Source organism: Undibacterium sp. TJN25 (assembly GCF_049339885.1).
Taxonomy (GTDB): Bacteria; Pseudomonadota; Gammaproteobacteria; order Burkholderiales; family Burkholderiaceae_D; genus Undibacterium.
In genome coordinates this window covers 284647-341527 of the sequence record NZ_JBMPPM010000003.1, presented here as the reverse complement: position 1 = coordinate 341527, position 56881 = coordinate 284647, and the positions used below count along the sequence as shown (strand labels likewise).

The window sequence follows — 56881 nt, the reverse complement described above, 5'->3', positions numbered from 1 at the left end:
TAGTTGGCACAACTGGACATGCAGTATTTATCGACAACGAGGCGGATGTTCCTGCTGCGCAGTTCCTCGGCCATCAGCATGCCTTCGTCGGCGCTGCCGCCTTCGGACGTTATCACCAGCGTCGTCGTGGCGGCATCCAGATAGCGCAGCAGATGCTGGCGGCTGCCCTTGCCTATCTCGCCACGGTAGGAGACCGTGCCACTGTCGATACGCCGTATCTGGTAAGGCAAGGCCTCTGCTGCTGCGGTTGCAGCTTGGCATAGCATGGTCGACAACAGCAGGCAGCACAGGCGTTTCATGATCTGCTTTCAATGCGCCGCAGGAAGCGGCACAGGTATTTCAATATTACTTAACACTGCCCCCAGGGCAGGCCGTCGAATCGCCAGCCATTGATAGTGCTGCGCTGGTGCCCGGCATCCAGGTCGCCCTCAAAGCCGTGCAATACGTTGATGACGTTCTTGAAACCCTCGGCTTCCAGCGCCTCGCCGGCCGTAACCGAGCGGCTGCCGCTGCGGCAGATCAGCAGTATCGCGCGGTCGCCGTTGCCGACGATCTTCTTCACGTCCGGCACAAAGCGCGGATTGATTGCCCAGTCTGCACCGTCATTCCATGCGACATGGATGGCGCCGGTAGGATGGCCGACAAACAGGAATTCGATTTCGCTGCGGCAATCGATCAGCAAGGAAGAAGGATGGGCTTGCAGATATTCTGCGGCTTGCGTGGGGCTCAGGTGTTCCATGGATGTTCCAACGTGTTTGCTATAAGGTCTTGCTAGCAATATACCGCTTTTTAAACTCGTCCGCGCCTTTCGGGCCAAGGATTTGCGTCATCGCAACAATTTACTCCCGCGCGCAAAAGCGGGTAAAGCAGTATTGGCAACGCTGCATAAGCGACATCATTGCGGCAATATGCCGCGTGCGGCAGGCGGTGCTATCTTGACGTGGTATCAAGCTTGCTTCAAGGCTTGCACCCACCCTGATAAACCATGACCGAACACGACCACACTGACTGCATAGGGCAACAACATGCCATCACCCCGCTGGACTGGTTCAGCGGGCTGGTGCAGCTGCCGCGTGAACGGCATGCAGTGCTGGTGTCCATCGTCGATGCAGCCGGTTCCACGCCGCGCACCACCGGCAGCCGCATGCTGGTTACACCGCATACGCAATATGACACGATAGGCGGCGGCCACCTGGAATGGAAGGCGCTGGCGATGGCCCGCCTGTGGCTGGCCGAAAAATCCACTGCCGGCAGCGCCGCGCCGCGCACCGAACGCCTGGCGCTTGGCCCCAGCCTGGGGCAATGCTGCGGCGGCGTGGTGCAGATTGCACTGGAGAGGCTGGACCTGCTGGACGACGCGGACTACGCAGCACGCCTGCAGCAATACCGGCGCTGTTTGCCGCAATTGCCGCATCTGTATCTGTTCGGCGCCGGGCATGTCGGTGCGGCACTGGTGCAAGTACTGGCGCAGGTGCCTTGCCGCATCACCTGGGTCGATGAACGCGACCATCTGTTCCCTGCCAACCTGCCGCCCCATGTTATTGCGGAAGATACCGACGTGCCGGAAGCCGTGATCGCCAACGCCGAAGCACACAGCTACTTCCTGGTGATGACGCATCATCACGGGCTGGACCTGCTCTTGTCGGAACATATTCTGCGCCGCGCGGATGCGGCCTGGTTCGGCCTGATAGGCTCGCAGACCAAACGGGTCAATTTTGAACGTCGTCTTCAACAGCGCGGCATCCCTGCCGCAAGGCTGGAACACATGGTCTGCCCGATAGGCGTGCCCGGCATTACCGGCAAGGAGCCCGGCGTCATCGCGGTCGCCGTGGCGGCACAATTATTGCAACTGTGGTCACAGGCACGTACACTAGCCCCTACATCGCCACGCAAAGAATTGAGCATCCATGACCATCTCTCTCCATGAATTCATCCAGGGCTTGCCCAAAGCAGAACTGCACCTGCACATAGAAGGTTCGCTGGAGCCGGAGCTGATGTTTGCGCTGGCGCAGCGCAACGGCGTCACGCTGCCCTATGCAACGGTGGAAGAAATTCGTGCCGCTTATAACTTCACCGACTTGCAATCCTTCCTTAACCTGTATTACGCGGGTGCCGCGGTCTTGCTGACCGAAGAAGATTTTTACGACCTGACCATGGCTTACATCCAGCGCGCGCTGGCAGACCAGGTGCGCCACGTTGAGCTGTTCTTCGATCCGCAAACCCATACCGCACGCGGTGTCAGTACTGAAATTGTCTTTGCCGGCATTGCCCGCGCCTTGCGCCAGGCTAGGCAGGAACATGCGTTCTCCGGCAGCATGATCCTGTGTTTCCTGCGCCATCTGAGCGAGGAAGACGCGCTGCTGACGCTGCAAGCGGCGCTACCCCTGCGCGAGCAATATGCTGATCTGTGGAATGGCGTAGGGTTGGATTCTGCCGAGGTGGACAATCCGCCTGAGAGATTTGCACGGGTATTCGCGCAGGCGCGCGAACTCGGTTTCCACCTGGTGGCGCACGCCGGCGAAGAAGGGCCGCCGGCCTATATCCACAGCGCACTGGATATTTTGCAGGTGGAACGCATAGACCACGGCGTGCGCGCCGAAGAAGACGAAGCGCTGATGCAGAAGCTGGCCAAAACTCAGATGCCGCTGACGGTATGCCCGCTATCCAACCTGAAGCTATGCGTGGTGGACGACCTCAGCAAACACAACCTGGCGCGCATGCTGCGCGCCGGACTATGCATCACGATCAATTCCGACGACCCGGCCTATTTCGGCGGCTATATGAATGCCAACTTCATCGCCTCTGCCGATGCGTTGGACCTGAGCCGCGCCGAACTGGTGCAACTGGCAAAGAATGGATTTTGCGCATCGTTCGCGCCGGCGGAGCAAAAACAGCTGTGGCTGGAAGAGTTGGACGCTTTCGCCTCAAGCACTCACTGATTTCAATTGTGCTCGGGCCGCGGTCAAGGCTTCGATAAACCGCCACAGGCCGCGTCAGCGGCCTTTTCTTCCTCTATAAGCTGAAGCGGTCGCGTGTCGCCTGCGCACACTGGTTCATCACCGTCAGCGAACGCTGTACCGTGGGTGCGCCGATGATAAAGGGATTGCTGCCTTGTCCTTGCTGCGCACGTAACGCGCCCAGCTTGACCATCGCACTATCATAGTTGGGATGGTTGGACAGCAGCACGTCCACCTGCTGCGACTGCGCCACCTGCATCATGCGTGCCGTGGAGTTGATATAGCTGTCCAGCCGCGGCAAATCCTTGCCGAAATTGAAGGCAGTGCCACCCCACAGCAGCGCGCGGTGCTTGACGCCGTTCGCATAGACATCGAACATCGGCGACAGTGTACCGCGCGTATGGCCCGGCGTCTGATACAGCGTTACCCTGGTATCGCCCTGGGTGATGACGTCGCCATCCTTGACGGCGACATCACGCTTGGGTACCGCGCCCCAGTGGGCAGATTCGAATTCCAGCTTGGTCTCGGTGATGGTCCAGTCCGCCTCGCTCATGACGACGCGCGGATGGTAGCGGCTGACCAGGTAGTTGACGCCGCCGTAGTGGTCGCCGTGCGCATGCGTGACGATAATGGTGCGAATGTCCTGCGGGTTCATGCCCAGCTTGCGCAGGCCTCCCTCTATCTGCGCCGCCGCTTCGGCATCGTTATCCAGCGCGTCGATGAGGATGATGCCGTCCGAGGTCTTGATGGCCCAGGCGCTGACCCAGGCTGCGCCCACAAAATACAGGTTGTCGAACGCCCGGCCGGGTTCCGGCGCCGGCAGCGCCATCAACGCGGCCAGCCCGTGCTCCTTCTGCTCTTGCGAGGCGCCTGCGGTCTGGTCAGGTTTGCACAAACCTATCAGCGGCTGCAAATCTGTGCCCGCAGCACTTTGCGCCTGGGCGATATGCGCATCCACGCTGGCCTGGCTGGGCGCACCAGTCTGTGCGGTCGGCGTAGTTTGTGTGGAGCAGGCGGCAAGGCCGGCAGCAATAAGCGCGACGGCAATACCAGACGCGCGGCGGATTTTTTTCATGGTGTCTCCAGGTCTTTATTGTTGGAATATTTTTTCAGTACTGCACAGCAGAAGGCATTTTTTGTTTCCCCCGCCGCCGATGCAATAGCTGCTCGCAAGCTTATAACAAAGTGCTGCTTTATGCTTTAAGCACCCATGCAGATGCGAAAGACGACCACCGTCGCTGTCGATGGGCGGCACCAAAGAAAAAGGCTCGCGCGAGGCGAGCCTTTTTAAGAACGGTGCGGACTGCACGGACAGGTGGCATTAAAGAAAACCAGCGCCTGCCGCCTGCCTGGAACTAAAAATGATATTCCGCGCGTATCATCGGCGTCTTCGCGGTCTGCCCTTTGTTGCCGGTCGTCGCGGCAGAATTGCCGAACTTGTTTTTCCAGTACTGGTATTCAAACCCCACGCGGAACGTGTTCTTGCCGGCGCCCCATAACGAACCAACGTCATACATCACCTGCATGTCGATATTGGTTTCTGCCGTGGTGTCGTTGCCGACTTCGTCCTTGCCCTTGGAGGCGATAAAGTTCGCATAGCCTTCAAACGCGAATTTCTCGCCCAGCGGGATGCCCCAGTCTGCCGTCAGCATGGGATGGGTTTTGTAGGTATAGCGGCTGGGAATGAAGGAGGGCGCATTGCTTTCGCGCAGCAGCACCAGGCTGGTGTTCAGGTGGCCGGGGACGTCCCACATCAATGTCGGGCCGGCGACCAGCATGCGCTTGCGCGAATTGTAGCCGACATCGTTCTTGGTATTCCAGTCAAAACCCAAGGTCAGGCCGACGCCGCGGACAGGGCCGAACTTGATGTCCTTGCCCTGTATCTTGCCGATGTCCAGCGTATTGCGGTACACCAGGTAGGCCTCCTGCGCGCCGGCGCTGGAACCTGGCGAACCCGGATCGGAGCTGTCGGACTGCAGCAGATCCAGGTTGAAGAAATTGGTGCCGTACTTGTAGCCGCTGACATGCGTCAGCGCGAAAATATTCTTGCTGATGTCTTGCGGATTGAAAGGCTCGGCAAAAGAATTACCGCGGCGCCAGCTGATTGCGGTATCGCTCCACTCCGCCGCCTGCGCCTGTACCAGGCCTGCCACGCTCAGGCCCAGCAAGGCCGCCTGCGCTGCGCGCTTTTTTGTGATGATGCTCATTCATACTCCCAGAAGGTTGGACAACATTTTCCTGCAGCCAGGCCGGAAGGCATGGAGCGGGTGTTAGTTTTTTTTAATATTTTTGCTACCGCATCGCTTTTTGCAATGCGCATCACGGGACAGCAGGCACCATCGAGTTGAGGTGGCAAGGACTTGCAACCGCGGGCATTTTTGATGCCCTGGTTGACAGCCGCTTTTTCAGATCAAGATCATTTACCAATTACTGTATGCTTTTATTGGCTAACCAGATCCGCCAGGCGGAAGCCGCCTATCTTGATGATCTGCTCCAGGCATTCCTGCATTTCAGTCGCGCGGTCGGAAGACAGGCGGCGGCTGAAGTGACGGATGATGCTGTGCCTGTCGTGGCCGCGCACTGCGATCACAAAGGGAAAACCGAACTTGGCGTTATAGTCCGCGTTCAGCTGCTGCAAGGTGTTGAATTCTTCTGCACTGCATTGGCTCAATCCCGCACCGCGTTGCTCGCGCGTCGATTCCGCGGTCAGCTCGCCACGCACGGCTGCCTTGCCGGCCAGTTCCGGGTGGGCACGGATCAATGCCAGCTGCGTGGACTCGTCCGCATCGCGCACTGCCTGCGCCATGGCAGTATGCAAGTCCTGTACCACCGCAAAGGGCCGCTGCGCATACGCGCGCTCCGCCACCCAGGGTGAATGCTCGAAGATCGCGCCCAGGACAGATACGAATTTTTCCTGGCTGGCCGAATTCAGTTCTGCCAGCGAAATAGAATGGATCAAGATAAGGCCTTCCGGTTCAAGCGGTTTGGTTAATTTGGCTTTGCTGAATGTAAGGATGTTTTTCCATCCAGTGCCGGGCGATATCGATGCGGCGGCAGATCCACACCTGGTCGTGCGACTGTACATAGTCGAGGAAACGCTGCAGCGCGATGAAGCGTCCCGGGCGTCCAAGCAGGCGGCAATGCATGCCTATCGACAGCATTTTCGGTGCATTCAGGCCGTCCGGATTGCCTTCCGCGTACAGCACGTCGAAGCTGTCTTTCAGATATTGGAAGAACTGTTCACCGGTATTGAAGCCCTGCGGCGTCGCAAAGCGCATGTCGTTGCTGTCCAGCGTGTACGGCACAACGAGATGCGGCTTGCTGCTGCCATCGGCGGTGGCGACCTGTGTCCAGAACGGCAGGTCGTCGCCATAATAGTCGGAGTCATAGGCAAAGCCGCCGTGTTCGACGACCAGCCTGCGCGTATTGGGCGAGTCGCGGCCGGTGTACCAGCCCTGCGGCGCACTGCCGGTCAGCTCGCGGAAAATCTGCACTGCCTGCTGCATGTGCTCGCGCTCCACGGCTTCGTCGATATGCTGGTAATGGATCCAGCGCAGCCCGTGGCAGGCAATCTCGTGTCCGAGTTCGCCAAACGCCCGGGTCAGTTCGGGATGCCGCTGCAAGGCCATCGCCACGCCGAAGACCGTCAGCGGCAGCTTACGTTTCTCGAATTCGCGCAGGATACGCCAGACGCCTGCGCGCGAGCCGTATTCATAGATCGATTCCATCGACATGTGGCGTGCTTCGTACGCGGCAGCACCGACGATTTCGGATAGAAACTGCTCGGACGCCTGATCGCCGTGCAGCACGCTGTTCTCGCCGCCCTCTTCATAGTTCAGCACGAATTGCAGCGCGATGCGTGCCTGCTGCGGCCATTGCGCATGCGGCGGCACTGGGCCATAGCCGATCATGTTGCGCGGGTAGTTGCTGTCTGTCTGTGCTTGCATGGTGATCCAGCCCTTTTACTTATTTCGGGGGACGTTTGCCCAGCGCGGCGCGCAGGTCAAAGCCTTTGTCGTTTTTTTTCGGCGTGCGGCAAGAACACTGTTGCAAGTGGTGTGCCATCTGCTGTACGGCGGCCTCCCTGTCCTTGCGTTCCATCGCTTCAATGACCTGCAGGTGCTCGTCGAACGAGCAGGGCTGGTTGCCCGGCGCATCAGTTGTCGAGATCAGCAGCGTGGTGCGCGACACCAAGCGGCGCAGCATTTCCACCAGCAGGTCGTTGCCGCTGAGGCGCGCCAGTTCGATGTGGAAATCCGCCGACAGGCGTATCCACAATGAGCGATCGCCCTGCATGAAAGCAGCGCGTTCGCGTTCCACCAGCACGCGCAGTGCCCTAGTGTCCGCCGTGCTTACGCCGGCCATCGCTTTTTCTATCGCCATCTGCTCCAGCGTCTGGCGCAGGTCGAACATATCCTGTGCTTCCTTGTCGCTGGGGCTGGCGATGAAAGCGCCGCGGTTCGGTTCCAGGTCCACCAGCCCGTCGGCAGCCAGCTGGTTCAATACCTTGCGCACGCCGTGGCGGGCCAGCTTGTAGATTTCACCCAGCGACTGCTCAGCCAGCTTGGTGCGTGCCGGCAGCCGGTGCTCCATGATGGCATCGTAAATCTCGCGGTACATGCGCTCTTCCGCACCCGCCCCATTGTCCGCGGAAGCGGTAGGGACAACGGCTAACTTGGCTTGCTCATTCATTTTGTTGGCATTTTCAGATTAACTTTGTTGACCATTAAAGTTCAAATTGTCGACAATTGCAAGAATTTTCAGCATGCCATGCGACCAAAAACATCCTGGGTTGTTGCATTTTTATCTGAAAATGCGCCTGCTCTCATAGTTAAATCAGCGCTCTTTGCCAATTTCCTTCAAAATAAATTTGACACGATGGTTTTAGCGGGCATAAGATTGTCAACAATATTGATTTATCTTTGTCGTCAATATTTTTAAGGCAGGCTTTCACGCAGGCCCTAAAACACTCCGATAATAGAAGGCAGCTCTACAGTCTCGAACAGCCGGCACCGCCCGGCCCGACGGCAGATCGCTAGAGATACCCCAAAGCTAGTGTTTTCTTTTTGATTTGTGAATCAGGAACATCGCAGCGGGGTAGACAGGAAACTTGCTTTCCAGCAGTCCCGATGTATGTTCCCATGAATGCAAATTTGTTTAAATCATGAGGGAATCAGGATGGGACGTATAACTACACATGTACTTGATACCGCACACGGCAAACCCGGCCAGGGCATTGCCGTGCAGCTGTATCGCATCGACAGCGGGCAGAGGCTGGAGCTGCGCGCAGCGCGCACCAATGCTGATGGCCGCTGCGACGAGCCGCTGCTGGAAGGCGACGCCATGCAGGCCGGCATCTACGAGATCGATTTTGACGTCGGCAGCTATTTCGGCAGGCTGGGTGTCCAGCTACCGGAGCCTGCCTTCCTGGGCCGCGTGACGCTGCGTTTCGGCGTGTCGGACGCCGCGCAGCACTATCACGTGCCGCTGGTTGTGACGCCGTGGAGCTACTCCACCTATCGCGGCAGCTGAATTGCAATCGAACTGCAAGCAAGCTGCCACCGGCCTTGCGCCGTTTCACATTATCGGACATGCCTGGGGATGGCCCGCATTTTGCTGCAGCTAGCAAGCTTGCGCGCAGACCTTGTCATTCCTCATGTCACAGTTTTTGGAGTATCTGAATGGAAGCATATTTGCTGGATTGGGCCAACCTGCTGCTGCGCTGGCTGCACGTGATCGTCGCCATTGCATGGATAGGTTCGTCCTTTTATTTCGTGTGGCTGGACAACAGCCTGAAGCCGCCGGTGGATGACAAGCTGAAGCAGCAAGGCGTCGGCGGCGAACTGTGGGCCGTGCATGGCGGCGGTTTTTACAACCCGCAAAAATACCTGGGCGCGCCGCCTAAATTGCCGGAAGACCTGCACTGGTTTTACTGGGAGTCTTACAGCACCTGGCTATCCGGCTTCAGCCTGTTCTCGCTGGTTTATTTGTTCAATGCGAAGACCTACCTGATCGACCCCAGCGTCGCCCCGCTGACGCCCACCATCGCCGTCGTGCTGGCGCTGGGTTTCCTGGTGGTGGGCTGGCTCGTCTACGACCTGCTGTGCCGCCTGTTCGGCAAGAATGAAAAGCTGCTGTCTGCGCTGGTGGTGGTCTACGTGATTGCCGCTGCCTGGGGAGCCTGCCACCTGTTCTCCGGCCGCGCCGCCTTCCTGATCATCGGTGCGATGATCGCCACCATCATGAGCGCGAACGTATTTTTCTGGATCATCCCCGGCCAGCGCACGGTAGTGGCATCGATGAAGGCCGGCGAGCCGGTTGACCCCATCCACGGCAAACGCGGCAAACAACGCAGCGTCCACAACACCTACTTCACGCTGCCGGTGCTGTTTGCGATGCTGTCCAACCACTACAGCATGACGTACACACATCCGCATAACTGGCTGGTGCTGGTGCTGATCATGGTGGCGGCCGTCTTCATCCGCCAGTTTTTCATCCTGCGCCACAAGGGCAACACCAATATGGCGTATCCGGCCATCGCTATCGTGATCCTGGCGGCGGTAGCGGCGTGGATTGCGCCACATCCGGCAGAACCCGCTCCTGCCGTGTCCGCAGCAAGCGCCGCACCGGCCGATACAGCTCCTGCTACCGGAGCAACGGCCACACCTGCCCTGGCACAGGTGCAGCAGATCGTGCAGGCGCGCTGCATACAGTGCCACTCTTCCAAGCCGACGCTGATGCCGACACCGGCCAAGGGCCTGATCCTGGAACAGCCTGAGCAGGTGCAGGCCAAGGCCCAGCTGATTTACCAGCAGGTAGTGCAGCAAAAGCTGATGCCGCTCGGGAACCTGACCCATATCACCGATGCGGAACGCGCGACCATTGCCCAGTGGTTTGAAGGCGGCGCAAAATAAAACTGACATAAAACGCCGTGCTGCCTATTTGCGGCAGCACGGGAAAATACTTAAACCAATATAGAAAGAGACTCATCATGGCAAGCATTGCACTCGACCCCAACGCCCCTGACTTCACCCGCCGCTACCCCAACCTGGCCGATCCACGCCTGGGCGCGGCGACGCTGGCGACCAGCGACGACTTCTTCGCCGAGATGTCGCGCATGCTGAACCCCGAGCCTGCGGTATTCATCCCCGGCAAATACGACACCAACGGCAAGTGGATGGACGGCTGGGAATCGCGCCGCAAGCGCGTCAACGGCTATGACTGGTGCGTGCTGAAGCTGGCGCGTGCCGGCACCATCAAGGGTGTGGACATCGACACCAGCCATTTCACCGGCAACTATCCGCCGGCCGCATCGCTCGAAGGCGCCTATGTCGCGCAAGGTACGCCGGATGCGCAGACCGAATGGACAGAAATCCTGCCGTCGGTGAACCTGCAAGGCAACAGCCACCACTACCATGAAGTCACCCATGGCAGCGCCTTCACGCACCTGCGGCTGAACATCTACCCGGACGGCGGCGTGGCGCGCCTGCGCGTGTACGGCCAGCCGCAAACGGACTGGAACAACGCCGACCGCAACCAGCTGTTCGACCTGGTGTCCATGGAAAACGGCGGCTATGTCGTAGCCGCCAACAACCAGCATTTCGGCTTGGCGTCGAACATGCTGATGCCGGGACGCGGCGTCAACATGGGAGACGGCTGGGAAACCCGCCGCCGCCGCGAGCCGGGCAACGACTGGTGCATCATCGCGCTGGCGCAACCCGGCATCGTCGAAAAGATCGAAGTCGATACCTGCCACTTCAAGGGCAATTACCCGGATGGCTGCATGATACAGGCAGCGCATGTGGTGGGCGGCACCGACAGCTCGCTGATCACGCAATCAATGTTCTGGCCGGTACTGCTGGGCGAGCAAAAACTGCAGATGGACCACCAGCACTACTATGCGGAGCAGATCGCCAAGCTGGGGCCCGTGACCCACATCCGGTTTAATATGTTCCCTGACGGCGGCGTTTCGCGCCTGCGGCTGTGGAGCCGCCTGGCCTGACAGCCTGCTTAAGATGCAGCGCGGGCGTCCGCCGCCCGCGCGTAGTCCAACCCTGAACAGCACTCAAAGAGTACAAGCATGCCTGCACTGACCATACACCCCCTGAGCCGCGCCAGCTTCGCCCCTTTCGGCGACGTCATCATGCTGGAAGGGGCGCGCCATTACCCGATCAACCAGGGCACCACCGAGCGCTATCATGCGCTGGCAACCGCCGATACCGCCGCGGAAGGCGGCCAGCCCATCATCAGCCTGTTCCGCGGCCAGCCGCGCACGCTGCCGCTGGAAATCGCCATCATGGAAAGGCATCCGCTGGGCAGCCAGGCCTTTGTGCCGGTAACGCAAAGCGATGAAGATGAATATCTGGTGGTGGTGGCGCCGCCGGGCGAGTTCAGGCTGGAAGATGTGCGCGCTTTCCTGGGCAGGGGCTTCCAGGGCGTCAACTATGCAAAAGGCGTTTGGCACCATCCGCTGATTGCACTGCACAAAGTCAGCGACTTCCTGGTCGTGGACCGCATAGGCCAGGGTGCGAATTGCGATGAGATCACACTGCAAACTGATACGTGGCTGACGGAAGCGGCCTTGCACCAGGCGCGCGCTGCCAAGGGCTAAATTCGGAAAAGCAGCAGAAGGCGAGCGGAAAAAAGAAAGCCCGCTCACCTTGCGGTTGCGGGCTAAATCCAAACCTAAGAAGGTGTGGAGGAGACGGGTGTAACTTTACCGCACCGCAACACGGCTGTATGCTTTATTTTGCTTATATCAGATATTTCCCATAAGCATAACTCTTGATATACAGCAACACTACGGGTAGACTGCATTGCCGGTCCCCGGGCAGCTTGCCCTCCCGCTGAATCCGGCTATGATATAAACGAATCGATTTGCCCCACGTAGCTGGCAGCATCACTATGCATAAACAAAAGTGTCTCCTGCTGGCCATGGCCGGCTTGCTGGATACCGCCCAGGCGGCCGGTACTGCCGACATCACGCTACTGTATGTCGAGCATCCTGCATTCCATTTCGACAAGCATAACAACGGCAAGATGGAGGGGCTGATTGCCGTCCCGGTGACGCAGGCGTTCCAGCAGGCCGGGGTTTCCTATAAATGGCAGCAGATCCCGCTTGCACGCCAATACCAGATCCTGCAGGACAGCCAGGAAAGCGCCTGCATCGTCGGCGCGCTGAAAAACCCGGAGCGTGAAAAGGTCGGCAAGTTCAGCCACCCTATCTACCTGGCCCGCCCTGTCGTGGCGCTGACCCGCGCCGACAACGCGGCCATGACAGACGGCCGCAAGCTGGAAGAAACGCTGCGCCAGCCGCAACTCACGATGCTGTCCAAGGTCGGTTATTCTTTCGGCAAATTTGTCGATGATTCCGTCGCCAGATACCAGCCCCGCACAGAAACCACCAGCGCGGAACTGCCAAACATGCTGAATATGCTGATGGCCAGGCGCGGCGACTATTTTTTTATGTCGGAAGATGCGTATGCGGCGCTGGTTGCGGCATCCAGCTTCCGGCCTGAGCAGTTCAAGCTGGTGCATTTTTCCGATATGACCAAGGGAAACCTGCGCTACCTGTGGTGCAGCAAGATCGTGCCGAATGAATTGCTGGACAAACTGAATCCCGAAATCGACAAGCTATTCCGCAAGGGATAGGCGAAAAAAAAGCCCGCTATTCGCGGGCTTAAATCCAAACCTAGAAGGTGTTGGAGGAGACAGGTGTAACTTTATCGCAGCGCAGCAAATAAATGAACTTTATTATTCTTATATCTGTTATTTAGAAATCTTATATCTTGGCGGCTCAGGGTTCTTTGCCCAGACACAGGTCACGACAGACGCCATATCGGCAAATCCCCTGTAAGCCCTTTAACAGCATGGCTAGAGTCAATTTTAAAGCCGGCCAAACGACGGTATAATCCCGGGCAAAAAAAAGCCCGCGACCTTGCGGTTGCGGGCTAAATCCAAACCTTTAGGAGGTATTGGAGGAGACAGGAGTGACTATATCGCAGCGCAACAAATAAGTCCTCTTTATTTTGCGCATATCAGATATTCATCACTCCAATAACTTTGCTGGCAACAATATGGCCTGCCCGGCATTGCCATACCAGACGGCAGTTTACGCCGCCGGCACCGCCGCCCTGGCAATACTTGCCGCGGCAGGCAATTGGGCAACCTGCCAGCAGGCATCCATCACCGCGCGGGTCTGCGCCGCCGGCAGGATACCATCCGCCAGATCGATGAATTTCGCTTCCAGCTGCTTGTCCGTCATCGGCACCTGCGTACTGCCTATCGCATGCTCGATGAACTTGTGCAATTTGCGGCCGTCTTTCAGCACGATGGTCATATCCACCTGTTCGGCCTTGATGGCCGGATCGATCGTGGCATTGACCTTGTCCCGCAACGCCACTGTTTTGGGATCGCGCACCGCGCGGTCGCTGTATTGACGTTCGCCGGCGGCGCCGTCCACAATGGCCACCGCCACCGAATGGTAAACGCTGAACTTGCCCTCCAGACCGATCTGCGGCGTCTTTTTGCCTGTCAGCTCGATCACCAGCGGGTGCACGCGCAGTTCCACCCTGTCTATCATGTCGGCGGTCAGCTTGTTCTGGTTACGCAGCTGGATGGCTGCATCTATCGCCGGATGAATCACGATGCCGCAGGCAAAGGGCTTGTAGGTATTTAGCAAGGCCTCATACCGTGTGCCCAGGCCGCCGGTGATTTCCTGGTAATCCTGCTTGGTGCTGATGGCATTGGCCCAGCCGCGCTTGGCTTCTATCATGCCCTCCGAGCTGGTGTAGTCCTTGGCCGCCAGCAGTGCAGCGAACAGGCCGTTGCTGGCCGCCTTGCCAGGGTTGAAGCTCTTGTTCATCGAACCGAAGGATTCGCGCAGGCCCACCGGCTGCGAAGCGGCCAGGCCCAGCGCCCATACCATCTGCTGCTCGCTCAGCCCCATCAGCTTGCCGGCGGCAGCCGCCGCGCCGAACACGCCGGCCGTGCCGGTGATGTGCCAGCCTATGTCGTAGTGGTTGGGATAAACGGCGTTGCCTATCCGGCATTCCGTTTCCACGCCCAGCACCAGCGCGTTCAGGAAATCCTTGCCTGACACCGGCTGGTATTCCGAAAAGGCCAGGATCGCTGAAACAACAGGACCGGCCGGATGGATGATGGTTTTGAGGTGGGTATCGTCAAAATCGAAAATATGGCTGCTGACACCGTTGACGAAGGCCGCGTTCATGATGTCAAAACGTTCATGCCGGCCCAGCAGGCTGGCTTGCTTCGGCCCGGAAAAAGGGCCGAGCGCGGCAACCGCGCGGTCCACCGTCTCGTGGCGCGACCCGCCTATGGCAACGCCAACCCAGTTCAGCAGGGTGCGCGCGCCTTCTTTCCTGACGTTTTCCGGCAAGTCCTCATAGCGGGAACGGACGATATAACTGGCCAGCGTGCGCGTGACGCCCTGGCCGTTTGCCGCGGCAGGAACTTCCTTGGCAACAGGTTCAGCAGCAGAGGCAGAGCCGGCGACAGCAGAAGCCAGGGCTGGCACCGCGCAGGCGATCGCGCCGGAAGCACTGGATTTGAGGAAATTACGGCGGTTGTTATCGTTCATGAGTTGTCTCTTATTAGATTTATCGGGAATCCGGGGGAATACAAAGCGTAGCGCTAGATGATGCGGCATCGCTGTTAGAATGTGAAATGCAAAATTCGAAGGTATTCATGCATGTCACGCATAAATTTTGATTTATCCGACCTGCGCGCCTTTATTGCGGTGGCAGACCATGCCAGCTTCAGCCTCGCATCGGTGGAACTGCACCTGTCGCAGTCGGCACTGTCGCGGCGCATAGAAAGGCTGGAGACTTCGCTGGGTGTACGGCTGTTCGAGCGCACTACGCGCAAGGTCGCGCTGACACCCGTAGGGCGCGAATTCATGCGCAAGTCGCGCGAGCTGCTGGTGGGGCTGGAAGAATCGCTGATGGGCATGCGCGATGTCGCGGAAAAGATGCGCGGCGAGGTCAGCATCTCCTGCGTGCCGTCCGCCGTCCGCTATTTCCTGCCGGACGTGCTACAGGATTACCACCACCAATACCCCAACATCCTGGTCCGCGTCATCGACGAAGGGGCCAACGAAGTGCTGGCGGCGGTTGCACGCAGCGAGGCCGACTTCGGCCTCAACTATATCGGCACGCAGGAACCGGACGTCGATTTCCAGGCCATCTTCAAGGAAGACTTTGTCATGGCTTGTCGCAACGACCATCCGCTGGCGAAACGCAAAAAAGTCAGCTGGGCCGAACTGGGAGAATATGAGTACATGACAGTAACGCGAGACAGCGGCAACCGCATGCTGCTGGACCAGGCTTTAACCGCCAGCCCGGTGCGACCACGCTGGTTTTGCGAAGTGCGACATGTGCTGACGCTGGTCAGCCTGGTCGAAGCCGGCCTCGGCATCGCCGCCGTACCCCGGCTGGCAATGCCGCAGGAAGGACATCCGCTACTTGTCAGTGTACCGCTGGTGGAACCCGTCATCAGCCGCACGATAGGCCTGATACGCCAGCGCGGCCGGCAGTTGTCTCCCGCAGCACAAAGGCTGTATGACATGATCTTCGCAAAACGCCAGGCTGCGAAAAGCCGGCCACGCGCGGCAAAAGCGGCGGCCGCAAAAAAAGCCTGAGGCGGAGGCCGGCCCAGGCTTTATTCAGCAACGAGCAAACTACTCGTCCGCTGCCTCCGTTTTGCGTGGACGGCGTGTGCGGGCTGCTGGCTTGCTTGCCGGTTTAACCGGCGCTGCCTCTTCTGCAGGTACGCTACCGGCGGCCTTCCTGGCCCTGCCGCTGCTGCCCGCCGCTGCCGGCCTGCGCGGTGTTTTCTTGCCTGCCTTGGCGTCCGCCGTTGCAAGCGGCTCTACCGCTTCATGCGCCTGTTCTACCGCAGCGGGCATTGGATCGGCAACTGCGGCCGCAGGTGCGGAAAACACCGCGGGCTCAGCCTGCACTTCTTCGCCATTGGCGCGCTCAGGCCCGCCTTGACGCGCACCGTTACCCCTGGCCGCTGCCGGTTTGCGTCCGCCGCGGCTGCGACGGCGTTCCGGCTTGGCCTGGGCTTGTTCTGCAACAACCGCTGCCACGCTTTCAGATTCCGCTTCCGATATCGGCCTTGGCTGTTCGCCTGCCTGATCGCCGGCCTTGCCAGCAACTGCATTGCCGCCAGTGCTCTTGTACACATAGGTATTCGATTTTTCGTCGCGGCCGAATTCCAGAAGGCCGCGCGCCTGCGCCTCTTCCAGCAGGTTGCCGAAGGTGCGGAAACCGTAATAAGACTCGCTGAAATCGGGCTTGCGGCGTTTGATCGCCTCCTTCAGCATCGACGCCCAGATCTTGCCGCTGTCGCCGCGCTCGGACACCAGCGCATCGAAGGTATGCATGGCGATCTCGATCGCCTGGTTGCGGCGCCCTTCTTTTTCCTCGCGGCGATGCTGCTCTTCCTCTGGCGTACGCCGGGGGGCCGGCTGTGCTTCACGCACGCCACGGCCTTGCGCCGCTCGCCTGCTCTCGCGCACCAGGTCGTCGTAAAAAATGAATTCATCGCAATTGGCCACCAGCAGATCAGAAGTCGATTGCTTGATGCCCACGCCTATCACCTGCTTGGCGTTCTCGCGCAGCTTGGACACCAACGGTGAAAAATCCGAATCGCCGCTGATGATGACAAAGGTGTTCACATGCGACTTGGTGTAGCACAGGTCCAGCGCATCAACGACCAGGCGGATGTCCGCCGAGTTCTTGCCCGACTGGCGTACGTGCGGGATTTCGATCAGCTCAAAGTTGGCTTCATGCATGCCGGCCTTGAAGCTCTTGTAGCGGTCCCAGTCGCAATAGGCTTTCTTGACGACGATACTGCCTTTCAGCAACAGGCGTTCCAGCACCGGCTTGATGTCGAACTTGTCGTATTTGGCGTCGCGCACGCCGAGGGCGACGTTTTCGAAGTCGCAAAATACCGCCATGCTGAGGTTATCGGGGGATGAGGCCATTATTTGTTTTTCCAATAAAGCGATGATGACTTCCGCAAGCAGTGATGCGGATTCCTGCCGTGATTATACGTAACAATGACATATTGCCCTTGATTGATGTCTGGTTTCACCGTTACCCTAGCTCACAATAGCTGACGATAAGATTCGTTCAAGGATAAGAGTAATGATCTTCTTACATAGATAGCTTAGCTATGTGTGAGAACAAACCAGAGTAAACCGCGGGTACACCACAATTAGCTGTCAATTTACATTTGTTTCCACAATGCTAAATTCAATGAAAAGGATAGTTGAAATGCCACCTGAATTTTTGTATAGATATCGATCTTTTAAAAATGAACGTGACGAAAAAAATCTGACAACTAATCTTTTATGGTTTGCTGATCCAAAGGAGTTTAATGACCCTATGGATTGCAAGCCGCACTATCGTTTTGAAAATGGAGACGAACTTGCTATAGCGCATTTTCGTAAGCAGACGTTTTTCCGTGCTATTAAGCTGGAACATCCAATGGCTAATGGCGTCGAGGTAGAGCGTCACATGATCGAATATCACAACAAATACCCAGCAATGAACGACGCTTTTTGGTTGTTTGCTCGTGAAGTAGTTGAACGCCAAGTCAGAAATGTTGGCGTGTTGTGTTTAACAGAAACCGGGCATTGTCCGGTGATGTACTATCACTACGCAGACGCGCACAAGGGAATGTGCCTCAAATATCGGACTGCCGACCTATTTGACTACGTTGAGCCCGTCCAATATACGCTTGATTATCCGGAGGTTGATTTTTTTGCAGAAGATCAAAGTGATGATTTTAATAAATTATTTCTAACGAAATATCTCAGCTGGCAATATGAAAAAGAGTGGCGATTGATTGAGTTCAGTCGAGATTTTACGAAAGAGCCACGTCACCTTTTATATCCAACACCATTGCTCGAAGGCGTTATTTATGGAATGTACATGCCTCAACACGAAAGAGAACGAATAGCGACACTTCTGCACGCAAGTGGTCGTCATGTAATTCTGTATGAGGCGAAATTGAAGACTGGGTCGTTTCTACTGGATATTGTGGAATGCGGAACGACTTAGCAAGAAAGTGCCCCGATTAATTCCTGAGAGGATGGACACCAAAGAGAACGCACAAAAAATTGGAGAGTGGCAAAACAGTAGAAGATCAGCGGGCACATTAATTCAGTAACTGTTGAAGTCAAAGCTGCATTGCCACCCTTGAAAAATTGATGCACCAACTTAACCTATCGCCCAGTTTTTCGCAATGAAATGCAAGCCGGCCAAACATATCCAGTAAACCAATATCGATACACGAAAAGATTCGTTTAAGCTCCATCAGGGAATCCCTACAATCGACCATCCCTCCCTGACTGGATTCCGATATGCGTAACCAACGCCGCCGCCTGCTTGCCCTGCTCACAACCACGGCATTTTTCGCCTCGTTTGCCACCCTTCCCGCGCACGCGCAAAAACAGCCGGACACCATCCGTATCGGCTACCAAAAGTCGTCGACACTGATCACCATCATCAAGGCCCAGGGAGTGCTGGAAAAACGGCTGGCGCAACTGGGGGCCAAGATCAGCTGGAGCGAATTTTCCAGCGGCCTGCCTTTGCTGGAAGCATTGAACGTGGGCGGCATCGATGTCAGCGCCGACGTTGCCGATACCGTGCCGGTATTTGCACAGGCAGCGGGAGCCAAGCTGACCTACCTCGCCCAGGAAGCGCCATCGCCGTCGGCGCAAGCCATCCTGGTGCGCAGCAACGCGCCATACCAGACCGTCGCCGAACTGAAAGGCAAGAAGATAGCGCTCACCAAGGCGGCCGGCAGCCACTATCTGCTGATCGCGGCATTGAACAAGGCCGGGCTGAGTTTCAAGGACATCGAACCCGCCTACCTGACACCGGCCGACGGCCGCGCTGCCTTCGAACGCGGCAGTGTTGACGCATGGGTCACCTGGGACCCATTCCTGGCCGGCGCGCAACGCCAGACCCAGGCTCGTATCCTGGCAGACGGCAAGGGCATCGCGGACTACCAAAGGTACTACCTGGCCGCAACGCCATTTGCCGAAGCGCACTCTGACCTGCTGAATATCATCTTTGAGGAACTCAGGAGAACCGGACACTGGGTAAAGCAAAGTCCCAAGGAAGCGGCAGCCTTCCTGGCTCCGATCTGGGGTCTCGACACAGCGACCGTAGAATTGGCGAACAGCCGCCGCAGCTATGAAGTGCGGGCGGTAGTAAGCACGGCGCTGGGAGAACAACAGCGCATCGCCGATGCCTTCCAGTCCGCGGGACTGCTGCCACATAAAATCAATGCCACTGCGGTTCCTTTGTGGTCACCGCCGGTGACACCCACAGCGCAGCTCGCCAAGCCTTGAGCATTGCCGGGCCGCTAGGTCGTGGCTGATGAACAGGTAGGCCAGCTTCAGCTCGGCGCGCCGATCTCGCACTAGACTTTATCGCAGCGCTAAGTGTGTCACCTTGGATATGGTTTACAACAATGTGCGTCAATTGCCGTGATGGGATCGAAACTTGTTGGCACTATAATTCTATGCGCCATCATATCCTTAAACTACCCGTCACTATGATCTAGGACCGGCTTAGCTTCAGATTGCCAGTCATGTACGAAGCTCTGAACCTAAGGCGAAGTTATCGCTTTAGCCGTTACCACTTTCCAACCAACTCACGCCTAATGAGGCTGATCGTCTGGACCTCACCATAATTATCCATAATGGTGACGGATGATTCCATCTTATGCGGCACTGGACGATGCCAGTTGTATGCAATGTTAATGATATCTCCAAGTTGGACTCGTTCGAACGCCTCGTCAATTACCGTAGTCGTAACTTCGATATCTGGAAAAAATACGCAATCACCGGGCTTACTTACCTCATCAAGTTCCTTTTCGGTTTCCGTCAGGGGTTTTTGCAACATCATGCGCGGTACCTTGATAGAAGGGACGGACTGTTGCTCATTCGTCGGATTCTGAAGTGTCGCACCTTCTAGCGCCTCATGGTAATTCGGAGCTGTAAGATCGATTAGCCAGCCTTCACAAGAGATCCAAGCGTGAAATGCTTCATGTCCAGTAGTTATCGTTCCGTCCGGGCGTTTCACGAACCACGACAACGCAGTTTCTGGCTTATCGTTTAACATTACTGCGCCACCACCGCAGACTACTTGCGCATCTAGCTGATAGTGCTTGTGCATTAGTGCTGCACCGGTAATGCTAAAGAAAACACAAGAGCGATCAGGCCCATGTGCAAAATTATTCGACAAACTGTGAATAACATTATGAAGACGCTGATATGCGGCAAATGATAGCGGGGGCGTTTTGCTTTTTTTCTTCATAGTGGAAAAATATATTGAGTTCTAGAGGCGCAGTATAACCAATCCATCGCCAACAATTTCTCAAGTACCGGCTTGATGATGAACTTGTTATATTTGGCATTGTGTACGCTGATCATAACATTTTTGAATGTCGCAAAATACTACTATGCTGAGGCTATCGAAAGACGAGCCCGTTTTTTTCAATAAAGCGACGCTGATATCAGCATCCTGTGAAGCGAACTCTTGGCCGTGACTTTACATAAAAATGGCAACCGTCTCCAAGTTAGCGATTTACCTCAATTATTATCCGTTGATGTTTTTCGCTTCCTTAGCTTAGAAAAATTTCTATTTGAAAGCTGCATATTGAGCGATTACCGTGTTTTTCACTTTTTTTCTGATAGCATCACAAAAAATTTGTATAGCAAAATTTAGCTAATTTGATGACTTGCAGATTTAAATCCATTCAGATGAAAGGGAATAATTGAAACGTTATCTCATATGTTCGCGCGATGAATCGATCACGCGTTGGAAACCTCAAGCCATAATGGAAGAAAGCGAAACACTCGCTTTACAAAAATATCTTCGACTTGTTTATTCGAAAGATCCTACATTTCGAGAAATGATTTTAGATTTGTCCGTAAATATGACGTTCATTGAAAGGTTTTATCTTTCTTCCAATCAAGAAAAAAATCGTTTTAACAAAACAGGAATTGCCGGCACAGAAAATGAAATCGTGCGAAGCAGGATAAGTTCATTTTTTTCTACGGATGCCGAACTTGGCAACTGCTTCCTTCGCTATATGGAAACTGGTGACAAATCGATTATTGGCGAAGAGATGTTTGATTTTATAGCTGCAGCGCAGACAGAGGATGAACACGGATTCGTCACCCTCGACCCTGAGTCGATCGAATTATGTAAGTAGCCATATGCTCATTAACACATTTGAGCCACGCCAGAGACCAAATCAGCGTTCTATCCATTCAAATGGCAGGCTGAAAAATGCCCTACCGATATCTCTTTTAGCATAGGCTTCTCCTGCTTGCAGCGTTCCATCGCGTGTATGCAGCGGGGATGGAAGTAGCAGCCTGACGGCGGGTTCAGCGGCGAAGGGATTTCTCCTTTTACTGCAAGGAATTCTATCTTTTTGACTTCCAGCTTCGGCGCGGACGCCAGCAGCGCCTGTGTGTATGGATGGTTGGCGTGGCCGAAAATTTCGGTCGTGGGCGCCGATTCCACTACCTGGCCCAGGTACATGATGACTACACGGTCGGACAGGTGGCGCACCACGCCCAAGTCGTGGCTGATGAACAGATAGGTGAGCTTCAACTCGTCACGCAGGCGGATGAACAGATTCAGCACCTGCGCCTGTATCGATACGTCCAGCGCGGCGACAGCTTCGTCGCAGACCAGGAATTCAGGCTTGACCGCCAGCGCGCGGGCAATGCCGACGCGCGCCCTCTGGCCGCCGGAGAACTGGTGCGGGAAGCGGCGCAGCACGGCAGGGTCCAGCCCCACCGTTTGCAGCAGCCCTTCGACATAGTCTTTCTGCTCGCCGCCGGCGATGATCTTGTGCACGACCGGGGCCTCGCCGACGATGTCCTGCACGCGCATGCGCGGGTTCAGCGACGCATACGGGTCCTGGAAAATCATCTGTATGCCCAGTTGCAACCGGCGTTTTTCAGCGGCGGGCAACTGGTCTATGGCCTGCCCCTTCCACAGGCGGCTGCCGGCGGACAGGCTGTGCAAGCCCACGGCCATGCGGCCCAGCGTGGATTTGCCGCAGCCGGATTCACCGACCAGGCCGACCACCTCGCCGGGTTGTATCGTCAGCGTGACGTCGTCGACGGCGTGCACGACCTGCTCCTTGAGCCCTGCGCCGAAACCGTTGGCGATCTTTGCGGCGATATCCAGCGATTTGACAAAACGTTTACTGACTGCACGCAGTTCCAGGATAGGCGCAGCAGCGGATAGCGTCTGTTGTTCCATCATCTTTGCATCGGCAAGCTGGTTCATGCGGCAAGCTCCTGTTCCTCAACCGGATGGAAACAGCGCAGCGCGCGGCCATCCACGATGCTGAGCGCCGGAGTTTGTTCGCACACGGTCGTAGCGCGCTCGCAACGTTCACGGAACGCGCAGCCGGAGGGTAAGTTCAATAAGGATGGAGTCATTCCAGGTATCTGTTTCAAGGGCTGACCATGCGGATTGCGCGACGGCGCCGACGCGATCAAGCCGTGCGTATACGGATGGCGCGGATGCTCCAGCACCTGATGCACCTCGCCGCTTTCGACGATCTTGCCGGCATACATCACCGACACGGTATCGGCCAGGCCGGCCACGACCGACAGGTCATGCGTGATCCAGATCAGCGCCGTGCCGGATTCCCTGCACAGCTTTTGCATTTCATACAGGATCTGGCCCTGGATGGTCACGTCCAGCGCCGTGGTCGGCTCGTCGCAGATGATCAGGTCGGGCTTGTTCAGCAGCGCGGTGGCTATCGCCACCCTTTGCCGCATGCCGCCGGAAAACTGGTGCGGATAGGCCAGCAGGCGCTCATCCGGCGAAGGTATGCCGACGCGGGCCAGCGCATCCCTGGCCATTTCACGCGCGGTTTCCTTGCTGACCTTGTTATGCGCAAACACGGCTTCCATCATCTGCGTGTCGATACGCAAGACCGGGTTCAGCGTCATCATCGGATCCTGGAAGATCATCGCGATGCGGTTGCCCCGGATCTGGCGCATTTCTTCCGCCGACAAGCCGCGCAGTTCGCGCCCCTTCAGCCGTATGCTGCCGCCGCTGACCTTGCCGGGCGCATCAATCAGGCCCATGATGGAATAGCCGGTCATCGATTTGCCGGAACCGGATTCGCCGACCAGGCCCATGATCTGGCCGGGTTCCACCGAAAAGGACACATCATCCACCGCCGTGACGGTGCCGGCGCGGCTGAAGAACTGGGTTTTTAAATTCTCGACGACGAGGGTTGCAGTATGGGTCATGGAAATGTTCTCGTCATTGTGTTTGCAGGCGCGGGTTCAGCACGTCGCGCAACTGGTCCGCCACCAGGTTGATGGCAACCACGGTCAGCAACAGTGCAATCCCTGGAAAGAAACTGATCCAGTATTTGCCGGACAACAGGTATTGGAAGCCATTGGCGATCAGCAGGCCCAGCGAAGGCTCGGTCACCGGCAAACCCAGACCCAGGAAAGACAGCGTCGCTTCCAATGAGATGGCTGAAGCAACCTGCAAGGCGGCGATGACAATCAGCGGCGGCAGGCAGTTGGGCAGCAGGTGGCGCAGCACGACGCGGGTAGGCGACAGCCCCAGGCAAGTTGCCGCTTCTATATATTCCTTCTTGCGCTCCACCAGGGCGGCACTGCGCGCCGTGCGGGCATAGTAGGCCCACTGCACGGCCACCAGCGCAATGATGATCTTGCCCACGCCCTGCCCTGTCAGCGCCAGCAGGATCAACGCAATCAGGATAGGTGGGAAAGACAGCTGGATGTCGGCCACGCGCATGATGAAGGCTTCCACCCTGCCGCCGGCATAACCTGCGCACAGGCCCAGGCTGAGGCCGATCAACAGCGCGATCACCGTGCTGGACACGCCGACAATAACGGAAATGCGCACGCCATAAATGATCGCCGACAGCATGTCGCGTCCTTGCTCATCGGTGCCCATCAAAAAAGTCATCTTGCCGTCGGCTGACTGCTGGCCGGGCTCCAGCCGCGAATCCATGACGTCCAGGCTGGACAGGTCATAGGGATTTTGCGGCGAAATCACGGGGGCGAAGACCGCCGCCAGCAGGATAATGACCATCAGGATGAAACCCACGGTTGCCACTTTGCTGGCAAAGAAATGGCGGGTGAAGCGGCGCAAAGGAGTTTCCGGCGCCGCCAGTTTTTTATTATTTTCCACAGTCATCCTTTTGCCTCCGACAGGCGCACGCGCGGGTCGAGCAGCGAATAAATCACGTCCACCACCAGATTGATCAGGATGAACAGCGTCACAATCAGCAGCAGGTAGGCAACGATTACCGGGCGGTCCAGCACGCGGATGGAGTCGATGATCAGCTTGCCCATGCCGGGCCAGGCGAATACCGATTCGGTCACGATCGCAAACGCGATGATGGAGCCGAATTGCAGCGCTATCACGGTAACAATCGGGATCAGGATGTTTTTCAGCACATGCACACCGATGATGCGTGCATTGCTCAGCCCCTTGGCGCGCGCAAATTTCACATAGTCTTGCAGCAGCGCTTCCTGCGCGCCGGCGCGCGTCAATCGGATGACCAGCGCCACGTTGAACAGCGCGAGGTTAAACGCCGGCATGATCAGGTGTTTCAGCCCGTCCAGACTCAGGAAGCTGACCGGTATGCCCAGCAGCATCGTGGTTTCTCCCCGGCCGCTGGATGGCAGCCAGCCCAGCTGCACGGCAAACACCATGATCAGCATCAGCCCCACCCAGAAGCTGGGCAGCGAAAACCCGAGTATGGAAATGCTCATGATGCTCTTGCCGGTAATGCTGTTGGGCCGCAGGCCGGCCAGCAGCCCCAGCGGTATGCCGAGCACGATGGAGATCAGGATGGCGAATACGGCGAGTTCCATTGTCGCCGGCATGCGCTCGAAGATCAGTTGCAGCGCCGGTGTGGAAAACGCAAACGAACGGCCGAGGTCGCCGCTCAGCGCATGCTTGAGGAAAACAAAATATTGTTCATACAGCGGTTTGTCTAGACCAAATGCCGCAATGGTGCGGGCGCGCTCGATCTGGTCGGCATCGGGACTGATCAGTACATCGATAGGATTACCTATCGCATACACGCCGGCAAATACCAGCAAGGACATGATGAGCAGCACTACTATGCTCTGCATCATGCGCCGGATAATAAAAACAAGCATAAAACTCCTGCGGTCTCTCTGGTGACATCTGAAAGCAAGCGCCCGTCACAATTGACGGGCGCCCTGGCGTGAATATAACGCTAATGTCAATATAGCGCCTATTTCTGGCTGAATTCGTACGCGTGTGTACGCTCGTCGGTGCGCGGGATGTATGTGATGCCCTTTTTCATCGCCCAGGTCGTCACCTGCTGATGGATGGGGATCAGATCCACGTCGTTGACGCTGATCGCGGTTGCCTCCTGCAACAGCTTCAGCCTTTCCTTGTCGTCCACGATATTGATCGCCCTGGACAGTACCGCATCCATTTTTGGATTGCAGAAGCGGGTCCAGTTGGCCACGCCGAAACCCTTGACAGGGTCTTCGCAGGCGACGATGGCCCGCAGGGTGGACGACGCTTCACCGGTCTGCGCACCCCAGCCCAGCAAGCCAAGCGAGAACTCCTGCTTGATGCCGCGTGCCGAATAGATGGACATCGGCAAGCCTTCCACCTTGGCGGCGATGCCTATGCGGGACAGCATCTGGGCGATGGTCTGCGTGATTTTTTCGTCGTTGACATAACGGTTGTTCGGCGTATGGATGGTAATGCCGAAGCCGTTGGGGTAGCCGGCTTCCGCCAGCAGCTTCTTGGCCGCCTCGGGATCGTATTTGACGACTTTCAGGTCCGGGTTGTAGCCGAACAATGTCACCGGCACCAGGTTATTGGTCGGCTGCGACAGGCCTTCCATCACGCGGTCGCGGATTGCATCGCGGTTGATCGCCATCGTAATCGCCCGGCGTACCCGGATATCCTTCATCGGGTTCTTGTCCAGCGGTTTGCCTTCCTTGTCGGTGACGAAAGGCGATTTGTCGCGCAGGCCGTCTACATATAGAAAGATCAGCCGGTGCGACACCTTGGATTCCATTTTCAGGTTGGCGTCGCTGCGCACCCTGGCGACGTCCGGCGTCGGCACGTTTTCCAGCGCCTGCACGTCGCCTGCCAGCAATGCCGCCAGGCGGGTCGAGCCGTTGGGGATAAAACGCAGCGTGACCTTGCTCCATTTGCCGGGGTATTTGCCCCAGTAGCCTTCGAAACGGTCCATCTCTATGCGGTCGTCGCGCAGATACTTGGTAAATTTATAAGGGCCGGTGCCGACCATGCCCTTGCCGCTGGAAAAATCATCACTGGCCAGGCCTTGCGTGGCTTTCTTGGACACCATGTAGACCGAAGTCAGGTCGGCCAGCATCAGCGGATACGGCTCCTTCGTCGTCAGCCTGATCGTGTACGGATCCATCACCTTCTTGTTGACGATGGCCTTGGTGAACTGGTCGAACTTGGCCGGGCTGTTGACGATGGTTGCCGGGCGGTCCAGCGACCAGACTACGTCTTCGGCGGTAAATTCGCTGCCGTCATGGAATTTGACGCCCTTGCGCAACTTGAACTCCCAGGTCAGGTTGTTGACCAGCGTCCAGGATTCGGCCAGGCTGGGTATCACATGGCTGTCGGCATCCATCTTCACCAGGGTTTCGAACATGTGGTCCGATACGTTCAGATTGGGGAACAGGTTGTAGAAGTGCGGATCCAGCGACGTGGGCGGCGAACTCATCGCCAGCTTGAATTCTTGCGCACTAGCGGCAGGTGCGGCGGCGACCAGCAATGCGGCGCCGGCAGCCAGCAAGAAATTGCGTAAGTGACGTAAATGGCGCGGCGGGCGGGCAACTCGATGGAACATGGACAGCATGAAAACTCCTTATGATTTATTCAAGAGAATACTGCCGGAAGGTCTACAATCATTTAAGCAGCCGTAAAAAAAAGACCGGCTTGCCTAGGTTGCAACAACATACACTGCGGGCTATTTTGGTGCAACAAAATCAATCCATGCATGGCGGGAACTGCGTCTCGTTTTACCTACATTGCCTGTGGGTGTTGTTTCAGGCAAAATAATTTAACAGCTTAGGCCTACCCGGCCCGTTACATCCATTTATATCGATATCACAGGCTTGCGACCGGCAAGCCTGCACGGAGACCGCCATGAAACTGATCGACCCCATCATCCAGTTCCACGCCGAACTGCAAAAGATCCGCCGCGACATCCACGCGCATCCGGAGCTGTGCTACGAAGAACACCGGACTTCCGATGTTGTCGCGCAAAAGCTGCAGGAATGGGACATCCCTGTGATTCGCGGCCTGGGCGGCACCGGCGTGGTGGGCATCATCAAAAACGGCAACAGCGGCCGGGCCATCGCACTGCGCGCCGACATCGATGCACTGCCCATGCAGGAAACCAATACCTTTCCCCATGCGTCCAAACATGAAGGCAAGATGCATGCCTGCGGGCACGACGGCCATACGGCAATGCTGCTCGGTGCGGCCCACTACCTGTCGCAGCACCGGCAGTTCGACGGCACGGTCTACGTGATCTTCCAGCCGGCAGAAGAAGGCGGCGGCGGCGCCAAACGGATGATAGAAGACGGGCTGTTCGAGCAGTGCCCGGTGGAAGCGGTATTCGGCATGCATAACTGGCCCGGCGTAGCGGTCGGCACCTTCGGCGTGACACCGGGGCCGATGATGGCTTCCAGCAATGAGTTTGAAGTGACCGTCAAAGGCAAGGGCTCGCATGCAGCCCAGCCGCACAAGAGCGTGGACCCCATCATGGTGGCGGTGCAGATTGCGCAAAGCTGGCAGACCATCATCAGCCGCAACAAGAGCCCGCTGGACACCGCGGTGCTGTCGATCACGCAGATCCACGCCGGCAGCGCCACCAATGTCATACCGGATGACGCCAAACTGATAGGCACCGTGCGCGGCTTCACCACCGAAGTGATCGACCTGGTCGAATCCAGGATGCGCGCAGTGGCTGAGCACACCGCCGCGGCTTTCGATGCCGAAGTGGACTTTCATTTCAAACGCAATTACCCGCCGCTGATCAACCATGCAAAGGAAACCGCATTCTGTGTCGATGTCATGCGCGGCGTAGTAGGCGACGCCAAGGTCGAGGCGCAGGTGGAGCCGACCATGGGCGCCGAAGATTTTGCCTTCATGCTGCAAGCCAAGCCGGGCTGCTATGTCTTCATCGGCAATGGCGAAGGCGAACACCGCGACATCGGCCACGGGCTGGGACCATGCAACCTGCATAACCCCAGCTACGACTTCAACGACGATCTGCTGCCCATAGGCGCAACCTATTGGGTGCGGCTGGCGGAGACTTATCTGGCGAAGACCTGATTACAAACGGCCAGCAGTAAAGAGTAGCGAACATTTCCTCTCCCGCATGCGCGAGAGAGTCAGGGTGAGGAGCGCAAATTTGATATTGCGATATTTTTGCAGCAATCTTCAATAAGCGTTTGGCAAGGCTGATCTTGCTGTAATTTGATTGCCAACCAAAATAAGGCCTTTATCCCGGTTTGACTCCCCTCACCCCAGCCCTCTCCCGCACGCGGGAGAGGGGGTTTTGCGCGGCAGAAAATCGGGCCTTCAAATCGCTGGCTTAAAACTCCTCCCAATCCTCGGCCGCCGGCGCCACTGCTGATTTCTTCAGTGCTGCCGGCTTGCTCGCCAGCCTCTGGGTTTGAGCAGCCGGCTTTGCCTGCGGCCTGATGGCAGCAGTGGATGGCCGGGCGGAGGGACGCGCAGGCGCTGGCACTGAAGCCGCCCCATGCCGTCCATCCAGCTTGAAGACCCCAACCACGCGGCTCAGGTTACTGGCCTGGTCTTGCAAGGCTCCCGCAGCTGCGGCTGCCTGCTCTACCAGTGCGGCATTCTGCTGCGTTACCTGGTCCATCTGTACTATGGCGTCGTTGATCTGCTCTATGCCGGTGCTCTGTTCCTGGCTGGCGGCGGTGATTTCACCGATGATGTCGGTCACACGCCTGACGCTGGCGACCACTTCCTCCATCGTAATGCCCGCCTGGTCCACCAGCCGCGTGCCCTGGTCCACTTTTTCGACGGAATCATTGATCAGCGCCTTGATTTCCTTGGCGGCGCTGGCCGAGCGCTGGGCCAGGTTGCGCACTTCGGAGGCCACCACTGCAAAACCCCTGCCCTGTTCGCCAGCGCGGGCTGCTTCCACCGCGGCGTTCAGCGCCAAAATGTTGGTCTGGAAAGCGATGCCGTCGATGACGCCGATGATGTCAACGATCTTCTTGGAGGATTCATTGATCGACCCCATGGTCTCAACGACCTGAGACACCACGCTGCCGCCTTTTTGTGCAACCGCGGAGGCAGAATGCGACAGCTGGTTGGCCTGTTTCGCATTGTCGCCGTTCTGCCGCACCGTGGATGTCAGTTCCTCCATCGAGGACGCGGTTTCTTCCAGCGAACTCGCCTGGGTTTCGGTGCGGGACGACAGGTCCATATTGCCGTTGGCGATTTCAGTGGATGCGGTGGCGATCATATCAGTGCCCGCCCTCACCTCGGTCACCACGCTCAGCAGGCTGGCATTCATTTCCTTCAGCGCCTGCAGCAGCTGCCCGGTTTCATCCCTGGAATTGGATTCTATATGGCTGGTGAGGTCGCCGGAAGCGACCGTCTGCGCAACCCGCAAAGCCTGTTGCAGCGGGCCGGCCACTACGCGGGCAATAAAATAGGCCAGCACCAGACCCAGCGCGATGCTGACCGCCAGCACTACGATAATCAGCGTGCGCGAGTTGGAATAAATATTTTCGCCTAGCTGGTAGGCCTGGACACCGCCGTCCACATTGACCTTGACGATGCCGTCCATGCGCTTCAGCATTTCCGCGTTCAGCCGCGACGACTCTCCGCGCAGTATGTCGCGCGCTTCCTTATTTTTTCCGTCTCGGGCCAGCGCCACTATCTTGCCGTTCTCAGCCAGATAGGCATCCCACAGCGCGGTGTATTCAGCAAAAATGCTCTTTTCCGCCGGTTCGGAGATCAGCGCGGCGTAATCCGATTCGTATTTTTTAAGCTCGCCCGCATATTCCCGGAGGCGAGCCAGATATTTGTCGATGTCCTGCGGATTATCCGACAGTACGATCTGCATTTCCTGCGTGCGTACGCGTGAAATCCTCTCCTTGATTCCCATGGCCGCATTCACGGAGGGCATCCAGTTGGTGCCGAGATCGAAGGTGGAGTTGTTGACCCTGGCCAGCTGCACAATGGAAAACACGCCCAGGAAAGTGGTTAGCAGCAGCAGCGCGATAAAACCGGTGAACAGCTTGGCGGAGATTTTGAGATCATAAAACAGTTTCATATTGGATCCTTTCGATGGGGCTGCGAGAGCGGCTATCAATCCGGACTTCCAGAACTTGTTATGTTTTTATGAGAACGCGGGAGAATGCGCAAAACAATCTTACTCTTCTCTATTGCGGTAAACGCAGCTAAATGGCCGCGCTCCGCCGAATTGGGCTGCAATGTGGAGGCTTTGCCACAAGCTGGCCGGTCGCGGCGCTATCGGCAATATGAGATGATGATCAAAATTAATGTAGAGCAATAATCGCGAGCGCCATTCCGGCTGATTTTTCCTCGGATTTGCTTTACAGTGATCCCCACATTCTCAAAGGACTCAAGAAATATGCTGATCAATTGCGTCGCCTACCAGGAAGGCCGTAAGCTTTCCGACATCCCCGTGGAACAAATCAGCGACTATCTGGAAAAAGAGAATTGCTTCGTATGGGTCGCGCTACGCGACGCCGAAGATGCCGAGCTGATGCAGATGAAACACGAGTTCAACCTGCATGAACTGGCCGTGGAAGACGCGCAGCACGGCCACCAGCGGCCCAAGATAGAGGAATACGGCGACTCGCTGTTCGCCGTGATCCATACGGTGGAAATCGTTGACGGCGCCGTCAGCGTCGGCGAGCTGAATCTGTTTGTCGGTGAAAACTACGTGCTGTCGGTGCGCAACCGCTGTCAGCAGAATTTCCTCGGCGTGCGCGCCCGCTGCGAACATGAACCCCACTTGCTGAAGCATGGTTCCGCCTTTGTCTTCTACGCACTGATAGATGCCGTCGTGGACCGCTACCTGCCCGTGATCGAGTCGCTGGAAGAAGAACTGGAACTGGTGGAAGAACAGATTTTCGCCAGCGGCAGCGAGCGCTCCAACATCCAGCGCCTGTACCAGCTGAAACGCAAGGTCATGCAGGTCCGGCATGCCGCCATGCCGCTGATGGAAGCGACAGGCAAACTTTTCGGCGGCCGCGTACCGGCCATCTGCGCCGATACCCAGGAATATTTCCGCGACGTGTATGACCACCTGTACCGCGTGAATGCCTCCATTGAAACGATACGCGACACCATCAGCACGGCGATACAGGTCAACCTGTCGATGGTCGCCATTGACGAAAGCGAAGTCAACAAGCGCCTCGCCGCCTGGGCCGCGATTTTCGCCGTTGCCACTGCGTTTGCCGGCATCTGGGGCATGAACTTCAAGGCCATGCCGGAGCTGGAATGGCAGTATGGCTATCCGTGCGCGCTGGCGCTGATGGCCGGGGTATGCGGGTATCTGTACTACCGGTTCAGGAAAACAGGCTGGCTTTAGCGGGAAGATTCCGGCCTTGCATGAAGGGCACTGCCGGCTAGCCTGGGTCAATAAAAAGCAGGTGCCATAAAAATTCAACCGCCACGGTAACCAGGCTCACTCAAGCTGGTGCCGCGGTGCCAGTGCAGATATCCGCACTCTCATTCAACGCTGTTCCATGAGCTGCCTTGGCGCTGGCTTGCCTCGCTCGGCGCGTAGCCGAACTGCGCCTTGAAGGCGCGGCTGAAGGCTGCATCTGATGCATAGCCGATACGTTCCGCTGCCTGTGTTACACGCAGGCCTCCGCTGGAGAGCATGTCCGCGGCCAGCGTCAGCTTTAGGCGTTTAACATATTGCAATGGCGCCTCGCCGATGCGCGCAGTAAAGCGTTCGGCAAAAATGGAGCGCGACATCGCAGCGATGCCGGCGAGTCCTTCCACGGTCCATTGATGATAGGGCGCGGCATGGATGGCGCTCAATGCGCGGCCTATGCGCTCATCGCCCAGTGCGCCGACCCAGCTACTTGGGTGGGTCTGGCTGGCAGCCCAGGAACGCAGCGTGCGTATCACCAGCAAATCAATCAGCCGTGAAATCATCAGCGATGATCCAGGTTCGACCTCGTGCGACTCCTTGACCAGGAAATGGGTCAACGCATGCAGCCAGTCCGGCGCCTTGCCCTCCTGGCTGGGAATACGCACCATCAAGGGCAGGGCCGCCATGATGGCAGCCAGCGATCCCCCTTCAAAATGGAACAGGCCGCCAACCACGCGCGTCTGTACGCCATCGCCGCCGAAGTCGAGCACCGACTTGTCGCGGTCAAAGTGTTCGCCGATGAGGCTGCCGATATCTGCCGGGGGCGTGGCAGGATCGTCGCAAATCAAATGCCCGATGCCATGCGGCAGCAGCAGCATGTCGCCCTGATGCACAGCAATCGGCTCGGCGTTCAGGGTCTTGACCCACATAGTGCCGGCCTCGACAAAATAGAAATGCGCTGCCCCCTTGGGAAACGCAATGCTCCATGGCGCCCGCAGCCGTGCTGAATACACCAGTTCGCCGCGCAGGCGTATCAGCGTCAGCACCTGGGACAGGACATCGGCCCGGGTGGCTACCATGCCGTAGTCGGGCATTTTCCCGGACGATCGATCATGAATTCCGGCCTCTTGGATATGGCTGCTCATCTGCTTGCGTCCTATCATTTGCCTTGTAGTTTCCAACCTTAATAACCTCTTACCAGGAGTATGACATGAAAACATTGAATAGCTTGATTCTGACTTCCGCCGCCCTGATCGGCGCCCAAACGATGGCTGCAGAAAAGCCGGCCATTGCCCTCGTCCATGGTGCATTTGAAGACTCACACGTCTGGGATGGCGTCAGCGCCAAGCTGCAGGCCGATGGCTACCGCGTGATCAACGTCAATCTGCCGGGCCGCCCCAGCGCGCCTCTGGCGGCCAACCTGGTCAGCGGAGATGTATATCGCGACACCGTGCTGAAGGCAATCGAGGGCGAATCACAGCCGGTAGTGCTGGTCGGCCATAGCTTTGGCGGCATCGCAGTCGCGGCCGTGACCGAAGCCGCGCCAGCCAGGATCAGGACAGCGGTGTATCTCGCTGCCTACCTGCCGCAGGATGGCGAATCGATGCTGTCGCTGGCAAAACAGGACCGTGACAGCAAAGCCGGCCCAGCGTTGCATATTGACGAAGCCAAGGGCATGATTTCGGTGGACTATGCGGCCCGCGCCGACCTGTTCGCCAACGGCGCTCCGGAAGGTTTGCGCAAGGTGTTGCCGGACCTGATCATCGATGAGCCGCTGGCGCCCATCGTCACGCCGGTGAAGCTGACTGCAGCGCGCTTCGGCAAGGTTGACAGGGTCTACATCCATACCGCGCAGGACCAGGTCGTCAGCCCTTACCTGCAGGAAAAGATGATTGCCGCCACGCCGGTCCGCCTGGAGCTGACGCTCAATACCGGCCATACGCCCTTCCTGACCGATGTTTCCGGTCTGGTGAGCGCCATTGAACAAGCCGCCAAATAAGGAGAATGACATGACTTCCCGTTTCCGCAAACCGTTTATCCTCGCCGCGCTTGCCGTTGGTGCCCTCGCCACATCGGCCATACTGACTGGATGCGGCGGCACCAGCAGCGCGGCCACCATCCCACCGACGCCAACCACGGCCGTGCTGGTACACGGCGCATGGGCCGACGGTTCAAGCTGGGCCAAGGTAACGCCGCTCTTGCAACAGCGCGGCCTGAAGGTGGTATCCGTGCAATTACAACGCTCTTCTCTGGGCGACGACGCAGCCATCGTACGCCGCGCCATCGAGGCAGAATCAGGCCAGGTGATCCTAGTCGGTCATTCGTACGGCGGCGCCGTCATCACGGAGGCCGGCACCAGCGCCAAGGTCGTCAACCTGGTATATGTCGATGCGTTCGCGCCAGGCGACAATGAATCGATCAACGACCTCACCAAGCCATATCCGGCGGGGGAATGGCAGAAAGGCATCGTCCCGGACAGTGGCGGATACCTGACGCTGAACACCAGCGTGTACCTGAACAATTTTGCCGCAGACGTGCCAACCAGCGAAGCTACAGTGATGGCAACCGCGCAGGGCCCGATCTTCGCCCATGTGCTGGATGATAAAGTAAGCAATGCCGCGTGGAAGAGCAAGCCTTCCTACTTTGTGGTGGGCACCAGCGACCAGATCATCCCGGCCGCATTCCAGCAGGGAGAAGCCGCGCGGATCAAGGCGCAAGTCACGATGATTCCCGGCGCCAGCCACGTATCGATGGTGTCGCACCCGACCGAGGTAGCCAACGTCATCCTGACAGCCGCCGCCAGCGTGAACGGTATCTGATAGGATAGGCCTTACGGATAGGCCTTGCGGAGACCCCACCCGGAAGCACGGGTGGGGTCTCCGATGCCAATTGCATATTTATAGGCCGTTTACATTTTGCCCCACCCTTTTTAGAGAATCTTTACGTCCCCGCTGCTAAGCTGAAAGCACCTAAACGGACAAAGATTTTTATGAACCAGAACATCAGCAGATCGTCGGTCATTCCTTTCCCCTTTCCACCCGACGAGTTTTCAGCAGAACTGCAATCCCCAGGCTGTGCACCGGCCAAACAGCAAGCGATGCGTCAGGAACCGTCAGCGCGGGTCACGCACATCAGCTACCGCAACAAACCCAAAGCCATCCAGAACGACTTCATCATGCGCATCACCGTGGACGCCGCTTCCGTGACGGAGCTCAGGCATGTCATCGTAGGCACCTGCGGCGAACTGGTCAGCTATATGCGTGTGAAGCCGGTAGACCATGCAACCAAGATGAAGGTCTGGCTGTGCCTGAGCAAAAATTCCGTTGACACCATCATCCGCAACGTGATGCGCAGCCTGCCACAGGCGGAATTTGGACGCATCACGCCGCTGCTGCCTGTCTAACACGGCGCCACTATTATTTTCCAATTTTTTGACAAAACATCATGACCATCTTTGAAGGCATCTGGATTCCGCTCGTCACGCCGTTCCGCAACGGCAAACCCGACCTGGACCGGGCGCAGCAGCTTGCATTGACCATGCTGGATGCTGGCGTGCACGGCCTGGTTGCCTGCGGCACCACGGGCGAAGCGGCCACGCTGAGCGAAAAAGAACAGAGCCAGGTCCTGGCGGCCGTGCTGGAAGCTGTGCAAAGCAGCTGCCCGGTGCTGATGGGCATCAGCGGCAGCGACACACAGGCCTTGGTGGACAAAGTGGCGCGGCTGGACAGCCAGCGCTCGGCAGGTTTCCTGGTGTCTGCACCGTCTTACGTGCGGCCCTCGCAGGATGGCATACGCCTGCATTTCGAGGCGATCGCCGCGGCGACTGACGACCCTATCGTGCTGTACAACATTCCGTCGCGCACCGGCGTCAACATCGATATCGGCACAGTCATCGCCTTGCAGCACTGCGACAACATCGTCGCCATCAAGGAGTGCGGCGGCAATCTGGCGAAAATGGCCGAACTGGTCAGGCACACCGGTCTCAAAGTGCTGTGCGGCGATGACGCGCTGCTGTTCCACGCACTGTGCCTGGGCGGCCACGGCGCCATTTCCGCCGCCGCGCACGTACGTCCGGACCTGTTCGTGCAATTGCACACATTGGCCAAAAACGGCCACACGGCGCAGGCACGCGAGCTGTTCAACCAGTTGCTGCCTCTGATACAGCTATTGTTCTCCGAACCCAATCCGGGCCCGGTCAAGGCCGCGCTGGCGATGCAAGGCCTGATACAGGAAGAACTGCGCCTGCCGATGACGACGATGTCGAAAACCGGCCGGGCCCAGCTCGCCAGCGCGCTGGACAAACTGATGGCAATCCCCGTCGCGGGAAAATCGATGGACACGGAAAAATCCACGGCAAAAAGAAGCGGCCTGCTGAATCTGGTCCGCTAAATTCATAAAAAAAGAAAGCTGAACGATCATGATCATTACCATTGCCAATGAATCCGGCGGCGCCAGCAAATCCATGTTGGCCGATAATCTTGCGGCGCTGCGCAGCGCGGCAGGCCGCAAGGTGCTGCTGCTGGACAACGACCCGCAGCATGCTTCTGTGGACTGGAGCAGCGAACGCGCAGCGAACTGCGGCGGCATGTACCCTCAGGTCGCGGCACGCTCCATCACGGGCAAGGGCCTGCAGCCGGAACTGGAAAACCTGGGCTACCGCTACAACGACATCGTCATCGACACCGAGTCGCGCGATTCGCTGGGCAGCCGCTCTGCGCTGATCGCCGCACACGTGGCGATCATCCCGGTAGACCTGGAGCGCCTGGAGCAGCTGAATGAAGAGAAACTGCTGGCGCGCATAGAAACCGCCCGTCTCTTTAATCCCCGGCTGCGCATTTTGGCCGTCATCATCAGCAGCGAGCAGCATCCCGCCGCAGAGAAAATTGCCGTCGCCAGGGACTTTGTCGCCCGGATACCTTCGGCACGGCTGTTCGATACGCTGATTCATTCCGGCAGTGCGTTGCGCCAGGCTTTCCAGGGCGGCCTGTCGGTATGCGAATACCAGCCGGCCGACCCGGACGCCATCAGCGAAATGAAAGAGCTGTGCAGCGAGGTGTTTGACAGCTGAGCGGCTGAACGGTCGGACGGTGGAATGGCTGAAGTGCCTTGCGCCTGCCAATACGCATTAAACAAAACCATGCAAAACCATTTCCTTCCTGCGTTCCTGATCCTGCTGCTGGTGCTGAATCCATTGGCTTGTGTATATGCGTTGCGGCCGGACCAGACTGTAGCAGGCGGACCCGCCAGCAACAGCGGAAACCGCTTGATGATACTGCAAACCTGCTTCTGGTCGCTATTCCTGCTGCTGGGAATCAGCCTGCTGGGGCAGACCGTCATACACTGGTTTTCGCTATCCATCGCCAGCGTACAGGTCAGCTCAGGTTTGATCCTGTTCCTGCTGGCAATCAGCATAGTGTTTTCCGGTTCGCGCCCTTCCAGCAAGGATACCCGTTCGCCGGCAGAAGCGCCCAGCTCGCTGCTGGCGGCGGCCGCAGGCCCAACCGCAATGGCCAACGTACTACTGCTGAGCGCCACGCAGCAGGGGCATTGGCTGGAGATGGCCGGCGCATTGTCCTGCGCGGTGCTGGTGTGCGCCGCACTGATGCAGGCATGTCGCCGGCTGCAGCACCACTTCGGCTTTGCCATGGCCGTGGGCGGCGTACAAAAACTGATGGGCCTGCTGCTGACGGCGATTGCAGTAGACCGCATCCTGACAGGCTCGCACCAATACTTCATCGGCTGAAAATCAACCGAGCATCGCCGGAAAAATTCAACCCTCTGGAACCTCGCTTTATTGTATTGCCGCTTCACTTACCACTCTACAATCATGATACTCACCATCGCTTCGCAGGAAGCCGCCGCCATACCGGCCGGCTCCCCCCCCTCATCCGCAACAACTGCGGGTTCCATCGCCAGATCGCTGGCGAGCCGCCGCGCCAATGCCGGCCGCAATGTCTTGCTGATCTGCCAGAAAACTCCGGACAAGCAGCCCAACCAGCACCGCAAGGGCAGCGACGATTGCGCATGGCTGGCAACCGATATGAAAGCCGGCGCCCGAGGCCGCAAGCTGGCAGTGGAAGAAATCGCCGACGAACTGGCAAACGCCAGGGAACGGTACCACGACGTCGTTATCGACATGCCACGGCTGCAGCATGAGGATTCGCTATATGTGCTGGCAGCAACAGGGCTGGCTGTATTTGCGATACAGACCGCTTCCTGGAACCAGGACAGGCAGAAAAGGCTGATCCAGCGCATCAGCGCGGCCCGCTCCTGGAACCCTGCCCTGCCGGTACTAGTAATCGTCGACGATGTCGACAGCCTCGCCGCACAGGCGATTATCTCGCGCCTGTCCGACAAGGTCGCCCATATCCGCTTCATCCACCTGCACGTCGCCCAACAACAGGGGCTGGCGGCGAATGATGCGCCGTTGACGGCTTTGTATAAGGCGATTTATAAGTGCTGATTGCGCCCTCTCCCAAAAAAGGAGAAAAGTAGCCTGGATGCAGCGTAGCGAAATCCGGGAGCAGGCGGGGATGTCCGAGCAGATATAAGCTCATGTAAAACGCACGTAATCATCGAAAGCCGAAGGCTCAGCCATGAGCCGTGCCCCGGGTTGCGCTACGCTCCACCCGGGCTACAGCCGTTGCAAGGTCACGTAAATATGCTCAAACAGGCAGCATCAGCCTATACCCCACCGCTGTTTCCGTCAGCAGATAACGCGGCTGCGTAGGGTCGTCTTCCAGCTTTTGCCGCAAATGGCCCATATAGATCCTGAGGTAATGCCCGCTCTCGGAATGCGACGGCCCCCAAACTTCGCGCAGCAGCTGCGGGTTGGTGACAACCCGGCCGGCATTGGTCACCAGCACTGTCAATAGCCGGTATTCAGTCGGTGTCAGGTGCACCATCTGGCCGGCCTTGGTCACCAGGCGAGCCTTCATGTCTACTTTTACTTCACCGAACTGCACGACGCCGTCCAGGCTGATGCCGGGCTGGCGCTGGCGGCGGAAAGTCGCACGCACGCGTGCCAGCAGTTCGCCGACGCCGAAGGGCTTGGTCAGGTAGTCGTCGGCGCCCGCATCCAGCGCCCTGATCTTGTCGGCTTCGCTAACCCTGGCCGACAGCACGATGATGGGCACGCTGGACCATTTGCGCACGTCCTGGATGAAATCCACGCCGTCACCATCCGGCAGGCCGAGGTCCAGGATGATCAGGTCGGGCTGGCGGGTGCCGGCATCGATCAGGCCGCGCTGCAGGTTGCCGGACTCGAAAATCTGCCAACCCTCTTCTTCCAGCGCACTGCGTACGAAACGACGTATCTGTGGTTCGTCTTCCACCAGCAAGGCGGTGGGGGTGGAGGGGGCGCCTGCTGCGCCCGCGCTTGAAGTAGCTTCTGTCATGTCTGTATCTGGTAATGGGGTTGGGCGGCGTCCGCACCGCGGACGTCAACAGCGGCATAGCTGCCGTCCATGGCATCCAGGTCAAGCATAGCCGGGGGCGTGCCCAGCGGCAGGGAAAATACGATGCAGGCGCCACCTTCGGGCGATAGTCCTGCCTGGATGCTGCCGTGATGCGCTTCAATAATGGCGCGGCAGATCGCCAGGCCCAGGCCGACGCCCGGCTTGGCCGATTCGCGTTCGCCACGGGTAAATTTTTCAAAGATGGCTTCTTCGCGGCCTGGCGGCAAGCCGGGTCCGTTATCGTACACCATCACATTGATCAGGCTGCCGCTGGTCTCGGCACTGACGGTGATGCGCGAGCCAGGCGGCGTATATTTGGCGGCGTTTTCCAGCAGATTGCACAGCACGCGCTCTATCAGCACCGCATCAAAACTGATCAGCGGCAAGTCACGATCCAGCCTGGTGATAATCTGGTGCGCTGTCAATTGCGAACCGCTGGCGCGCAGCGCGCTGCCAACCACTTCCTCGAAGGGCTGCCATTGCAGGTTCAGTTTTACTTCCCCGCTCTGTATCCTGGCCATGTCCAGCAGGTTGGCCACCAGCGCGCTCATGCGCAGGGTTTCGTCATGCAAGGCCTGTGCCATTTGCTGCTGCGCGGTGCTTAGCGGCGGTTTCGACATCGCCAGCGATTCCGAAATGCCGACCAGCGAAGTCAGCGGCGTGCGCAGGTCGTGCGACAGTGCAGCCAGCAGCGAATTGCGCAGCCTTTCCGACTCCATGTGCACCAGCGCATCCTGCGCCACCTCAATGTAATGCACACGCTCCAGCGCGATGGCCGCCAGCGCGGCAAAGGTATCCAGCTGCTGCCTTTGTTCGGGGATCAGTATCCAGCGGCGGTTTTCCGGCTGTATCGCCAGCAGGCCGCGGGTACGCATGGGCGCTACCAGCGGCAGGTAAAAGAAATTGCTGGCCGGCAGCGTATCGGTGCCTATGCCGGCGGTCTCCACCTTGTCGAACGCCCACTGGGCGATGCCCATGTCCAGCCCGGCAATCGCAGGAGACGGCGGCTGCAGGCGGCCGCTGTCATCCGGCAGCAGCAAGGTTGCGGTAGCGCGGAAGGCACGCTGTATGATGGCCTGCGTGGTATCGGAAATCTGCTCGGCCTGCAAAACGCCGGACAGGTCGCGTGCAAATTCATAGAGTGCGCGTGAACGCGACTCGCGATGCGACGCCACCCTGGCCTGGTAGCGCAGCCCGGCCGTCAGGTGGCCGGTGATCAGCCCCACGACCAGCATGACGGCAAAGGTTAGCGTGTATTGAAAGTCGCTGACGGCAAAGGAAAACCGCGGCGGCACAAAAAAGAAATCGAAGGCCGACACCCCGACCACGGTCGCCATGACCGACGGCCCCCTGCCGAACTTGACCGCGACCAGCACCACGGTCAGCAGGAACAGCATCGCAATATTGACCAGGTTGAAATACTGCAGCAAGGGCGTGGCAATCAGTGCCGTGCCCAGGCTGGCCAGCCCCGCAAACACGTAGCGCAGCTGGCGCGGCGGTATGCGGGCAGTGGACACTTTCTCGACCAAGCCTTTGGCACGCGGCGTAGAAGAGGATACCGATTCCTGGTCTGCCGCCCTGTCCTGTGCAGCACGGCCTATTTCGATCAGATCGATATCCGGCGCATAGGCGGCGATGCGCTTCATGTGCGGCTCCCGCCATGGCAGGTTCAGCGAGCTGCGGCCCATGACAATGCGGGAAAAATTCTGGCCGCGTGCATAATCGACGATGGCCTGGGCAATGTCGCTGCCCGCCAGCACCGCCGTGCTGGCGCCCAGATCTTGCGCCAGTTTCAGGCTTTTCAGGATGCGTTCGCGCTGTGCCGAAGGCAGTTTTTGCAGCGCCGGGGTTTCTATGTAGATGGCGTGCCAGACTGCATTCATCTGGCTGGCCAGACGCGCAGCGCTGCGGATCAGGTGGTCGGCATCGACACGCGGTCCGACACAGGCCAGCAGCGCGGCATCGGTCTTCCATACCGCGCTGATCGACTTCTCTATGCGGTAGGCCTGGACATCGTCTTCCACCCTGTCCGCAGTGCGGCGCAGCGCCAGTTCGCGCAAGGCGATCAGATTCCCCTTGCGGAAGAAATTTCTCGCCGCACGCTCTGCCTGCTGTGCCTTGTATACACGGCCGGTTTTCAGGCGGGCCAGCAGTTCGTCGGCGGGAATATCCACCAGCACGACCTCATCGGCCTCGTCGAAGACGGTGTCGGGCAGGGTTTCGGCCACCCGTATGCCGGTGATGCCGCCGACGACATCGTTCAGGCTTTCCAGATGCTGCACATTGACGGTGGTGAACACGTCGATGCCGGCATCCAGCAGTTCTTCCACATCCTGCCAGCGTTTGGGATGGCGCGAACCGGGCGCATTCGAATGCGCCAGTTCGTCCATCAGTATCAGCGCGGGCTGCAATGCCAGCGCAGCGTCGATGTCGAACTCGGACAGTGTTTTATCGCGGTAGGTGATCTGCCTCGCGGGCAGCAATTCCAGTCCTTCCAGCAAGGCCGCCGTCTCGTCCCTGCCATGGGTCTCGACAACGCCGATCAGCACCTGCTGGCCATCCGCCACCAGTTTGCGCGCCGCGCTCAGCATCGCATACGTCTTGCCGACGCCGGCCGATGCGCCGAAATAGATCCTCAGCTTGCCGCGGATGGCACGACGCTCCTGCGCCTGCACATGAGCGAGCAATACGTCGGGGTCCGGTCGCTGGTCGCTGCTGATGGCCATGGGTTCTGTCTATATCCTCGCCTTGGGGCTGTTAAGCTCCCCGACCCTTGCGGTAGCGGGGATGCGATTTCTGATTTTTGACTGATCTTTTACTAAAACGCTAGTGTTTCTTGTCCAGCGCCAGGTTCAGCGCCAGCACATTCACTCTCGGTTCACCGAAGAAGCCGAGCGCAGGATGTTCGCCCAGCTGGTTTACCAGCGCGAGAACACCTTCCAGCGTCATTTTACGCTCACGCGCTATCCTTGGCGCCTGATAATACGCTGCCGCCAGGCTGATTTCAGGATCAAGGCCACTACCGGACGCCGTCACCAGGTCCACCGGTATTTTAGCGGTGTTGGACGGATCGGCCGCTTTCAGCGCATCGATCCGCCCTTTGACGGCGTCGATCTGCGCGGGATTGGTCGGCCCAAAGTTGGAACCGCTGGACGAACCGGCATTGTTGGGCATGGGGCCGGTGGCGGAAGGCCTGCCCCAGAAGTATTTCGGCGATGAAAAAGACTGGCCGATCAACGACGAGCCTACCGGCTTGCCGTCGCGCAGGATGATGCTGCCTTCCGCCTGGTCGGCAAAGGCAGCCTTGCTGATGCCGGTGACCGCATACGGGTAGACAACGCCGACCAGCAGCGTCAGGCCGGCGAACAGCACGACTGCGGGGCGGATGCTTGCACTTATTGAACTCATGATGGTTTCCTCTTAGGTTCTTTGATCAGGCCAGGTGCAGCAGGGCCAGAACGACGTCGATCAGCTTGATGCCCGCGAAAGGCAGGATGATGCCGCCCACGCCGTAGATCAGCAAATTGCGCCGCAGCAGCAGGGCCGCGCCGATTGCTCGGTATTTGACGCCTTTCAGCGCCAGCGGTATCAGGAACACGATGATCAGCGCATTGAAGATCACCGCCGACATGATCGCCGACGAAGGGCTGGTCAGGTGCATCACGTCCAGCGCTTTCAGCTGCGGATAGGTGCCGACAAACGCCGCCGGGATGATGGCAAAATACTTGGCGACGTCATTCGCGATGGAAAAGGTCGTCAGCGAGCCGCGCGTCATCAGCATCTGCTTGCCGATTTCGACAATTTCCAGCAGCTTGGTGGGGTTGGAATCCAGGTCCACCATGTTGCCTGCCTCTTTGGCCGCCTGCGTGCCGGAGCTCATCGCCACCGCAACGTCGGCCTGGGCCAGCGCCGGTGCGTCGTTGGTGCCATCGCCGGTCATTGCGACCAGCCGGCCTTCGGTCTGGTGGCTGCGGATCAGCCTCAGCTTGTCTTCCGGCGTGGCTTCGGCCAGGAAATCATCGACACCGGCTTCGGCGGCGATGGCGGCAGCGGTCAACTTGTTGTCGCCGGTAATCATGATGGTCTTGATGCCCATGCGGCGCAGTTCGGCAAAGCGTTCCTTGATGCCGCCCTTGACGATGTCCTTCAGCTCTATCGTACCCATGACCTTGCCGTCATCGACGACGACCAGCGGCGTGCTACCGCGGCGGGAGATGTCGTCCACGGTCTTGGACACCTCTGCGGGGAAAGGACGGCCCAGGGATTCCACGTATTTTTTGACGGAATCGGCGGCGCCCTTACGCACGACGCGTTCGCCGATATCGACGCCGCTCATGCGGGTCTGCGCGGTGAACTGCACGAACTGCGCGTTCAGCGCGCCCATTTCGCGTTCACGCAGGTTGAAGCGCTGTTTTGCCAGCACGACAATACTGCGGCCCTCAGGCGTTTCATCGGCCAGCGAAGCCAGCTGTGCCGAATCCGCCAGCTGCGGCTGCGACACGCCGGGAGCAGGATAGAATTCGGACGCCTGGCGATTGCCCAGCGTGATGGTGCCGGTCTTGTCCAGCATCAGCACGTCCACGTCGCCTGCGGCTTCCACTGCGCGGCCTGAGGTGGCAATCACATTGGCCTGCATCATGCGGCTCATGCCGGCCACGCCGATGGCCGACAGCAGGCCGCCGATGGTGGTGGGGATAAGGCAGACCAGCAGTGCAATCAGTACGGTGATCGAGATCGGCGAGCTTGCCACGCCCGCAGCCTTGGCGGCTTCTACGCTGAACAGCGAAAAAGGCAGCAAGGTGACCGTCACTAACAGGAAAATGATGGTCAGTGCCACCAGCAGGATGGTCAAAGCAACCTCATTCGGCGTTTTCTGACGCTTGGCGCCCTCCACCATGGCGATCATGCGGTCGATGAAGGCTTCGCCGGGATTGGAGGTCACGCGCACCACCAGCCAGTCGGACAGCACGCGGGTGCCGCCGGTGACGGCGGTAAAGTCGCCGCCGGATTCGCGGATGACCGGTGCGGATTCGCCGGTAATGGCGCTCTCGTCCACGGTGGCAACGCCTTCTATGACTTCGCCGTCGATGGGGATCACGTCATTGGCTTCCACCAGCACCACGTCGCCCTTGCGCAGGTCGGCGGCCGAAGCCGGCAGCCACGTCGTGCCATGCTTGGGCGTGGCGAGCTTCTTGGCGATGACGGTCTGTTTCAGCGCGCGCAGCGACGCAGCCTGGGCCTTGCTACGGCCCTCGGCCAGCGCTTCGGCAAAGTTGGCGAACAGCACGGTAAACCATAACCAGATGGAGATCGCCAGGATGAAGCCGGAACTGGCCTCACCCTTGCCGGTCAGCGACTGCACGAACAGCGCCGACGTGATGATGCTGCCGACATAGACGACGAACATCACCGGGCTGCGCAATTGCGTGCGCGGATCGAGTTTTTTGAACGAATCGACGATGGCGGGCACGATCAGGCTGGAATCGAACAGCGACAGACGTTCGCGGCGCGACAGCACGGGATCTTCCGCAACAGCGGAGCCCGACCTGGCTACGGCGGCGGTAGTGCCGCCGGCATTTTTTTGTACACTGGTAGTAGACATGAAATTTCCTTAGCTAAGTGTGCTTGGTGTGCTCAGTGCGAAACACTGAGTTGCAAATGCTCGACTATCGGGCCCAGCGCGAGCGCCGGCACGTAGTTCAGCACACTGATCAGTACGACGGTGCCTATCAGCAGCGAAATGAACATTCCGCCGTGGGTGGGCATAGTGCCGGCATTGGCTTCCAGGCGTTTCTTGGACGCCAGCGAACCGGCAATCGCCAGGATGGGAACGATCATCGCAAAACGGCCGAACCACATCGCTATCGCCAGCATGACGTTATAGAAAGGGGTATTCGCGCTCAGGCCGGCAAAGGCGCTGCCGTTGTTGTTGGCCGCCGAGGTAAATGCGTACAGGATTTCCGAAAAACCATGTGCGCCGGGGTTCAGTATGCCGGCCTTGCCGCCATCGGCCATTACCGCGATTGCCGTTCCCGCGAGCACCAGCACCGGAGTGACGAGAATGGTGATGGAGGTCATTTTCATTTCAAAAGCCTGTATCTTCTTGCCCAGGTATTCCGGTGTGCGGCCTATCATCAGGCCGGCGATGAACACCGCGAGAATTGCGAACACCAGCATGCCGTACAGGCCGGAGCCGACGCCGCCGAATACCACTTCACCGAACTGCATCAGTACCAGCGGAGCGAGGCCGCCGATAGGCATCAGCGAATCATGCATGGCATTGACGGCGCCGCAGGAGGCTGCCGTGGTAACCGCCGCAAACAGCGAGGAAGCGCTGATGCCGAAACGGGTTTCCTTGCCTTCCATATTGCCGCCGGACTGCAATATGCTGCTGGCCTGGTCCACGTTCATCGATGCCAGAGCCGGATGCACCTGCTGTTCCGAATACATGACCACCAGCGTCATGCCGATGAACAGCACCGTCATTGCGGCCAGAACGGCCCAGCCCTGGCGCATGTCGCCGACCATGCGGCCGAAAGTGAAGCACAGGCCGGCCGGGATCAGGAAGATTGCGATCATCTGGAAGAAGTTGACAAGCGCATTCGGATTTTCATACGGATGGGCAGAATTGACGTTGAAGAAACCGCCGCCATTGGTGCCCAGCATCTTGATGGCTTCCTGCGAAGCGACCGGGCCCATGGGCAGGGTCTGGGTCTTGGTGGTCAGCGTTTCCATGACGGGAGCGCCCTTGGCATCCTTCAGCGGCTGGCCGTCTGCGCCGACTTTAGGCTGGCTATAAGTAACGGGGTCAATCAGCTGGACATCCTTGTAGCCGGAAAAATTCTGGATCACGCCCTGGCCGGCCATGAATACCGCAAAGATCACCGATAGCGGCAACAGCAGGTACAGCGTGGCGCGCGTCATGTCGGCCCAGAAATTGCCGATGGATTTGGCGGAGTTGCGCGAGAAGCCGCGTATCAGCGCAAACACCACGGCAATGCCGGTGGCGGCCGAGAAGAAGTTCTGGCCGGCCAGCACCAGCATCTGCGTCAAATAGCTCATGGTCGATTCACCGCCATAACCCTGCCAGTTGGTATTGGCGACAAAACTGACGGCGGTATCGAAGGACGAATCGGGGCTGACGTTGCCAAAAGCCTGAGGATTCAGCGGCAACCATAGCTGCACGCGCTGCACCAGATAGGTGGCCAGGGCGCCAACGGTATTAAAAGCGAGCAGTGCGATGGCATAGCCTTTCCAGCCCATGCCTTCACCGGATTTGACGCCGGCAACGCGGTACAGACCTTTTTCCAGCCAGACCAGCCAGCCGAAACCAGGCACCCTGGCATCGCCGTCGGCGATGCGGGCAATGAACAGGCCCAGCGGGTAAGACAGGGCCAGCAGCACGGCCAGGAAAAAAATCAACAGCACAATGGCTTGCGTAGTCATTACAGTTCCTCCGCTTTCAATAAAGCGATCACCAGGTACACAAACAGGGCGGCAGACACGACTGCGCCTATCACGTAGAAGGTATTCATGCCTTGCCTCCCAATTTGTCGCATCCCAGCACCAGGGCCCAGATCAGCAGGAAAAACACCGCTATTCCGCCCACATACAGCACATCCATCCAAACATCCATGATTACCCCCGTGGTTTTTTTACACTGAGAAGAATAGTCAGAAGGGTCTAAAGATTTTGTAAAGACTGTCCGCGCCGGTGTAAACAAACCGTAAAAATTGCGTAAAAAAATCGAAAAAACGGGAGTATGGATGCCGGAACGGCAAGAAGCACCACGCGCCGGTGCTGACCGGCGCCGCCGCAAGAGTTACCGGAGGAGGATCAGCTTGGGATTGGCTAACGACCGGCTGGCCATCGGCCGGCTATCGCTATTGATGCCTAAGGGAGGGGGAAAGGATTTGCAGGCCGCCGGGGCGGCCTGCAAATTCGCGATGCAGAGTATTCAATATCAGGCAACCGGCGACGGTGCTACAGCATGGCGCTGAACACGCGGCGCTTGAACTCAAACGAAAACGGGTGCCAGAACGCCATCTGCCGCTGCGTCATCAGCACACCCGCCAGATTGTGCTGCGGCGATATCCACCAGTGGGTGCCGGCGACGCCACCCCATTCGAAGGTGCCGGCGGACGCTTCCGGGTCCAGCGAAGACGGCTGCACCGTCAGCGCGCCGGCCAGGCCGTACACCTTGCCCGGTACCGGCCCTATGCCGGGGAAACCGATGCTGAGGCCCGGCGCCAGCTGGTTGCCCATCATCTGCGCTATCGTATCCGGCTTCAACAGCGTGGGCTCGCCCTTGCCGCCCGCATTCTTATCGTCCAGGATGAGGCTGCGTATCAAGGCTACCATGTCGGGCAGGCTGGACACCAGGCCGCCGCCGCCGGACTGGCGCGGTATCGGCGTGACAAAAGCGCCAGGAAAAGGGGCGTTCTCCAACCGTTTCAGTCCCGGCTTCATCGGGTTGAACATGTCGCCGCCTGCGTAATAGGCGGCCAGGCGGTCCAGCTTGTCCGCCGGTACCACAAAACCGGTATCTGCCATGCCAAGCGGGTCGAATATACGCTGCTGCAGGAAATCGCTGAAACGCTGGCCGCTGACTACTTCCACCAGGCGACCCAGTACATCGGTGGCAATCGAATATTCCCAGCGGGTGCCTGGATGAAAACTCAGCGGCAGTTCCGCCAGCACGTCCATCATCTGTTCCAGCGTCTGCGCCGGATTCATGACCTTGCGTCCGTTATACGCATTGTCGATGACGCTGCCGGGATTCAGGAATCCATATCCCAGGCCCGACGTATGGCTCAGTAAATGGCGCACCGTGATGGGCGATGCCGCCGGCTCGGTATCGTCTATGTCAGCGGGCTTGGGCCTGAGAACACGGCGGTTTCCCAGTTGCGGAATATAGATGTCGATCGCATCGTCCAGCTTCAGCCTGCCTTCTTCCATCAGCATCAGCACTGCACAGGACGTCACCAGCTTGGTATTGGAAAATATGCGGAACAGGTGGTCGGTGCGCAGCGGAATATCGTTTTCCTTGTCGGCCCAGCCGGCAGCATGCACATCCACCAGCTCGCGGCCTACCAGCACGGCGGACGACACGCCGGCAAGCAGGTCCCTGTCCACATAGGATTGCATTGCGCCATGTACCGCGCTGAAGTCGTAAGTTTTGCCGCCTGCCTGCATAGTGCATCTCCGTTCAAATCTGATTATTGTTGAAAGCGTTTATTCCGTATTCTACTTTGCAAACACTGCAACACCGAATCCACGCATTCGCGAATTGATGCCGGCTTTTGTTGCGTATAGCGCGATCACCTGGCCTGACTTTTATCCCTGCATCCAATATCCCGGCTGCGCATACACCGCCTTCAGCTTGTCGATAAAGAATCTTACCTTGGCCGGCAGGTTGCGCTGCTGCGGGTACACCGCCATGATGTTGTAATCCGGCAGCGCATAGTCGTCCAGCACCGTCACCAGCTCGCCGGAGGCCAGCTGGGGCTGTATCTCCCACGTGGAACGCCAGGCCAACCCTAGGCCTTCGCAGGCCCAGCGGTGCAAGAGCTCGCCGTCGTTGCAGTCCAGGTTGCCGTTGGCCCTGAGCGTAACCGGTTTGCCATTTTGCTGAAAATACCAGCCGCGCTGCTGGCCTCCCTGTAGATTGAAGGCGAGGCAATTGTGTTTTTCCAGGTCGTCCAGCGTATGCGGCACGCCGTTGCGGCGCAGGTAATCCGGCGTAGCGCACACCACGCGGCGATTGGTGGCCAGCTTGACAGCGACAAAGCTGGGGTCGATCGCGCCGCCTATGCGAATGCCGAAGTCGTAGCCTTCGCGCACCAGGTCCACCACACGGTCGGTCAGGTTAAAGGAGATGCGCACATCCGGGTGCTCGGCCAGGAAACCTGGCGCATGCGGCGCCACGTGCTTGCGGCCGTAAGCCGCCGGCGCTGACACCACCAGATGGCCGGTGGCCTTGTGCCGACCTTCTGAAATGATTTTCTCCGCACTGTCCAGCTCATGCAGCAGCTTCTTGCAATGGTCGAGGAAGACCGTACCTTCCTCGGTCAGCCGCAAATGGCGCGTGGTCCTGTGCATCAGCTTCACGCCCAGACGCTTTTCCAGCGCGTCGATGCGCCTGCCCAGCATCACCGGCGTGATGTTCTGCCCCAGCGCGGCGCGCGTCAGGCTGCCCTGCTCAATGACATCCACAAAGGCTTCTATCTGTTTCAGCTTGTCCATCTTGCAACCCTTCGCTCACGCATTCCATACTTCAAGTATTGAATAATACGATTTTTTATCCTCTTATCAAACAATAAGTTTGCCATTACGATCTAATCCAACAATGACGCATACCTATCAGGAGATCCATCATGGCAAAAATGACCGCGGCTGAAGCAGCCGTCTACGTACTGGAAAAAGAAGGCATCCGCCAGGCATTCGGCGTGCCGGGTGCGGCGATCAACCCTTTCTATTCGGCGCTACGCAAGCGCGGCAGCGTCCAGCACTTCCTGGCGCGCCATGTCGAAGGCGCATCGCACATGGCGGAGGGTTATACGCGTGCGGCGGCAGGCAATATCGGCGTGTGCATCGGCACTTCCGGCCCGGCCGGCACCGACATGATTACCGGCCTGTACTCGGCACAGGCCGATTCCATCCCCATCCTGTGCATCACCGGCCAGGCGCCCCGCGCCCGCCTGTATAAGGAAGATTTCCAGGCGGTCGATATCGAATCGATTGCCAAGCCCGTTACAAAATGGGCGGTGACGGTGCGCGAACCGGCTTTAGTGCCGCGCGTATTCCAGCAGGCTTTCCACCTGATGCGCTCCGGCCGCCCGGGCCCGGTGCTGATCGACCTGCCGTTCGACGTACAGATGGGCGAAATCGAATTCGACCCCGACACCTACGAACCGCTGCCCGTCTACAAGCCACAGGCCACCCGTGCGCAGATAGAAAAAGCAATGACGCTGCTGAACGACGCCGAGCGCCCGCTGATCACTGCAGGCGGCGGCATCATCAATGCCAATGCGTCCACGCTGCTGGTGGAGTTTGCCGAAATCACCGGCGTACCCGTGATCCCCACTCTGATGGGCTGGGGCACGATACCGGACGACCACAGGCTGATGGCCGGCATGGTGGGCTTGCAGACCAGCCACCGCTATGGCAATGCAACGATGCTGGCCTCCGACTTTGCGCTCGGCATAGGCAACCGTTGGGCCAACCGCCATACCGGTTCGGTCGAGGTGTTCACCAAGGACAGGAAATTCGTGCATGTGGATATAGAGCCGACGCAGATAGGCCGCGTATTCGGCCCCGACTACGGCATCGTTTCCGATGCCGGCGCGGCGCTAAGGCTGTTCATTGAAGTCGCCAAGGAATGGAAGGCGGCCGGCAAGCTGAAAGACCGCTCTGCCTGGGCGGCCGATTGCCACGAGCGTAAACGCACGATGCTGCGCCGTACCCACTTCGATGAAGTACCGGTCAAGCCGCAACGCGTGTATGAAGAGATGAACAAGGCTTTTGGCCGCGACACCCGCTATGTCAGCACCATCGGCCTGTCGCAGATCGCCGCCGCGCAGTTCCTGCATGTATACGGCCCGCGCAACTGGATCAACTGCGGCCAGGCGGGCCCGCTGGGCTGGACGATACCGGCCGCGCTGGGCGTACTGGCGGCAGATCCGTCACGCGAAGTGGTGGGCATCTCCGGCGACTACGACTTCCAGTTCATGATAGAAGAACTTGCCGTGGGCGCGCAGTTCAAGCTGCCTTACCTGCATATTGTCGTCAACAATTCCTACCTGGGCCTGATCCGCCAGTCGCAGCGCGGCTTCGATATGGATTACTGCGTGCAGCTGGCGTTTGAAAACATCAATGCTCCGGAACTGAACGGCTACGGCGTCGACCATGTCACCGTGGTCGAAGGCCTGGGCTGCAAGGCGATACGCGTGCTCAAGCATGAAGACATCGTGCCCGCAATACAGCAGGCACGTGCGTGGATGCAGCAATACAAGGTACCGGTCGTGGTGGAAATCATCCTGGAGCGCGTCACCAACATTGCGATGGGCACCGAAATCAACGCCATCAATGAGTTTGAACCGCTGGCCGAAGGCAAACACGATGCACCTACTGCGGTGGCCCTGCTGGACTGATTCATCTGTAACACATAAACGACACATGCGCGGGCAAGCAGGCCCGCGCCAAGGAAAACATCATGACCAAACTAGCCGCCAACCTGACGATGCTGTTCAATGAACTGGCGTTCCTGGAACGCTTTGAGGCTGCCGCCCGCGCCGGTTTTCGCGGCGTCGAATTCCTGTTCCCGTACGCTTTCCACGCCGACCAGATCGCCGACAAGCTGAACCTGTATCAGCTGGACCTGGTGCTGCATAACCTGCCGGCTGGAAAATGGGAAGCCGGCGAACGCGGTATCGCCTGTCATCCGGATAGGGTCGGCGAGTTCCAGGATGGCGTCGGCGATGCGCTCCGATATGCAAAGGTGCTGGGCGTCAAACAGCTGAACTGCCTGGTCGGCATACAGCCGAAAAACATCAGCCGCGAGCTGGCGCAGCAAACCCTGGTAGATAACCTGAAGTTCGCCGCGGACAAGCTGAAAGCAGCCGGCATACGGCTGTTGGTGGAGCCTATCAATACCTACGACATCCCCGGCTTTTTTCTGTCCGGCACGCGGCAGGCGGTGGAACTGATCAAGGCGACCGGTTCCGACAATATTTTCGTGCAGTACGACATTTACCACATGCAGCGCATGGAGGGCGAACTGGCGAATACGCTGCGCGCCAACCTGCCGCTGATCAGGCATGTGCAATTGGCCGACAATCCCGGCCGTTTTGAGCCCGGCACCGGCGAAATCAATTACCGCTATCTGTTCAAGCTGCTGGACGAACTGAAATACGACGGCTGGATAGGCTGCGAATACAAGCCGCAGAACGGCACGGTAGAAGGGCTGGGCTGGCGCGCGGCACATGGCCTATAGGAGCAGCAACCCGTAGGTTGGGCTTCAGCCCAACAATCTCCAAACGACCACCGGCTGCTGGATAAAAGATAGCTCGCTGATGTGCGGTGATGTTGGGCGGAAGCTCAACCTACGGTATCAACTTGCGAACTCTAGCTGACTCACTCATTTATTGCATACATTTGGAGTACAACATGGCAAAAGTAGGATTCATAGGACTGGGCATCATGGGCGCGCCGATGGCGGAAAACCTGCAGCGCGGCGGCCACAAGCTGTACCTGCATGACCAGAAAAACCCGCCTTACACGCTGATAGAAGGCGGCGCCACCGTCTGCACGTCCGGCGCTGAAGTCGCCAAGCGGTCAGACATCGTCATCATCATGGTGCCGGATACGCCGCATGTGGAGGCCGTGCTGTTCGGTGAAAACGGCGTCGCTTCGGGCCTGGCTGCAGGCAAGATCGTCGTGGACATGAGTTCGATTTCACCGATCGCCACCAAGGAGTTTGCCAAACGCATCAATGCACTCCATTGCGACTACCTGGATGCGCCTGTCTCCGGCGGCGAAGTCGGCGCCAAGGCGGCGTCGCTGACCATCATGGTCGGCGGGCCGGAGGGCGCATTTGAAACGTTGAAGCCGCTGTTTGAGCTGCTGGGCAAAAACATCACGCTGGTGGGCGGTAACGGCGATGGACAAACCACCAAGGTGGCCAACCAGATCATCGTTGCGCTGAATATCCAGGCCGTCGCCGAAGCCTTGCTGTTTGCATCGAAGGCAGGCGCCGACCCGGCCAAGGTCAGGCAGGCGCTGATGGGCGGTTTTGCCGCATCGCGCATCCTGGAAGTGCATGGGGAACGCATGGTCAAGCGCACCTTCAACCCTGGTTTCAGGATAGAACTGCACCAGAAAGACCTGAACCTGGCCTTGCAAGGGGCGAAGGCATTGGGCGTGTCGCTGCCCAACACCGCTACCGCGCAGGAACTGATGAACTCCTGCGCCGCGCATGGCTTGAGCGGGCTCGACCATTCCGCACTGTGCCGCGCGATAGAGCTGATGTCCAACCATGACATCGCGCAAGCGTAGTACATAATCAGGTACATAAATAAGCGCTTAGCTGACGCCTAGGCGCAGATTCAAGCCGGACCAATATCCGGCCAATTTTGCAAGGACGCGGTATGCTATTGCGCTGGCGCCCCGCTTCCCATTCATTTTCAGGCTGAACCATGACCATTGCCCAACCCAAACAATTCTTGCGCGAGCTGTATGACACGGCGGTAGATGCCGTCAGCGCGCAAAAATGCCTGCCCGCCTTCCTGCCTGCGCCGCCCGCCAAAGGGCGCACGCTGGTCATAGGCGCCGGCAAAGGCGCTGCAGCAATGGCCAAGGTGGTGGAAGACAATTGGCAGGGCGAATTGTCCGGCCTGGTGGTGACGCGCTACGGGCACGGCGCCGACTGCAGGCGCATCGAAGTCGTGGAAGCCGCGCATCCGGTGCCGGATGCCGCCGGCCAGCAGGCCGCCGGGCGCATCTTGCAAATGGTACAGGGACTGACGGAGGACGATCTGGTGCTGTGCCTGATTTCCGGCGGTGGCTCTGCGCTGCTGGCGCTGCCTGCGGAAGGTATCACTCTGGAACAGAAACAGGCAATCAACAAGGCGCTGCTGAAAAGTGGCGCGGCGATAGGCGAGATGAACTGCGTACGCAAGCACCTGTCTGCCATCAAGGGTGGCCGCCTGGGCCTGGCGTGCGCACCGGCGCGCGTGGTGACCCTGCTGATTTCCGATGTGCCGGGTGACGAACCGGGCATCATCGCCAGCGGTCCCACCTTGCCGGACGACACCACCTGCGAGCAGGCACTGGCGATACTGCGCAAATACGCTATCGCAGTGCCGGCCAATATAGAACAGCACCTGAGTTCCGGCGCCGGTGAAACACCGAAGTCCAGCGATCCGCGCTTCAGCAAGCATGAACACCATATCATCGCCACCGCGCAGCATGCACTGGATGCGGCCGCGGAAAAAGCCCTCGCGGTAGGCCTGCCGGCCTATATCCTGTCCGACGGCATAGAGGGCGAGGCGCGCGATGTCGGCATCGTGCATGCGGCGCTGGCAAAACAGATTGCCGGCAAAGGCCAGCCTTTCAGCAAACCCTGTGTAGTCTTATCCGGCGGTGAAACCACGGTGACCGTGCGCGGCACCGGCCGCGGCGGCCGCAACGCGGAATTCCTGCTGAGCCTGGCGGTGACGCTGGACGGCCACCCCGGCATCTATGCACTGGCCTGCGATACCGACGGCATAGACGGCTCCGAAGATAATGCCGGCGCGGTGTATGGGCCGGACTCCGCGGCCCGCGCCGAAGCACAGCAGCTACGGCCGAAAAACCTGCTGGAAAACAATGACGGCTACGGTTTTTTCGATGCACTCGGCGACCTGATCGTCAGCGGCCCCACGCGCACCAATGTCAATGATTTCCGCGCAATCCTGATTATCTAACTTCCTTTTTTTTTGCAGCATGCAGGGTCTGACCTGCGCCATCTCCCCGTTTCGGCGTGGGGCCAGGCCCTGCATCGCCCGCAATTTCCTCTAACTACACCTACATTCCTATGCGCCGTCTACGTAAAGCAAAAATTGTCGCTACCCTCGGTCCTGCCAGCGACGACCGGACCACGATACAGGCTCTGTTTGAAGCAGGCGCCGATGTCTTCCGCTTCAACTTCAGCCATGGCACGCATGCCGACCACCAGGCCCGCTGCAGCATCGTGCGCGACATCGAAAAAACGTTGGGCAGGCCGATTGCCATTCTGGCCGACCTGCAAGGGCCCAAGCTGCGCGTAGGGCAGTTCGCGGAAGGCAGGGTCACGCTGTTGGCCGGCGATGAATTCACGCTGGACAGCGATACGGCGGCAGGCAACCGGCAACGCGTGTGCCTGCCGCATCCCGAGTTGTTTGCTGTCATCACCGCCGGCCAGTCGCTGCTGCTGGACGACGGCAAGCTGAAGCTGGAAGTGCTGGACAGCGACGGCAGCGCCATCCGCACCCGCGTTATCAACGGCGGCGCACTGTCGGATCACAAGGGCGTCAACGTACCGGATGCGGTATTACCCATCCCCGCACTGACGGCCAAGGATAGGCGCGACCTGGAATTCGCACTAGACATGGGGGCAGACTGGATTGCGCTGTCCTTCGTGCAAAGGCCGGAAGACATGCTGGAAGCGCGCGCCCTCATCGGCCAGCGCGCCGGCCTGCTGGCCAAGCTGGAAAAACCGGCAGCGCTGCGCCAGCTGGATGCAATCGTACAGGTGTCGGATGCAGTGATGGTGGCGCGCGGCGACCTCGGCGTGGAATTGCCGCCGGAACAAGTGCCCGGCGCGCAAAAGCGTATCCTGCGCAGCTGCCGCGCGCACGGCGTGCCCATCGTCATCGCCACCCAGATGCTGGAATCGATGATTTCCGCGCCAGTGCCGACACGTGCCGAAGCATCGGACGTCGCCAGTGCCATTTACGATGGCGCCGATGCGGTGATGCTGTCGGCAGAATCGGCCAGCGGCGCCTACCCGGTACAGGCGGTGGCAATGATGAACCGCATCATCAGCGAAGTCGAAAAAGACCCGCTCTACCGCAATATGCTGGACGCGCAGCAGGTAACACCGCGCGCCGACCGCGGCGATGCGATCTGCTCGGCCCTGCGCAGCGTTACGCAAATCATCGGTGCGGTGGCGACCGTCACCTATACGACCTCCGGCCACACCAGCCTGCGGGCAGCGCGCGAGCGGCCCTCTGCACCCATCCTCAGCATTACGCCGCAACTGTCCACGGCACGCCGGCTATCGCTGGTATGGGGCGTGCATTCCACCGTCAGCGACCGCGTGCACGATGTAGAACAAATGGTCGCGGCCGCCTGCGGCACTGCACTGGAGGAAGGTTTTGCCGTGCCTGGGGATCAGTTGACGATTACCGCCGGCATGCCCTTTGGCGAACCCGGCACGACCAATCTATTGCGCATCGCGGAAGTATGGCCGCCAAAAATTGCCTGACATTTCAACGACAATCTTGAACTACCGACACCTGTAGCCTGGATGGAGCGTAGCGTAATCCGGGTGCGTTCCATCGGCCATCGGTACATCTCCCGGATTGCGCTACGCTCCATCCAGGCTACCTTCTTGGTTCGCCAGGCACATTTGACCCTCATCAATGGCGCGGCTTTCCCTTAATTGACCGAAATGCCTATGGATACAAACAAAATAGACTGTCCGCCCCGCCCCAAACCCCTCATCGCGGCCCATGTTGTGCTGCACGGCTTTTCCCAGATTTATTGCCAGCGCTCCGTATTCACCGGTGCGACACTGCTGACACTGATGTACGCGGCCGCGCCGCAAATGGCCTTCGCCGCATGCCTGGCCCTCGGCACCGCCACGCTATGCGCACTGGCGCTGAGGGCGCCGCGCACGGATATCGCCAACGGCATATACGGCTACAACGCTGCCTTGAGCGGCGCAGGCCTGGCGGCCGGTTTCCAGCCGGGGTTGGCCTTGCTGCTATGGATTGGCGTCGCGGGCGTGTTTTGCGCGGTGGCCACACGCGTGTTGCGGCAAAAAGGAGGATTGCCGGTCCTGACATCGCCTTTCATTGCAGTAATGCTGCTGGCGAACTGGCTGGGGCCGCTGGCCGGATTGCAGATGGTGGAGGCCGGTGGTAACGAGGGGAATCATCACACTTTGCCCGCTTTTGTCCTGCACGCTTTTGCGCAGGCCAGTTTCCTGGACAGCCCCGTTGCAGGCCT

52 protein-coding genes (2 of these 52 running past the window's edge) are annotated in these 56881 nt (G+C 58.6%); 26 read left to right on the top strand and 26 right to left on the bottom strand.

Annotated elements, in window-relative coordinates; all coding sequences use genetic code 11:
- A protein-coding gene (locus ACO0LO_RS08520) for a hypothetical protein (protein WP_422963780.1) crosses the window boundary here: on the bottom strand, positions 1–299 show its 5' portion. The gene continues 613 nt to the left of window position 1, outside the view; 299 of the gene's 912 nt are visible here — the first part of the coding sequence; the start codon lies at positions 297–299; its stop codon lies beyond the left edge, outside the window.
- Positions 300–349: 50 nt separating this feature from the next.
- The gene (locus ACO0LO_RS08515; RefSeq protein ID WP_422963779.1) at positions 350–739 is read right to left on the bottom strand and encodes a rhodanese-like domain-containing protein; all 390 of its coding nucleotides are present in this window, start codon (positions 737–739) and stop codon (positions 350–352) included.
- 246 nt (positions 740–985) lie between these two features.
- Between ACO0LO_RS08515 and xdhC the strand changes: the two genes are divergently transcribed.
- On the top strand, positions 986–1927 hold the full coding sequence (gene xdhC, locus ACO0LO_RS08510) for a xanthine dehydrogenase accessory protein XdhC (RefSeq protein ID WP_422963778.1): 942 nt from the start codon (positions 986–988) through the stop codon (positions 1925–1927).
- The gene (locus tag ACO0LO_RS08505) at positions 1908–2939 is read left to right on the top strand and encodes an adenosine deaminase (protein WP_422963777.1); all 1032 of its coding nucleotides are present in this window, start codon (positions 1908–1910) and stop codon (positions 2937–2939) included. The genes xdhC and ACO0LO_RS08505 overlap by 20 nt, the downstream gene beginning before the upstream one ends.
- Positions 2940–3012: 73 nt before the next feature.
- Here the strand turns inward: ACO0LO_RS08505 and ACO0LO_RS08500 are convergent, their stop codons facing one another.
- From ACO0LO_RS08500 to ACO0LO_RS08480, 5 genes are all read right to left on the bottom strand, one after another.
- Entirely contained in the window at positions 3013–4032 is a 1020-nt protein-coding gene (locus ACO0LO_RS08500; protein WP_422963776.1) for an MBL fold metallo-hydrolase, read from the bottom strand.
- A 280-nt stretch (positions 4033–4312) separates the two neighbouring features.
- Positions 4313–5164: an outer envelope protein gene (locus ACO0LO_RS08495; protein ID WP_422963775.1), complete on the bottom strand. Its 852-nt coding sequence runs from the start codon at positions 5162–5164 to the stop codon at positions 4313–4315.
- Between the two features lie 233 nt (positions 5165–5397).
- Positions 5398–5916, bottom strand: a complete 519-nt coding sequence (uraD, locus tag ACO0LO_RS08490; protein ID WP_422963774.1) for a 2-oxo-4-hydroxy-4-carboxy-5-ureidoimidazoline decarboxylase — start codon at positions 5914–5916, stop codon at positions 5398–5400.
- Positions 5917–5932: 16 nt separating this feature from the next.
- A complete protein-coding gene (puuE, locus tag ACO0LO_RS08485; RefSeq protein ID WP_422963773.1) occupies positions 5933–6904 on the bottom strand; it encodes an allantoinase PuuE in 972 nt (323 codons plus the stop codon).
- Positions 6905–6923: 19 nt separating this feature from the next.
- Positions 6924–7649, bottom strand: coding sequence for a GntR family transcriptional regulator (locus tag ACO0LO_RS08480; protein ID WP_422963772.1), 726 nt, complete (start codon positions 7647–7649; stop codon positions 6924–6926).
- A gap of 486 nt (positions 7650–8135) precedes the next feature.
- Between ACO0LO_RS08480 and uraH the strand changes: the two genes are divergently transcribed.
- The 5 genes from uraH (at position 8136) to ACO0LO_RS08455 (ending at position 12608) form a co-directional block, all read left to right on the top strand.
- A complete protein-coding gene (gene uraH, locus ACO0LO_RS08475) occupies positions 8136–8489 on the top strand; it encodes a hydroxyisourate hydrolase (protein WP_422963771.1) in 354 nt (117 codons plus the stop codon).
- A 149-nt stretch (positions 8490–8638) separates the two neighbouring features.
- On the top strand, positions 8639–9871 hold the full coding sequence (locus tag ACO0LO_RS08470; RefSeq protein WP_422963770.1) for a urate hydroxylase PuuD: 1233 nt from the start codon (positions 8639–8641) through the stop codon (positions 9869–9871).
- 77 nt (positions 9872–9948) lie between these two features.
- On the top strand, positions 9949–10959 hold the full coding sequence (gene alc / locus ACO0LO_RS08465; protein ID WP_422963769.1) for an allantoicase: 1011 nt from the start codon (positions 9949–9951) through the stop codon (positions 10957–10959).
- A gap of 78 nt (positions 10960–11037) precedes the next feature.
- Positions 11038–11568, top strand: coding sequence for an ureidoglycolate lyase (locus ACO0LO_RS08460; RefSeq protein ID WP_422963768.1), 531 nt, complete (start codon positions 11038–11040; stop codon positions 11566–11568).
- A 293-nt stretch (positions 11569–11861) separates the two neighbouring features.
- Positions 11862–12608, top strand: coding sequence for a transporter substrate-binding domain-containing protein (locus ACO0LO_RS08455; RefSeq protein ID WP_422963767.1), 747 nt, complete (start codon positions 11862–11864; stop codon positions 12606–12608).
- Between the two features lie 460 nt (positions 12609–13068).
- On the opposite strand, the gene ACO0LO_RS08450 is transcribed toward ACO0LO_RS08455, so the two are convergent.
- Positions 13069–14556, bottom strand: a complete 1488-nt coding sequence (locus ACO0LO_RS08450; protein ID WP_422963766.1) for an MmgE/PrpD family protein — start codon at positions 14554–14556, stop codon at positions 13069–13071.
- 111 nt (positions 14557–14667) lie between these two features.
- Between ACO0LO_RS08450 and ACO0LO_RS08445 the strand changes: the two genes are divergently transcribed.
- Positions 14668–15615 (top strand): LysR family transcriptional regulator, encoded by a 948-nt coding sequence (locus tag ACO0LO_RS08445; protein ID WP_422963765.1) that lies wholly within the window; start codon positions 14668–14670, stop codon positions 15613–15615.
- 39 nt (positions 15616–15654) lie between these two features.
- Here the strand turns inward: ACO0LO_RS08445 and ACO0LO_RS08440 are convergent, their stop codons facing one another.
- Positions 15655–16968: an NYN domain-containing protein gene (locus ACO0LO_RS08440; protein ID WP_422963764.1), complete on the bottom strand. Its 1314-nt coding sequence runs from the start codon at positions 16966–16968 to the stop codon at positions 15655–15657.
- Between the two features lie 292 nt (positions 16969–17260).
- On the opposite strand from ACO0LO_RS08440, the gene ACO0LO_RS08435 reads away from it, so the two are divergent.
- The gene (locus ACO0LO_RS08435; RefSeq protein WP_422963763.1) at positions 17261–18049 is read left to right on the top strand and encodes a DUF2971 domain-containing protein; all 789 of its coding nucleotides are present in this window, start codon (positions 17261–17263) and stop codon (positions 18047–18049) included.
- A 302-nt stretch (positions 18050–18351) separates the two neighbouring features.
- Positions 18352–19347 (top strand): aliphatic sulfonate ABC transporter substrate-binding protein, encoded by a 996-nt coding sequence (locus ACO0LO_RS08430; protein ID WP_422963762.1) that lies wholly within the window; start codon positions 18352–18354, stop codon positions 19345–19347.
- 286 nt (positions 19348–19633) lie between these two features.
- Here the strand turns inward: ACO0LO_RS08430 and ACO0LO_RS08425 are convergent, their stop codons facing one another.
- On the bottom strand, positions 19634–20317 hold the full coding sequence (locus ACO0LO_RS08425) for a DUF2026 family protein (protein WP_422963761.1): 684 nt from the start codon (positions 20315–20317) through the stop codon (positions 19634–19636).
- Between the two features lie 523 nt (positions 20318–20840).
- On the opposite strand from ACO0LO_RS08425, the gene ACO0LO_RS08420 reads away from it, so the two are divergent.
- On the top strand, positions 20841–21218 hold the full coding sequence (locus tag ACO0LO_RS08420) for a hypothetical protein (RefSeq protein ID WP_422963760.1): 378 nt from the start codon (positions 20841–20843) through the stop codon (positions 21216–21218).
- Between the two features lie 50 nt (positions 21219–21268).
- On the opposite strand, the gene ACO0LO_RS08415 is transcribed toward ACO0LO_RS08420, so the two are convergent.
- The 5 genes from ACO0LO_RS08415 to ACO0LO_RS08395 form a co-directional block, all read right to left on the bottom strand.
- The gene (locus ACO0LO_RS08415) at positions 21269–22309 is read right to left on the bottom strand and encodes an ABC transporter ATP-binding protein (protein WP_422963759.1); all 1041 of its coding nucleotides are present in this window, start codon (positions 22307–22309) and stop codon (positions 21269–21271) included.
- Positions 22306–23289, bottom strand: coding sequence for an ABC transporter ATP-binding protein (locus ACO0LO_RS08410; protein WP_422963758.1), 984 nt, complete (start codon positions 23287–23289; stop codon positions 22306–22308). Before ACO0LO_RS08410 ends, ACO0LO_RS08415 begins: the two co-directional genes overlap by 4 nt.
- A gap of 13 nt (positions 23290–23302) precedes the next feature.
- Positions 23303–24214, bottom strand: coding sequence for an ABC transporter permease (locus ACO0LO_RS08405; protein WP_422963757.1), 912 nt, complete (start codon positions 24212–24214; stop codon positions 23303–23305).
- On the bottom strand, positions 24211–25188 hold the full coding sequence (locus ACO0LO_RS08400; RefSeq protein WP_422963756.1) for an ABC transporter permease: 978 nt from the start codon (positions 25186–25188) through the stop codon (positions 24211–24213). The genes ACO0LO_RS08405 and ACO0LO_RS08400 overlap by 4 nt, the downstream gene beginning before the upstream one ends.
- A 98-nt stretch (positions 25189–25286) precedes the next feature.
- Entirely contained in the window at positions 25287–26897 is a 1611-nt protein-coding gene (locus ACO0LO_RS08395; RefSeq protein ID WP_422964113.1) for an ABC transporter substrate-binding protein, read from the bottom strand.
- Between the two features lie 299 nt (positions 26898–27196).
- Here ACO0LO_RS08395 and ACO0LO_RS08390 point away from each other — a divergent pair, with 299 nt between their 5' ends.
- Complete coding sequence (locus tag ACO0LO_RS08390; protein WP_422963755.1) at positions 27197–28390, top strand: M20 aminoacylase family protein; 1194 nt, start codon at positions 27197–27199, stop codon at positions 28388–28390.
- Between the two features lie 262 nt (positions 28391–28652).
- On the opposite strand, the gene ACO0LO_RS08385 is transcribed toward ACO0LO_RS08390, so the two are convergent.
- On the bottom strand, positions 28653–30374 hold the full coding sequence (locus ACO0LO_RS08385) for a methyl-accepting chemotaxis protein (protein WP_422963754.1): 1722 nt from the start codon (positions 30372–30374) through the stop codon (positions 28653–28655).
- A gap of 321 nt (positions 30375–30695) precedes the next feature.
- On the opposite strand from ACO0LO_RS08385, the gene corA reads away from it, so the two are divergent.
- Positions 30696–31661 carry a magnesium/cobalt transporter CorA gene (gene corA, locus ACO0LO_RS08380; protein WP_422963753.1) on the top strand — a complete coding sequence of 322 codons (966 nt, stop codon included), beginning with the start codon at positions 30696–30698 and terminating at the stop codon, positions 31659–31661.
- 140 nt (positions 31662–31801) lie between these two features.
- On the opposite strand, the gene ACO0LO_RS08375 is transcribed toward corA, so the two are convergent.
- Positions 31802–32818 carry an AraC family transcriptional regulator gene (locus tag ACO0LO_RS08375; RefSeq protein ID WP_422963752.1) on the bottom strand — a complete coding sequence of 339 codons (1017 nt, stop codon included), beginning with the start codon at positions 32816–32818 and terminating at the stop codon, positions 31802–31804.
- 65 nt (positions 32819–32883) lie between these two features.
- Here ACO0LO_RS08375 and ACO0LO_RS08370 point away from each other — a divergent pair, with 65 nt between their 5' ends.
- The 7 genes from ACO0LO_RS08370 to ACO0LO_RS08340 all read left to right on the top strand — a co-directional run bounded on the left by ACO0LO_RS08370 (position 32884) and on the right by ACO0LO_RS08340 (position 38136).
- The gene (locus ACO0LO_RS08370; protein WP_422963751.1) at positions 32884–33672 is read left to right on the top strand and encodes an alpha/beta fold hydrolase; all 789 of its coding nucleotides are present in this window, start codon (positions 32884–32886) and stop codon (positions 33670–33672) included.
- Positions 33673–33682: 10 nt separating this feature from the next.
- A complete protein-coding gene (locus ACO0LO_RS08365; RefSeq protein WP_422963750.1) occupies positions 33683–34492 on the top strand; it encodes an alpha/beta hydrolase in 810 nt (269 codons plus the stop codon).
- Between the two features lie 170 nt (positions 34493–34662).
- Entirely contained in the window at positions 34663–35076 is a 414-nt protein-coding gene (locus ACO0LO_RS08360) for a hypothetical protein (protein WP_422963749.1), read from the top strand.
- A 41-nt stretch (positions 35077–35117) separates the two neighbouring features.
- Positions 35118–36062 carry a 4-hydroxy-tetrahydrodipicolinate synthase gene (dapA, locus tag ACO0LO_RS08355; protein WP_422963748.1) on the top strand — a complete coding sequence of 315 codons (945 nt, stop codon included), beginning with the start codon at positions 35118–35120 and terminating at the stop codon, positions 36060–36062.
- Positions 36063–36090: 28 nt separating this feature from the next.
- Positions 36091–36741, top strand: coding sequence for an AAA family ATPase (locus ACO0LO_RS08350; RefSeq protein WP_422963747.1), 651 nt, complete (start codon positions 36091–36093; stop codon positions 36739–36741).
- A 69-nt stretch (positions 36742–36810) separates the two neighbouring features.
- Entirely contained in the window at positions 36811–37416 is a 606-nt protein-coding gene (locus ACO0LO_RS08345) for a MarC family protein (RefSeq protein WP_422963746.1), read from the top strand.
- A gap of 84 nt (positions 37417–37500) precedes the next feature.
- Positions 37501–38136, top strand: a complete 636-nt coding sequence (locus tag ACO0LO_RS08340; protein WP_422963745.1) for a hypothetical protein — start codon at positions 37501–37503, stop codon at positions 38134–38136.
- A 202-nt stretch (positions 38137–38338) separates the two neighbouring features.
- Here the strand turns inward: ACO0LO_RS08340 and kdpE are convergent, their stop codons facing one another.
- The 9 genes from kdpE to ACO0LO_RS08295 form a co-directional block, all read right to left on the bottom strand.
- Positions 38339–39070, bottom strand: coding sequence for a two-component system response regulator KdpE (gene kdpE, locus ACO0LO_RS08335; protein ID WP_422963744.1), 732 nt, complete (start codon positions 39068–39070; stop codon positions 38339–38341).
- Positions 39067–41856: a two-component system sensor histidine kinase KdpD gene (gene kdpD, locus ACO0LO_RS08330; RefSeq protein WP_422963743.1), complete on the bottom strand. Its 2790-nt coding sequence runs from the start codon at positions 41854–41856 to the stop codon at positions 39067–39069. The genes kdpE and kdpD overlap by 4 nt, the downstream gene beginning before the upstream one ends.
- A 100-nt stretch (positions 41857–41956) precedes the next feature.
- Positions 41957–42538, bottom strand: coding sequence for a potassium-transporting ATPase subunit KdpC (gene kdpC, locus ACO0LO_RS08325; RefSeq protein WP_422963742.1), 582 nt, complete (start codon positions 42536–42538; stop codon positions 41957–41959).
- 25 nt (positions 42539–42563) lie between these two features.
- A complete protein-coding gene (kdpB, locus tag ACO0LO_RS08320) occupies positions 42564–44732 on the bottom strand; it encodes a potassium-transporting ATPase subunit KdpB (RefSeq protein ID WP_422963741.1) in 2169 nt (722 codons plus the stop codon).
- Positions 44733–44764: 32 nt separating this feature from the next.
- Entirely contained in the window at positions 44765–46576 is a 1812-nt protein-coding gene (gene kdpA / locus ACO0LO_RS08315) for a potassium-transporting ATPase subunit KdpA (RefSeq protein ID WP_422963740.1), read from the bottom strand.
- The gene (gene kdpF / locus ACO0LO_RS08310) at positions 46576–46665 is read right to left on the bottom strand and encodes a K(+)-transporting ATPase subunit F (RefSeq protein WP_422963739.1); all 90 of its coding nucleotides are present in this window, start codon (positions 46663–46665) and stop codon (positions 46576–46578) included. Before kdpF ends, kdpA begins: the two co-directional genes overlap by 1 nt.
- Entirely contained in the window at positions 46662–46766 is a 105-nt protein-coding gene (locus ACO0LO_RS08305; protein ID WP_422963738.1) for a potassium ABC transporter ATPase, read from the bottom strand. The genes kdpF and ACO0LO_RS08305 overlap by 4 nt, the downstream gene beginning before the upstream one ends.
- Before the next feature lie 347 nt (positions 46767–47113).
- The gene (locus tag ACO0LO_RS08300) at positions 47114–48325 is read right to left on the bottom strand and encodes a serine hydrolase domain-containing protein (protein WP_422963737.1); all 1212 of its coding nucleotides are present in this window, start codon (positions 48323–48325) and stop codon (positions 47114–47116) included.
- Between the two features lie 141 nt (positions 48326–48466).
- Entirely contained in the window at positions 48467–49375 is a 909-nt protein-coding gene (locus ACO0LO_RS08295; RefSeq protein ID WP_422963736.1) for a LysR family transcriptional regulator, read from the bottom strand.
- Between the two features lie 131 nt (positions 49376–49506).
- On the opposite strand from ACO0LO_RS08295, the gene gcl reads away from it, so the two are divergent.
- The 6 genes from gcl to ACO0LO_RS08265 all read left to right on the top strand — a co-directional run.
- Positions 49507–51282: a glyoxylate carboligase gene (gene gcl, locus ACO0LO_RS08290; protein WP_422963735.1), complete on the top strand. Its 1776-nt coding sequence runs from the start codon at positions 49507–49509 to the stop codon at positions 51280–51282.
- Positions 51283–51344: 62 nt separating this feature from the next.
- Positions 51345–52124, top strand: a complete 780-nt coding sequence (gene hyi / locus ACO0LO_RS08285; protein WP_422963734.1) for a hydroxypyruvate isomerase — start codon at positions 51345–51347, stop codon at positions 52122–52124.
- 173 nt (positions 52125–52297) lie between these two features.
- The gene (gene glxR / locus ACO0LO_RS08280) at positions 52298–53185 is read left to right on the top strand and encodes a 2-hydroxy-3-oxopropionate reductase (protein ID WP_422963733.1); all 888 of its coding nucleotides are present in this window, start codon (positions 52298–52300) and stop codon (positions 53183–53185) included.
- 140 nt (positions 53186–53325) lie between these two features.
- Positions 53326–54594 carry a glycerate kinase type-2 family protein gene (locus tag ACO0LO_RS08275; RefSeq protein WP_422963732.1) on the top strand — a complete coding sequence of 423 codons (1269 nt, stop codon included), beginning with the start codon at positions 53326–53328 and terminating at the stop codon, positions 54592–54594.
- Positions 54595–54704: 110 nt separating this feature from the next.
- A complete protein-coding gene (gene pyk, locus ACO0LO_RS08270) occupies positions 54705–56135 on the top strand; it encodes a pyruvate kinase (RefSeq protein ID WP_422963731.1) in 1431 nt (476 codons plus the stop codon).
- Between the two features lie 192 nt (positions 56136–56327).
- Positions 56328–56881, top strand: partial view of an urea transporter gene (locus ACO0LO_RS08265; RefSeq protein ID WP_422963730.1) — the 5' portion only. It continues 358 nt past the right edge of the window; 554 of the gene's 912 nt are visible here — the first part of the coding sequence; its start codon is at positions 56328–56330; its stop codon lies off the right edge, out of view.

What these genes read in the sequence shown, in the direction of transcription:
- ACO0LO_RS08480 (WP_422963772.1), bottom strand. Translation starts at nt 7,649, where the DNA reads ATGAATGAGCAAGCCAAGTTAGCCGTTGTCCCTACCGCTTCCGCGGAC.
- uraH (WP_422963771.1), top strand. Translation starts at nt 8,136, where the DNA reads ATGGGACGTATAACTACACATGTACTTGATACCGCACACGGCAAACCC.
- ACO0LO_RS08375 (WP_422963752.1), bottom strand. Translation starts at nt 32,818, where the DNA reads ATGAGCAGCCATATCCAAGAGGCCGGAATTCATGATCGATCGTCCGGG.
- ACO0LO_RS08435 (WP_422963763.1), top strand. Translation starts at nt 17,261, where the DNA reads ATGCCACCTGAATTTTTGTATAGATATCGATCTTTTAAAAATGAACGT.
- kdpD (WP_422963743.1), bottom strand. Translation starts at nt 41,856, where the DNA reads ATGGCCATCAGCAGCGACCAGCGACCGGACCCCGACGTATTGCTCGCT.
- ACO0LO_RS08405 (WP_422963757.1), bottom strand. Translation starts at nt 24,214, where the DNA reads ATGACTGTGGAAAATAATAAAAAACTGGCGGCGCCGGAAACTCCTTTG.
- ACO0LO_RS08295 (WP_422963736.1), bottom strand. Translation starts at nt 49,375, where the DNA reads ATGGACAAGCTGAAACAGATAGAAGCCTTTGTGGATGTCATTGAGCAG.
- ACO0LO_RS08440 (WP_422963764.1), bottom strand. Translation starts at nt 16,968, where the DNA reads ATGGCCTCATCCCCCGATAACCTCAGCATGGCGGTATTTTGCGACTTC.
- ACO0LO_RS08305 (WP_422963738.1), bottom strand. Translation starts at nt 46,766, where the DNA reads ATGGATGTTTGGATGGATGTGCTGTATGTGGGCGGAATAGCGGTGTTT.
- ACO0LO_RS08470 (WP_422963770.1), top strand. Translation starts at nt 8,639, where the DNA reads ATGGAAGCATATTTGCTGGATTGGGCCAACCTGCTGCTGCGCTGGCTG.
- ACO0LO_RS08275 (WP_422963732.1), top strand. Translation starts at nt 53,326, where the DNA reads ATGACCATTGCCCAACCCAAACAATTCTTGCGCGAGCTGTATGACACG.
- ACO0LO_RS08385 (WP_422963754.1), bottom strand. Translation starts at nt 30,374, where the DNA reads ATGAAACTGTTTTATGATCTCAAAATCTCCGCCAAGCTGTTCACCGGT.
- xdhC (WP_422963778.1), top strand. Translation starts at nt 986, where the DNA reads ATGACCGAACACGACCACACTGACTGCATAGGGCAACAACATGCCATC.
- ACO0LO_RS08505 (WP_422963777.1), top strand. Translation starts at nt 1,908, where the DNA reads ATGACCATCTCTCTCCATGAATTCATCCAGGGCTTGCCCAAAGCAGAA.
- ACO0LO_RS08410 (WP_422963758.1), bottom strand. Translation starts at nt 23,289, where the DNA reads ATGACCCATACTGCAACCCTCGTCGTCGAGAATTTAAAAACCCAGTTC.
- ACO0LO_RS08445 (WP_422963765.1), top strand. Translation starts at nt 14,668, where the DNA reads ATGTCACGCATAAATTTTGATTTATCCGACCTGCGCGCCTTTATTGCG.
- ACO0LO_RS08360 (WP_422963749.1), top strand. Translation starts at nt 34,663, where the DNA reads ATGAACCAGAACATCAGCAGATCGTCGGTCATTCCTTTCCCCTTTCCA.
- ACO0LO_RS08515 (WP_422963779.1), bottom strand. Translation starts at nt 739, where the DNA reads ATGGAACACCTGAGCCCCACGCAAGCCGCAGAATATCTGCAAGCCCAT.
- ACO0LO_RS08420 (WP_422963760.1), top strand. Translation starts at nt 20,841, where the DNA reads ATGGAAGAAAGCGAAACACTCGCTTTACAAAAATATCTTCGACTTGTT.
- ACO0LO_RS08400 (WP_422963756.1), bottom strand. Translation starts at nt 25,188, where the DNA reads ATGCTTGTTTTTATTATCCGGCGCATGATGCAGAGCATAGTAGTGCTG.
- pyk (WP_422963731.1), top strand. Translation starts at nt 54,705, where the DNA reads ATGCGCCGTCTACGTAAAGCAAAAATTGTCGCTACCCTCGGTCCTGCC.
- ACO0LO_RS08365 (WP_422963750.1), top strand. Translation starts at nt 33,683, where the DNA reads ATGACTTCCCGTTTCCGCAAACCGTTTATCCTCGCCGCGCTTGCCGTT.
- gcl (WP_422963735.1), top strand. Translation starts at nt 49,507, where the DNA reads ATGGCAAAAATGACCGCGGCTGAAGCAGCCGTCTACGTACTGGAAAAA.
- kdpA (WP_422963740.1), bottom strand. Translation starts at nt 46,576, where the DNA reads ATGACTACGCAAGCCATTGTGCTGTTGATTTTTTTCCTGGCCGTGCTG.
- puuE (WP_422963773.1), bottom strand. Translation starts at nt 6,904, where the DNA reads ATGCAAGCACAGACAGACAGCAACTACCCGCGCAACATGATCGGCTAT.
- ACO0LO_RS08495 (WP_422963775.1), bottom strand. Translation starts at nt 5,164, where the DNA reads ATGAGCATCATCACAAAAAAGCGCGCAGCGCAGGCGGCCTTGCTGGGC.
- ACO0LO_RS08370 (WP_422963751.1), top strand. Translation starts at nt 32,884, where the DNA reads ATGAAAACATTGAATAGCTTGATTCTGACTTCCGCCGCCCTGATCGGC.
- ACO0LO_RS08460 (WP_422963768.1), top strand. Translation starts at nt 11,038, where the DNA reads ATGCCTGCACTGACCATACACCCCCTGAGCCGCGCCAGCTTCGCCCCT.
- ACO0LO_RS08395 (WP_422964113.1), bottom strand. Translation starts at nt 26,897, where the DNA reads ATGTTCCATCGAGTTGCCCGCCCGCCGCGCCATTTACGTCACTTACGC.
- hyi (WP_422963734.1), top strand. Translation starts at nt 51,345, where the DNA reads ATGACCAAACTAGCCGCCAACCTGACGATGCTGTTCAATGAACTGGCG.
- kdpE (WP_422963744.1), bottom strand. Translation starts at nt 39,070, where the DNA reads ATGACAGAAGCTACTTCAAGCGCGGGCGCAGCAGGCGCCCCCTCCACC.
- ACO0LO_RS08415 (WP_422963759.1), bottom strand. Translation starts at nt 22,309, where the DNA reads ATGAACCAGCTTGCCGATGCAAAGATGATGGAACAACAGACGCTATCC.
- ACO0LO_RS08350 (WP_422963747.1), top strand. Translation starts at nt 36,091, where the DNA reads ATGATCATTACCATTGCCAATGAATCCGGCGGCGCCAGCAAATCCATG.
- ACO0LO_RS08340 (WP_422963745.1), top strand. Translation starts at nt 37,501, where the DNA reads ATGATACTCACCATCGCTTCGCAGGAAGCCGCCGCCATACCGGCCGGC.
- dapA (WP_422963748.1), top strand. Translation starts at nt 35,118, where the DNA reads ATGACCATCTTTGAAGGCATCTGGATTCCGCTCGTCACGCCGTTCCGC.
- ACO0LO_RS08425 (WP_422963761.1), bottom strand. Translation starts at nt 20,317, where the DNA reads ATGAAGAAAAAAAGCAAAACGCCCCCGCTATCATTTGCCGCATATCAG.
- ACO0LO_RS08455 (WP_422963767.1), top strand. Translation starts at nt 11,862, where the DNA reads ATGCATAAACAAAAGTGTCTCCTGCTGGCCATGGCCGGCTTGCTGGAT.
- kdpC (WP_422963742.1), bottom strand. Translation starts at nt 42,538, where the DNA reads ATGAGTTCAATAAGTGCAAGCATCCGCCCCGCAGTCGTGCTGTTCGCC.
- ACO0LO_RS08500 (WP_422963776.1), bottom strand. Translation starts at nt 4,032, where the DNA reads ATGAAAAAAATCCGCCGCGCGTCTGGTATTGCCGTCGCGCTTATTGCT.
- ACO0LO_RS08450 (WP_422963766.1), bottom strand. Translation starts at nt 14,556, where the DNA reads ATGAACGATAACAACCGCCGTAATTTCCTCAAATCCAGTGCTTCCGGC.
- kdpB (WP_422963741.1), bottom strand. Translation starts at nt 44,732, where the DNA reads ATGTCTACTACCAGTGTACAAAAAAATGCCGGCGGCACTACCGCCGCC.
- ACO0LO_RS08390 (WP_422963755.1), top strand. Translation starts at nt 27,197, where the DNA reads ATGAAACTGATCGACCCCATCATCCAGTTCCACGCCGAACTGCAAAAG.
- corA (WP_422963753.1), top strand. Translation starts at nt 30,696, where the DNA reads ATGCTGATCAATTGCGTCGCCTACCAGGAAGGCCGTAAGCTTTCCGAC.
- alc (WP_422963769.1), top strand. Translation starts at nt 9,949, where the DNA reads ATGGCAAGCATTGCACTCGACCCCAACGCCCCTGACTTCACCCGCCGC.
- kdpF (WP_422963739.1), bottom strand. Translation starts at nt 46,665, where the DNA reads ATGAATACCTTCTACGTGATAGGCGCAGTCGTGTCTGCCGCCCTGTTT.
- ACO0LO_RS08430 (WP_422963762.1), top strand. Translation starts at nt 18,352, where the DNA reads ATGCGTAACCAACGCCGCCGCCTGCTTGCCCTGCTCACAACCACGGCA.
- ACO0LO_RS08300 (WP_422963737.1), bottom strand. Translation starts at nt 48,325, where the DNA reads ATGCAGGCAGGCGGCAAAACTTACGACTTCAGCGCGGTACATGGCGCA.
- glxR (WP_422963733.1), top strand. Translation starts at nt 52,298, where the DNA reads ATGGCAAAAGTAGGATTCATAGGACTGGGCATCATGGGCGCGCCGATG.
- ACO0LO_RS08345 (WP_422963746.1), top strand. Translation starts at nt 36,811, where the DNA reads ATGCAAAACCATTTCCTTCCTGCGTTCCTGATCCTGCTGCTGGTGCTG.